This is a genomic window from Bradyrhizobium sp. 35, assembly GCF_023073215.1.
In the GTDB taxonomy this organism is placed as follows: Bacteria; Pseudomonadota; Alphaproteobacteria; order Rhizobiales; family Xanthobacteraceae; genus Bradyrhizobium; species Bradyrhizobium canariense_D.
Window position 1 is genome coordinate 1 of sequence record NZ_JADPJC010000094.1, and the last position, 57,671, is coordinate 57,671.

A 57,671-nucleotide genomic window follows, 5' to 3' on the forward strand; every position below is an offset into this window, starting at 1 on the left:
CAAAGGCAAGGCCTCAGCCCCTTACGAGTTCGGCGTGAAGGCCTCCATCGTCACCAACAATCGCCGAGCTCCCGGTGGCCTGTTCGTACTGCATGCCAGGTCGCTGCCCGATAATCCCTACGACGGTCATACCCTGCGGGACGTCATCGACCGCACCGAGGCGCTCACCGGCTGTCCGATCGAGCGGGCCTATGTCGACAAGGGATATCGCGGCCACGACACGCAAAATCCACGTCGCGTCTTCATTTCGGGCCAGAAGCGCGGCGTGTTCGGCGCCATCAAGCGCGAGCTCCGGCGCCGCTCCGCCATCGAGCCCATCATCGGACATCTGAAGGCCGAAGGTCACCTTGGCCGCTGCTATCTCAAAGGCCGCGCCGGCGACGCCGCCAACGTCGTGCTCTCAGCAGTCGGCCACAACTTCCGCCGTATCCTCGCCTGGCTCAGAGAACTCTTGTGCCTCTTCCTGATCCAGCTATCGCATACGCTTGCCTGTCCGCTCCCGCTCAATTCGGCTTCTTAACGGACGACTCTTTAGCCGCTCGATGGCGGGTCGCAGCAACTGCCACCCGCGCAATCCCAACCGCCGTTTGCAGGCGAGCAGCCACCAACGACGCGATCTCGTGACCGCCGGGTCCAGCTTTGACGCAACCGCCAAAAGGCGCTCCGATAGTCCGACGTCTCCGTCATTGAAGGCACGGCTCGCACAATTGATCGTGTCGAGCGCCAGATGGTTCGTCAGCCAGGACCGAAGATCATCGACGTCCGGAAGCACCCCGGCGCAGCTATCAAGGAAGTGCTCCAACGCCAGTTTGCGTTGAAGGAAGTCCTGCTCGGCAGAATACCCGCCCGACATGTTGGTTGAATGTCGTCGATACACAGCCTGGATCGCATCGATGAAGCCGACAGGGCCATGCGCGGCGAACCGCAACCACATCTCCATATCGCCGCTGTGCGTCAAATCCGGTAAGTATCCCCCCACCTTCTTCTGCAGGCTCGTCCGCACCATCACGCTCGGCGCCAGAACTATGTTTCGAGAGCCCCCCATTTTGATGAAATCGCGGCCGGCCAGTGTCTTCGTACCAGCCCCAAGTTCAGGCGGCAGCGGCACAACCTCCTCGTGACCTTGGTGAAGCGCGACTGCGCCTCCAAACGTGAGGCCGACGGAGGGATTGTCATCCATCAGCCTCACCGACCTCTCGATCGCACCCGGCATCAAGTAATCGTCTGCGGAGAGCAGAATCATGTAGTCCGCAGCGGCCCAGGCGAGCCCCTCGTTGAAAGTGGAGATGTGACCGTGGTTGACGGCATGCCTGCGAAACTCGACCCGAGAATCTGCACGAACCAGTTCCTCCGCGACCTGGGGTGTATTATCCGTCGACGCATCGTCAATAATCAGCAGCCGCAACTCGGGTCCGCACTGCCTCAATATGCTGTCGGCGCATTCCCAAAGGAAATGCCCATACTGATAGCAGGGAATGATCGCATCTACGGAACTCACGGCGCATCCATTCCCGCCGAAGGCCTCTGGAAGGCGCTTTCCATGCTTCTCGAGCCCCGCATCCCAATGTTGATTGTCCCCGATCCGCGCCGGCTGTTCATCAAGTCATGAAGCGACATATCTGATCGGATATCCAAAACAATGATCGAGATAATAATGCCAACGATTTAATTGGATTTCTAGTTCGGTGCAATATATATCTAATCCTTAATTTTCAGTTTACGTATCCGCATCAGGAAATCGGGACGGACGAGCATTCGAACTCATGAAGGGTATCAGCCAGAACGACCTTTCCTTACGAGGGCGCGCGACGCTTTGGGCACAACGAAATTCCTGGCGACTGCCGCCAAGCCTGAGACGCGTCGGGAAGAAACTGCTCATCGGCAGCCGGTTGGCTTCCGGAAGCGACGGTCTCGTTGACGACTGGTCGAAGCCGCTCATGCCGTACGATGCGACAGTCGCGCCGCATGCACCGGCGGCGCCCGCCTCTATTCCGACCAGCAGCGTGTCGAATCCCGACGACTTTCTCGTGTCGCCGGGAAGTGTCCATTGCCTCATCGTCACTCCGGTGCTCGACGCCGGCGGGCTGGATGAATTTGTCGCCTTTCTTGCGCGTCGCCTCCCCCATTTCGGGCTTCGCGTAACGGTCATGTGCGCACATTCATCGTCGGCGCCCGTCGGACAACTGTTCACGACCTTGCAGAGGGAAGGCACGGCGGTCGTTGCCGCCTCACCAAGCGACGCTTGTCTCTGGATCAAAGCGAACCGTCCTGACGTTATCAGCGCGCACGATCCGCCGGGTTGGCTCTTGCAGGCGGCCAAAGACGCCCGCGTTCCGGTCGTGGAGACGCTCCACGGCATTCCAACTCCCATAAGCACCAATTGGACGGAAGAACGTCAGAGATCGGAACACGTCACCTGCTTTGTCGCGGTAAGCGAGCTCGTGCGGCGTCAGTACCTGTCGGGCAATCCGGCCTATTCCGATCGTGCGGTCATCACCATCCCCAATGCATTCAACCAGACACATCGCCCGCCGGTGAACCGGTCGAAGGCCCGGGCTTGGCTGGGCCTCAATGACGAGTTTCTCTTTCTCTCGCTCGGTCGTCACACCGTCCAGAAGAATGCATACGGCCTGGTGCGGGCATTCTCCGAAGTCGCAGAAGATCATCACAACGTACATCTGCTGATCGCCGGCCGCCTGGACGATACTGTGTACACGCGTCAAGTCTGTACGCTTCGCGACAAGATGCCTTGCAAGGATCGAATTCACCTCCGGCATTCGTTTCCGGATCCGTCCATCCTGCTGGCCGCCGCCGATTGCTTTGTTCTGAACTCCTTCTTTGAGGGATGGTCATTGGCCTCCATGGAAGCGCTAAGCGCGGGTTTGCCCACAATCGTGAGTGACGTCGGCGGCGCGCGTGAGCAGATCGGTCTGGACGGTAGCCGAGGCTTCGTGGTGCCGAACCCTGTTGGCGATCCTGAAAGCGCAAATTGGCATAGTTCGAGCCTTATGCGATTTCAGCCGCAGAAGAATATGGATGAACTCGTCTCCGCCATGAAGTCAGTCGTTGCCCATCGCGACTATTGGTCCGGGGTGCGCGAACAACTGTCGGCAGATTCAAAAGGCCGTTTTGATCCCGTCATATGCTCCAAACGGCATGCCGAGGTCCTGCTTGGGGCGATTTCACGATCTATGCTCGAAGGTGAATTCGCGGATTGTCCCGCCCGTAGTTGACGCGCCCGACGGCCAGTGCGCATCTTAGGGAATCGGAGCGGTCCGCCTGACGGCTATCGCTCCGCTAGCTGATCAGCCGGTTCTTCTTCCAATTGATTTTCGGCTGCGCGATCAATGCAGTGGTGAGCTCACCCGCCATAATATATTGCTTTGCCAGGTGATGGGTCAGGCCGCCGAAGGTAAGTCTATCCAACATCTTCGATTTTGGACCTTCAATGCCCGTGATCAGACCGTCCTTAACGACCAGACTTGAATCGTTGAGAAGCTTGACGGCGGTGCCTTCGACAAAGAACTTAAAATGGGTTCGGTCAAGAATTCCCGAATCTGTGTATTCAAATCGACGCCGGAAGAGCAGCGGAATCGTCACGCTCAGATGTGCGATGTTCGGAACAGAAACGATTACGCGCCCACCATCCATGAGAAGGTTTCTGGTGATGACCTGAAGTGTGCGCGTTGGATCCGGAACGTGTTCAAGGACATCAAGCAACAAGATGAGGTCAAACTTGCTACCGACTCCTGATACCAAATCGTCGACGTCTCCGATCATCGCGACATCGGCGTTCTGTTTCAGGTCGGCTTCAAGTTCTTGATTGAGCTCGACTCCGAATGTCGTAGCGGCAGGGTAGATCGACTTGAGCCAGGCAAGAGTGAAACCTGCGCCAGGTCCCACTTCGAGGATCCGGGAGGCGTGGTTGGGCAGCAACGACCGTATCTCGCGGCGAGAGCGGGTGTAGTAGCTTTGCGCAGCAGTGTCCTGCGCAGCACCAGCGCGTCCCTGCATGTCGTCGATCTGGATTCTTCTGGCAGCCTCCAAGCTCATTGAACGACGTTCCTTCTGGAAACCTCCATTTGCTCCATGCCGTGATCCTTGCGAAGGAACGGCCTTAGCGATTCACGCCTCGTGGCGGTCGCAACAAGGTCGGGCGCCAGCACAGAAGACAGGAATTTCAACTTCGGACTGGCGCGATGCGGAGCGCGCCTCTCAATCTTCTCGATCGCCAGACCGGCTTGCGCACACCACTTCTGAATTTTCCCGGCTGTCGTGTCGTGGATTCCCACGGCATCGAAGCTCCCCCAGCGTCGAAAGACGCTGCTGGATTTCGCGCATTCCCAGGCGTACCGAAGAGAGGGGTGGTTTGGCGCGCAAATGATCACTCGTCCATCCGGAGCCAGGAGATCGGCAAACAGATTGAGGAGATGCGCCGGATCACGAATGAATTGCAAGACATCAACGAACAGCAGTCGGTCAAACCGCTCCGCTGCAATTTTTGACCTCGCCGTTATGACGTCCCCTAACACCACCTCAGCCCCAAGCTGGGCCAGGCCGCTACCCACAACGGGGTCGAGGGGAATAGTCACCACTCGGTTACCTCTCTCCAGCAGTCGGCGTTCGTTTGCAGCCGAGCAGGACCCGATCGACAATACGGCCGCGCTTTGCGGTACAGCGGACAACACCTCGTCCCTGGCCGGCTCGTAGTAGTCTTTCGAATACATGCCGTGCCAGAGCCTGGTCTCGGCGCTGAACAGCGGAACGGCATTGTTCCCCTCACGCGCGATCTGCATCAGGACGGATAGTTGTGCGTCCAATTGTGGGCGATCGACGCCGAGCCGGTTGATATATTTGTTCGGTAAATGGTGCGCCGAGAAATCATCGATATGGGAAATTGGTATCAGCTTCTTGAAGCCACACTGGGTGAATGGATCGGTTGCAGCGGTGCAAGGCAGGTCGTACTTGCCTTCGTGAGGCCCGACGAAAAAACCGCCGGACCCAATTGCTCTTGCAAGCTGCTGCCGGGTGAGCATATAGCTGGCAGCATGCTCGTTGGTAAAATGGGCAAGATGGTAAATTCCCCTGGACTTGACCGACGTACAATCCCAGTGGAAGGAACCGTGGGCCTGCGGATAATTCAATTCGCCGTTCGACGCTCTCTCGACGAGCATCCATCCGGCAACCTCGTCCTCATTCAACACGGAGGTCACGTCGAGAAACGCTCGAATATTTTTTTCAGTGACCAGGATATCGTCTTCGGAATAAATGAACAGATCATACCGATCAGCCCGCGCTGCAAACAACTCCTTGTGCGCGAAGGGAAGCGACCAGGGATTCTTGTTGGGAAGGCCAACGACACACTCGATATCTGCAGCCGGCTTCTTGTCAATGTTGGAGATAATGATGATGTCCACGTCGAACGACATGGACCGGTATTCCTTGATCACTCGATCCAGGTAGGCATTATTGGCAGTCCCATAGCTCGCGATCACGACCAAAAGTTGCAATGCCTTTTGGTCGGCGATCCCCGGGATCATCGTTCCAACTCTGCCCGCACCGCAGCACTCACCCTCGAGGTCTCCTCGGCGCTCATCTGTGCATAGATGGGCAGCAAGATCGACCGATCCTGGGCGAGTTCGGATTGACGCAGATCCTGTCTCTGGACAAGGCCCGAATAAGGCTGCTCACGATGGGCGCACATGATGCCGCGGCGGGTTGCGATGCCCTTATCGAGGAGATGTTGCATCACGATGCGCTGGTCGAGGCGGTCTGGAAGACGTACGCAATAGCTCTGCCAGTTGGATCTGGCCCACGCCGGTTCAGTCGGTAACCGCAACCCTTCCAGATTGCCGAGCTGTTCGGCATAATTGGCGGCGACGGCTCGCCGGCGCGCTATCAGTTCCGGGAGCCGCTCGAGCTGTTTGCGCCCAATCGCGGCCTGCATGTCCGTCATTCGGTAGTTGTAGCCCACAACGACGTATTCCTCGAAGATCACGGACGACGAATTGTGCCGCACCGTGTCGGGAACGCTCATGCCGTGCTGACGCAGGAGCTTGAATTTGCGATCAAGCTCGGCATTCGCGGTGGTGAGCATTCCCCCCTCACCCGTCGTGATCACCTTTCGCGGATGGAAGGAGAAGCAGGCAATGTCGCCATGCGGCTTGCCGATCGACTCCCATTCCCCGTTCATCCGGATCTGCGATCCGGCAGCACAGGCCGCGTCCTCGATCACGGCGATCCCGTGGCGGCGCGCTATGGCCAGAAGCGCGGCTATATCGCACGGCATGCCCATCTGATGGACAACGATGATCGCACGCGTACGCTCGGTGATGGCTTCGGCCAACCGGGCGCAATCAAGATTATATGTCTCCGGCTCGATATCGACGAAAACCGGAGTGGCTCCCTGATGTCGGATGACGTTTGCGGTCGCGATGAAGGAATGGCTGACCGTGATCACCTCGTCTCCGATGCCGATGTCCAGCGCCGCCAAGGCGAGCTGCAGGGCGGTCGTGCAATTCGAGACGGCGCAGGCGTGCGGTGCGCCGACAAGTGCGGCGAACTCGCGCTCGAATGCGGCCACTTCCGGACCTTGCGAGATCCAGCCCGACAGCACGGCTGCGCGCGCAGCGTCGGCCTCTTCCTCCGCAAGCAGCGGCGCAGCGATCGGAATCACGATGCCGCCGCCTGCCGCTGATCAGAAGCGAGCTCCCGTTCGGATCGCCACCATTTCACGAGGTCGGCGAGCCCCTGCTCCAGCGAAACCGTGGTGCGGAAACCCAGCAAACGCTCCGCCTTCCCCGTCGATGCCAGCCGTCGCGGCACCGGATTGACCGACCGCTCCGGCGCGAACTCGGGCGTCAGGCCGCGGTGTCCCATTACGGACGCAAGCGCCGTAGCCAGCTCCGTCAGGCTGGTTTCAGTGCCGCTTCCAACGTTGAAGACCTCGTCGGTGATCTTTGACCTGGCCGCAAGGATGTTGGCACGCGCGATGTCGCGGACGTGGACGAAATCCATGGTCTGACGACCGTCACCAAAGATAACGGGAGGCAATCCGGCCTCAAGGCGCCCCATCCAGCGGATCAAGACCTCGGTGTACCGCCCGTGGATGTCCATCCGGCTGCCGTAGACGTTGAAATACCGGAACGCCACATAGTCGAGGCCGGATACATCGTTGAAGGCCCGCAGTAGCCCTTCGTTAAAGGCCTTGGCGGCTCCATAGAGAGTCCGGTTGTTGTACGGATTCTGCCGCTCGGTCGTCGGAAACTCCTCGGCCATGCCATATACGGATGCCGAAGACGCTGCGATGATCTTCTCAATGTCGTGCTTGATGCACAGCTCCAGCAGGTCGTAGGTGGCGTCCACCATGACCTCCTTGGCGAGGCGCGGTTCGGCCGCACAATGCGTGATGCGGAGCGCTGCTTGGTGGAAGACGATATCGGCCGCCTTGACCAACGCTTCCATCAGCTTGCGATCGCGAATGTCGCCATGAACCAGTCTCACCGGCCCGCGCCCGAGCGCGCGCCGGAGATTTTCCGGCCGGCCTCTGACCATGTTGTCGAGGGCAACGATTTCGATGCAGCCCTCGTCGCAGAGCAGATCAACGATGTGAGATCCGATGAATCCCGCCCCGCCGGTGACCAGAACGCGTTTACCCTTGAGATCAATCAAGACGCTCTCCTGTTGTGGGACCATGCCATGGCGCTTTGTGGATGCTCCGCTCGGTCGCTGACGGCCACGCCGGCCCGCAGCGCCACTGCGTTCGTCAATGCGGCGACAACTTCGGCCGCCTGTTCCGGCTGCAGCTCCGGGTAGATGGGAAGGGAAAGGAAGTCGTTCGCAAGCAACTCGGTGACGGGGAGATCACCGGCGCGATAACCGAGCTCCGCATAGGCTCTCTGCAGATGCACCGGAACCGGATAGTGAATCCCGGCGCCGATTCCGGCATCACGCAATCGCGCCAGTGTGTCGTCGCGGCCCTGCAATCTAACTGCATAGACGTGATAGACGTGACGGGCGTGCCGGGGCGGCCGCGGACGCACGAATGGCAGATCAGACAGCAGTGCATCGTATCGCTCGGCCAGCGACCGGCGCGCTTCCGTCCAGCGTTCGATGTAGTCCAGCTTGACGTTCAGTATCGCGCTCTGAATTTCGTCCATGCGATAGTTGTATCCGGCGATGACGTGGTCGTATTTCGCCTCCTGGCCCCAATCGCGCAGCAGGGACACGCGGCGCGCGAATTCAGGCCGGTCGGTGACGACGGCCCCGCCCTCGCCGCACGCACCCAGATTCTTGCCAGGATAGAAGCTGAAGCATCCCAGATCGCCGATCGAACCTGCGCGACGTCCCCGGTATTCCGCCCCGTGCGCCTGCGCGGCGTCCTCGATGACGACCAGGCCGTGACGACGCGCGATCTCCATGATGGGATCCATGTCGGCCATCAAGCCATGGAGATGAACCGGCAGAATGGCTTTGGTTCGCGGCGTGATCGCGGCTTCGATCAAGCCGGGATCCATCGTCCACGTTACAGGGTCGACGTCGACAAACACCGGCCTGGCGCCGCTGTAGAGAATGGCCGCGGTTGTCGCGACGAAGGTCATGGATACCGTGATGACTTCGTCACCCGGCCCGATCCCCGTCGCCAGCAAGGCAAGGTGAAGCGCCGAAGTTCCGGTGTTCACAGCGCGGCAATGGGCCGTCCGGCAATAGTCCGCAAAGCGTCCCTCGAAGGCATTCACCTCCGGCCCGAGCACAAAGTGCCCGCTACCGATGACTCTTGCCACGGCGGCGTCGATTTCGGGCTTGATCTGGCTATATTGAGCCTTCAGATCCAGGAAGGATATCAAGATTCACGACCTTGGATTGGATTGAAATTATATCCAGCATATAAATATCGTTATTATATTAAATCAAGCATTAAATTCGGATTGGATAGAGATTAACGGTAATGCTCTTTCCGCTGCGTCTCAGACGAGCCGCCGCCGCCCAAGACCATGTCTTCAGTTGCGGACAGAACCCGAGCGGGCACGCCCGCGACGGTGGCCCCGGCCGGAACGTCCTTCGTCACCACCGCACCCGCGCCTACGCAGGCCCCCTCTCCGATCGTCACACCGCACAGAATGGTGGCGTTCGATCCGATGGACGCTCCCCTGCCGACGTGCGTGCGCTGCAGCGTCCAGTCCGACGCCTGTTGAGGACGACCGTCCGCGGTCGTTGCCTTCGGGAATTTATCGTTCGTGAACATCACGCCATGACCGATGAACACTTCGTCCTCGATCGTAACGCCTTCGCAGATGAAGCTGTGCGACGATATCTTGCAGCGCGCACCTATCTCCGCCCCCGCCTGGATCTCGACGAAGGTTCCGATCCTGCTCTCGTCACCAACGGTGCAACCATACAGGTTGACCAGGTCCGGATGCAGGATGCCGACATCGCGACCAAGCTGGGTCTCCTTTATTGGCATGTCAGTTTCCCTGTCTCCACAATCGAGCAAAATCTCTACAGTACCGAGCGTGACGGGCGCAGCCTGGGCGCCACCTCGACGAGACCCGCCGCAGCTTGACGAAGGTGCTGCAGCAGAGGATGCCCTGTTACGATCAATCCCCACCACCAGCAGAAGGCGGCGACCACAAACGCTGATATAAGGCCTACAACGAAATTGAGAATTCCTGCCTCGATCAACAGCGCGCATGCGCCTACGCCCACCGCGGTCACCATCGTGACGACACCGCTCTTGAGAACGGCACGGCCAAACTCGCTTGGCCGCAGCGCAAGATGCCGACTGAGATAGTATATCGCCACCACCGCCTGGAACGGCAACGTCAGCAGTGCGCACGCTGCGACCGCCTCCACGCCAAAAAAGGACGCGCCCAGAAGGGCAAGGAGCGACGGCGGCAGCGAGATGAAGGATGAGACAAGCGCGTCGCGCACGCGTCCAACCGCCAGGAATACAGGATAGGTCAGGCACGCAGCGAACAGCGCCAGATTTGCAAGGCAGAGAATCCGCACCAGCGGCACGACCTCCAGCCAGGCTCCACCAAGCCAGATCAAGACGATCGGCTCTGCCATGATCGCTACGAAGGTGAGAAATGGCCACTGTACGGCGGAAAGCAGTTGGACCGCGTCCAGATACACGCCCTTTAGATCTGCCCCGGCTGCACGCCTCGACACGATAGCCGGCATGATGATCGGGTTCAGCACCTGCGTGACGAGCCTGTCGAATACCTGAGTCAGGTTGATCGCCCGGCTATAGAGGCCCACAGCCGCAAAATCGAGAATCTTCGCGAGAAAGAGCTGGGGTGCGAGGTTGTAGAAGATATTGATGACGCTGACACCGCTGGAATAGAGACCGAACCCGAGGACGTCGCGGTATTCGGACAGCGAAGGGCGCAACACGCCGAAATCCCGATACGAGCTCAGCAGCAAGGCCGTGAGAACCATGCTTCCTGCCACACCACCCCAGATCGGAGCCATGTAGCTGAAGTTCAGGAGCGCCAGCCCGATCGAAACCAGCGCGACCGTCATGTTGCTTGCAAGATTGCAGATCGCGAGCGTCCCAAACTGCATGTCACGACGAAACAGGGCGGCCAACGTTCCGGAGAACGGTAGAAGGACAAGGTTCAGCGCAGAAACCTGGATACCTTGCCTTAGGCTGTCCTGCCCAAAGAGTTGCGATACGATGTCGGCCCCAGCTGACAGGATCAGCGCAACTGCCAGCGAGATGATACAGGTGATAGTAAACGCCGTGCGAATGGTCCCGCGCGACAGCTCATGCTTCTGAATCAGATAGTTTGCCCCTCCAAACTCCTGAAAGGCGGCGGCGATCACGGCGGTAAGTGCATTGACGACCGCAAAGACCCCGAACTCGCCCGGTGTCAGCAGACGCGACAGCACTGCGGTCGAGACAAGGAACAGCACAAGGGCGGCATAGCGGTCCACCCCGGAAAACAGAACTGAACGATGCACTGAATTCATCGAGACTCCGTCCCGGGGCTCGGCTGGCCAACAGCCACGGCCAAGCCGCCCATCAAGCCGTGGCCCGGGCTCGCTCCGGTAGCATCCGCGGCAATTGCCTGATCGGGATTGGTTTGCCCTGCTTGGCGATTGATCGAGAAGCTGCCTCGAGCACCTCGATCACCCGCAGCCCGGACATGCCGCTGGAGATCGGCTGCGTCCCGGTGCGCACGCAGTCGATAAAGTGCTCGACCTCCGTTTGCAGCGCCTCCTTGGGCGAGATATGCGGAGCCCACATGTCACCAGCGCGATACCCAATCCGGAATTGATGGGCACTCTCGGGAGGCCTGTCGAGCGTAATTCCCTTGTCATAGACCTTGATCTTTTCGGTCGGTTCGAGATCATCATAGACGATCATCTTCTTGCTGCCGCCAATGAACGTCTGGCGGACCTTGACAGGCGAGAGCCAGTTGACGCTGACATGGGCCACACATGCGTTGGCAAAGAACAATGTGATATGCGCCATGTTTTCCGGCGAACCGACGACATGGCACGACCCTGTTGCCGATACCGCAACCGGCTCCTCATCGAAGATGTGATGAATGATCGAGATATCATGCACTGCCAAATCCCAGATCACATTTACGTCTTTCTGGAACAATCCGAGGCTCGAGCGTGTGCTATCGTAGTAGTAGACGTCTCCGAGCTCGCTCTTCAGCAACAGCTCACGAATCTTCTGAACCGCCGGGGTATAGAGAAAGGTGTGATCGACCATCAAAATCAGTCCGCGCCGATCCGCCTCGTCGATCAGGCGCATCACCTGCTCTGAACTCGGCGCAAGGGGTTTTTCGACCAACACGTGCTTGCCAGCTCTCAACGCCGCCATTGCCAGCTCGTAATGCGTGTGCACCGGCGTTGCGATGGCGATTGCATCGATCGAGGCGTCCTTCAGCAGATCGTCATATCGCGCGGTGGTCGCTACCCCCGGGTACTGCTGCCTGATGGCGGCGAGCCTGCCTGGATCAAGGTCGCTCACGCTGACGACGCGGGCGGCGGGATTGATCGAGAAATTGCGAACGAGATTGGGCCCCCAATAGCCGTATCCCACGAACCCGATTCCCAGGTGACTATCTCGCATACTGACCTCGATCCATTCGGGGAAACTACGATTCTGCACGTTAGGTTCGCGCGGGCATATCCTGCCATATGCCTCGCGTATCGATGACGTCGAGGTGCCGGCGCTCCGCCAACGGCACCATTTTGAATTCGTCATGATCGACGAGAAGAACCGCAATTTCGCAGCTCCGGAGGGCCTCATCGATGGTCACGAACGCGACGCGATAATCGGCCAACTGAGACGGCAGACGGCGCAGATTCGGTTCGACGACCTTGATCCGTTCGCCGTATTTGGCCGCGAGATGCGTGGCAATCTCCAAGGCCGGGCTTTCACGCACGTCGTCGACGTTCGCCTTGAACGTCAATCCGCAACAGGCAACGTTCGCATAGGGATGATCGTCGATCAGCGCCTCTGCGTTCTCGATGATCTTCCGGGTCTTGGCGTTGTTCACCTCGCGGCTCGTTCGCATCACTCGCGCGAGGTCGGGCGCGGAGTCGATGATGAACCAGGGGTCGACCGCAATACAGTGCCCGCCCACGCCAGGGCCCGGCCGCAGTACGTTGACGCGAGGGTGACGGTTGGCGATATCGATCACCTCCCAGACGTTGACGTCGAATCTGTCGCAAATCAACGAGAGCTCGTTGGCAAATGCTATGTTGGTGTCGCGGAACGCGTTTTCCGTCAGCTTGACCAACTCGGCCGCGCGCGCCGTCGTGCCGACGCAAGCGCCGCGAACGAACATCTTGTAGAAGCGTTGGGCGCGCCGCGTGCAGGTCGGCGTGATCCCGCCGATGCACCTGTCATTGTTGATGAGCTCGGTCAGTATCCGTCCCGGCAACACGCGTTCGGGACAGTAGGCGACGTAGATCGCTCCGTCCTCCTTGCCGTTCACCCCGATGTGCAAATCCGGCCTGCGTTCGACGATCCGCTTCGCGATGGCTTCAGTCGTTCCGATCGGCGATGTCGATTCAAGAATGACAAGATTGCCTGGCGCGAGAAGGTCCACGATATTGTCGACCGCGGCATAGACGCTTGCCAGGTCTGGACGGTTCTCGTGGTCGATCGGGGTCGGCACCGCGATGATGAACACGTCCGCCGGCTGCGGCTTTCTGGACGTCGTGAGCGCGCCACTCGAGACGACTTTGGAGACGAGACCGTCCAGATCTGGCTCGGCGATGTGAATCTTGCCAGATCCAACGGTGTCGACGATGCGTTCGTTTGTATCGATGCCGACCACCTGCAGTCCACGGCTCGCGATCAATGCCGCGGTCGGCAGCCCGATATAACCAAGCCCAATGACGTTTATCTTTTGGAATTCAGGCATGGAGAAGCACCTTCACGATCCGCTCGCTCGCGTGTCCGTCACCAAACGGATTGTGCGAACGCGCCATGGCAGCATAAGTCTCGTCATCGTCGAGCAGGCGAAACGTCTCGCCAACGATCCTGTCGTAGTTGGCGCCGACCAGGCGTGCCGTTCCGGCTTCCACCCCTTCGGGACGCTCGGTCGTATCGCGCATCACAAGGACTGGCTTGCCGAAAGTGGGGGCCTCCTCCTGGACGCCGCCTGAATCCGTCAGGACCAGATATGACATCGAGAGCAGGCTCACGAAATCCGTGTATTCCTGAGGAGAGATGAGGACGACCCGCGGGTGATCCGACAACCGAGACGCAAACAGGTCTCGGACATTCGGATTCGGATGCACCGGGAGCACCACGGCGACATCCTCCCGCTGCAGGATGGTCTCCAACGCGTTCACGATGTTGGTGACACCGCCACCGAAATTTTCCCTGCGATGGCAGGTCACCAGGATGATGCGCCGATTGCCGTGACGCTTCTTGATGCCGTCCCAGCGGCACGCCAGTCCGGGATCGGATTCGACCATGGCTTTCGCAAGGATGAGAGCGTCCACCACCGTGTTTCCGGTCACGTGAATGCGGTCGTCGGACACGTTTTCGGACCGCAACGCACGGGCCGCGCGCTCTGTCGGGGCAAAATGTTGATCGGCGATCGAGCCGACGATCTTGCGGTTCACCTCCTCGGGCCACGGAGCGAAGATGTCGCCGCTGCGCAGTCCGGCCTCGATGTGTGAGACCGGGATCCGGTGATAATAGGAAGCCAACGCACCCGTCATGGCAGTTGCCGTGTCGCCCTGGACAATAACCCTGGTGGGCTTCACCTTTTCCAGGAGGTCGCCGATTTGTCCGACCAGCCGGGCGGTCAAATGATCCAGTGTCTGATTTGTCGTCATGACATTCAGATCAAAATCCGGGACCACGTTGGCCAGCTTGAGGACTTGATCCAGCAGCTGTCGATGCTGTGCAGTCGCACAGATCGTGACGGAGATGTCCTTGTGCTTCTCGGCCTTGAGCTGGTTGATGACCGGAAAGAGCTTGATTGCCTCAGGCCGCGTGCCCAGAAGGATGAAAAAATGCTTGCGCACGCCTCAGCCTCCGATCCGGCTCGGACCCGGCGGAACCGCGCCGGGCGCACCAAGGGGGTGTCGAAGCGCCTGTCTGATGAGGGCTTGCGCCAAGACGCCCGCAAACAGGGTGTTCGTCTTGGCGTATCGCCACCACATCCGCCCGGGCTCCTGATAGATGCGATACAGCCATTCAAGGCCGAGCCTCTGAATCTGTACCGGCGCGCGCCGGACGGCGCCTGCCAGAACATCGAACGCACCACCCACGCCCATGATGAAAGGCACGCCGAGCTTATCGCGATGGGCGGCGAGGAAACGCTCCTTCCCAGGCGTCGGCATGCCGATGAAGAGACAGTCGGCCGCGCTGGATTGGACGTCCCGGACGATGTCATTCTCTTGCTCGCGCTTGAAGTAGCCGTCGTGCCAGCCCGCAAAGACGAGTGAAGGATGCCTCTCGCGCGCGTTCTGCAGCGCCTGCTGCAGCACGCCCGGAGTCGCGCCCAGGAAATAAGGTTTAAAGCCTTCGTGCGCGCATACCGCGAGCAAGTCGGTGAGGAGATCCACGCCCGCGACGCGCGACGTGGCCGGAAGCCCCAGCGCTCGAGCGCCCCAAACGATCCCCATGCCGTCGAGGCCGACGATATCGCTGTTAGCGACATCGGCCGCGAGCACGGGGTCAGACTTCATATTGACGAATTTGGCGACGTTCAGCGCCACATGTTGCAGCCTTCGCCGGCTGTGCATGGCCCCGCGCGCCAGATCGACGGTTTCTGCCATTGTCAGCAGGTCAACGGGACATCCCAGAAATGAGGCGCGCATTGAAACCTACCTCCCAGAAGAACATACGACCTGTTTAAGTTTGCATTTAAGATTATTATCAAGATAATACGCACCGGATATTTAATTGCAAGGTTTAAATGGCTCGGCTCGTATCATTAGAAGGGATATTAGCACCTCTGCGCAAGAAGGCAGGCAAACAATCCAACGCCAAATAAATAGAGGAATTAACTGGTGATTTCAGTCATTATTCCACATCTCAACCAGCCTGATGCGCTGGAAGCCTGCTTACGCAGCCTGGACGCGCAGACCCTGCCTCGGCATGCGTTCGAGGTCATCGTGGTGGACAACGGCTCGGCAACGCCGCCAACGGATATCGTTGCCCGCCATCCTGGCGTGCGGCTGCAGCGCGAACCGCAACCAGGTCCCGGCCCGGCGCGAAACGCAGGCGTCGCTGCGGCCAACGGCGAGATCCTCGCTTTCATCGATGCCGATTGCAGGGCCCATCAGGACTGGCTGAGCAGCGTGATGAAGTGGTTCAGCTTGTCGCCGCCCGGCACAGTTCTCGGGGGCGACGTTCGCATTTGGTGCCCAGAAAATGGGGAGCTCGACGCCATTGCGGCTTACGAGAGCGTCTTCGCCTATCGCTTCAAGCTCTATATTGAGCGCCACGGTTATTCCGGCACTGGCAATATGGCGGCGTTTCGCCGCGATTTCGATCGCGTCGGCCCGTTTGCCGGCATTGAGGTTGCCGAAGATATGGAGTGGGGAGAGCGTGCGCTACGCGCGGGACTTCGATTTCGATACACCCCTGAGATGATCGTCTTCCATCCGGCCCGGAGCTCTCTCCAGGAGCTCTACGCCAAATGGGACCGACACATCGCGCACTATCGCAACATGGCGGAAGGCAAACCCGTTTGGCGATTGCGCTGGCTCGCGCAAGCGTTGCTCGTCCTCGCATCTTTCGCGCCAAACGCTGTGACTGTGCTGACCAGCGACCGCCTGCATGGTAGCGGCGTCCGCCTCAAGGCCATTGCCGTATTGTGTGCCGTGCGAGCGCACCGCGCCATGACGATGCTCTCGCACCTGCGGGGCCGACGAGCAGTAGCTTGGAATCGTTAGTGCACCGGCAATTCTGTCAGGCGCCGAAGGCACAGTTGTTGGTCAGCTCCGGCAAGTCAGTACGCCGGCCGAATGACCACAGGATCCAGCCCAGTTCGTAGCTACGGCACTCAAGCCGGACGTCCACGTCAGTGCCGTCGATCAGCCGGCCGCCTTTTCCGAGCCAGGCGTTCTTGAGTGCGCGCAAGACCCGCGGCGCCTTCGTTGTCAACTCACCTTTGCGAACTTGCGAGCGAAGGGACAGGCTCAGTTCAGGCACCAGCATGGCCCGGCCCAGCTGGTTCTGGCCAAGGACCCAGTTGAATCCCTTGACCAAGGCGTCCCGCGATCCCCTCTGCCCAAAGCGCTCCGCCCATTCCAGCAGAGCCGGAGCCATTCCATACTGATGGACCGAATAGACTTCGTAGAAATCAACGATGCGGCCGCTCATCGTGTCGAAGAACCAGGGCCATTCGCCTTGTGGGCCTTGAGACGCAATCAGACCGCGCACACAAGTATCGGCCATGACAAGCGCGGACGCATCGCCGGCGAATTCGCCATATTGATAGCAGGCGATCGAGAGATAGGTCTGCGTCGCAAATGTCGAGAAACGGCGCCGAAAGCCGAACGGCGCATCGAAGAACAACCCCGATTCACTATGAAAGCGGTCCTTCAAGAACCGATAGAGCGGCCGTGCATAGCGCGCCCACTCATTCTCGCCTGCCCTCGCCTGGGCCACGACTCCCGTGAGCAGCATGCCAAGATCCTGCGCACGGAAGCTCTTCCACCGGGACTCATCGGCGAGAATGGGTCTCAGCTCGCATTTGACCGGTTCCGGTATTTCGAGGCCGAGCTCGGCGGCGCTCCATAGCGCCATACCGAACGCGTACTTGCGCACCGGAAGTTTCGTGAGCAGCAGAACGTTGCGGCGGAATACTTCGGACAGGTCAATGCCGTCTGGAATGCCGGCAACGCGCGACATCCCGAGTAGAACGTTGAGGGTATAAAATACGTCGCTGCGTGGGATCGATTCATTCGGTGAAGACCGTCCATCGAGATGGTAGATATGCGACCACCGGCGGTGTTCAGGCAACCAGCAACGCTCCAGCCCGTTGAGCGCATAGTTCACCAGCGGTGAATTGTGCGCGAGCTTGCTCACCGCGGTAGGGACCACGAGCTTCACGCCACAATTCGGACTAATGATCATGTCAATCGCCATCCCAAGCCGGGTCAATATTCCCGGATGCTTTCATCCAATCCGCGCAGCAATGGATAGAGGAAATAGGAAATCACGGTACGCTTGCCGACCTTCAGTTCGGCCGTGACCGCCATCCCCGGAATCAGTTGAACACGCTCAGGAGGAAGCCGAAGGTGCGTGTCCGACAAGTCGACCAGTACGCGGTAATAGGGAGCCGGCGCACGGCGCGCTCCTTCGGCCTTCGTATCCGGCGAGAACGTGTCTTGACTTATGACTCGGACTTCTCCCGTCGCAGTTCCATACTTCTGGAAAGGAAACGCTTCTAACTTGATCCGAACCGCTTGTCCAAGCGCCACCTGACCAATATCCCGACCCTCGACGTTGACCTCCGCCTGAAGAGGCACGTCACGCGGAACCAGGACAAACAGCGTTTCCGCTTCGCGAACCACCGAGCCGACTGTCCGGTTCGCGATGTCCAGCACCACAGCATCTGCCGGCGCCTGCAGGACGATCAGCTGTCGACGAAGCTCGGCTTTCTTCAATTCCTCTGCCGCGCTGTTACGCTTCGGCACCGTCTCCACCAATTCCTGATAAGTGGTGCGACGAAACTCCTCAGCGAAGACCTTCTGGTCAGCACGGGCCTTGTCCAGCCGATGCGTCGTGTCGGCGATACTGCCACGAACACGCGCTAAATTGCTCTCGACCTCGAGCCGTGCATCTCGCGACAATAGGAAGTTCAGCCTCGAACCGACTTCCTTGTCCATGAGCGTGGTTCGCATGGCTTCAATCGAACGCATCGTGTCGAGTCGCTGAAGGAGAACCGCCTCTTCGTTCTGCGCTGTCTTGAGATTGGCTTGAGCGGACGCGATCTGTGCGTCGTAGTTCTGGATCTGCGCCTCATAAGCGGCCCTCCGCTGCAAGAACAACTTGCCCTGCAGGACCTGGTCCGCGCTCGCGAGTTCCGTGACGGCGTACTCTGTTCCATTCAATTCGGCGCCCAGTCGATCGATCGACGCGTCGAATGCAGCCACTTTGCCGCGCAATTGATCGAAATCCGCCTGCGAGAACGTCGGATCTAAGGTCGCCAATACGTCGCCGCGGTTGACGCGATCACCGGCCTTGACGTGAACCTGCCGTATGACCGAGGTTTCCAACGGCTGCACGACGAGGTTAGGACGTGTCGTAGTCAATTTTCCCTGCGCCGTGACGATCATCTCAACTTGCGAAACGGACGCCCAGGCGATCGCGAAGACGATGAGTGCAATTATACCGTAGAGGGTGCCACGCGCGAGCCGCGGCGGCGCTTGCTGCTCCACCTCGGTGGCATCGGACTGGAATTCGGCGATCACCGGCGCTCGCCTCGGCGCCGGCCTGAACAGCCTTCGCCGTCGCTCGACCGTTCTGGCCACGACCAGACCGTCCGGCTTCGCATCCGTGCGTGATTGCCTTGGCTCCTTCATGCGATCTGCTTCATCTGTTGGTTCCACAAATGCCTGTAGATCGTGCATTTCGACAGGAGGTGGTCGTGGCGATCCACGTCGACGATGCGGCCGCGATCCATCACCAGGATCTGGTTTGCCTCGGCCAGCATTGACAGCCGATGCGAGACGATGATGACGGTACGCCCTGCCGCCAAACGGCGGAGATTGCGCTTGATGATCATTTCGCTTTCGGAGTCGAGGGCGCTCGTCGCTTCATCGAAGATCACGATCCGCGGATTGACGATCAGAGCCCTCGCAATCGCGAGCCGCTGCTTCTGCCCGCCGGACAGGTTCGAGGCGTCTTCCTCGAGCATGGTGTCGAAGCCACGGGGCAACCGCTCGATGAACTCGTCGGCGCCTGCGAGCTGTGCCGCGGCGACGACCTCGGCAAAGGTCGCATCACGTTTCACGCGGGCGATATTGTCGCGAACCGTTCCGCGAAACAGAAAATTGTCCTGCAAGACGATACCGAGGTTTCGGCGCAGGTGTGCCAGGTCGAGCTCCCTCGAATCATATCCGTCGACACGCAGCAGCCCCTGCTGCACCGGATACATGCCCGAGATCAGCCTTGTGAGCGTCGTCTTGCCGGAGCCGCTCCGGCCCACAATCCCGAAGATCGAGCCTGGCTCGATGGTGAAGGAGACATCATCAAGCGCCGGCGCTCCCTCGGCTCCGTAGCGGAAAGAAACACTGTCGAACTCGATCTTGCCGGCGAGATCGGGCCGCAGCCCATCTTTCCGACCGTCACGCTCAGGCTTCTGATTCATGACCTCGCCCAGCATTTTCACGGCAAGAGCAACTTCCTGATATTCGTGCACCATGGTCACGAGCTGGACCAGTGGTCCGGAGACCCTGCCGGCCAACATGTTGAAAGCGACCAGCGCGCCGATTGTCATTTCTCCAGCGAATACGTCGAGTGCTCCGACAGAAATGATTCCAAGCGTCATGATCTTCTCGAGAAAACCGGTGAGCGCCTGTGCGCCTGCGGAGATCTTCTCGACACCGAATCGCATGGTCACCGACTGCGCACAGCGGCTGTCCCAAACCCTGCTCTGCGCCGGCTCCATTCCCAGCGTCTTCACGGTGCGCATGCCGTGGACTGTTTCGACGAGAAGAGCCTGCCGCGCACCCTCCGCCTGATAAAGGTCGTAAAGACGTCGCCGGAAAGGGCCCATCAGCAGGCCGACAACCGCGCCGCTCGCGGCAGTGAAGGCCAGGACCATCAAGGTCAATTTGACGCTGTAGAGCGCGAGTACCGGCAGAAAAACAAACAGCGAGAGCGCGTCGAGGGTAGTCAAAAATAGCCGCCCGGTCAGAAACTCACGGATCCGCGCCGCTTGCTGCATGTGCTTGACCAGCACCCCCGCGGCCATGTGCTCGAAGAAGGTGACCGGCAGCCCCAGGAGATGACCGAACGTCTTCGTAGCCACGCGAATGTCGACCCTATTGGTCGCATAGAGCAGCAGGTAGCGCCGCAGAAAGCCGAATATCGCGTCAAAGACGAGTGCTACGGCCGCTCCTGCCGCGAGTACGTACAGAGTGGTGAAGCTCTCGTGAACCAGAACCTTATCGATGACGAGCTGGAAAAAGATCGGGACGACGAGGCCCAACGCATAGAGCAGGATGGCGGCAATGGCGACGTCCCTGAACAATCGCCATTGAAGAAGCAGTTCCGGTACGAACCACCGGAGGCCGAAACTCCTCCGACCATCCTGCGTCAACTGCTCGCGCTTGATCAGGATCGTGTCACCCGCCCACTGGGCACAGAAGCGGTCCCGATCGACAACCAAGACCTCGTGCTTGCGGTCGGCGAGCGGGTCGAAGACGCTAACGACCTCGGTGCCGTCAGCTCGCCGTCCTGCACCAAGGACAACGATCCAGTTGCCATTGGAAAGCCTCGCCAGCGCCGGATAGGCCTCTCCGAGACGAAGCAGCGCGCCCCAATCCAATTTCGTGCTTCTTGCGCGCAGGCCTGCATCCTTCGCCATGCGCAACAGGAGATTCAACGAGAGCGGGCCGGCTATCGCGTAGGCGTGCTTCAAACGCTCGACCGGCAGATCTATGCCATGGTGACCGGAAACCTTGGAGAGGCATTCCAATGCGGTCTGCATTGCCAATCCGGGCGCAGGCGCGTCCGTAACCTGGTCCTTCGCGCCGCCAGCGGCATCGATTTCAGCGGAAATTCGAAGAGACATTCAGAGACCGTGTGTTGGGCGCCAACGCATCACGTACTCCCGACGCACCGTCGTGCGATTCAGCTGGCTGATTCCGCCGGACCACGCCCGCATCAACCAGGCCCTGAAGCGCCTTCTGCATCACGTCGACCGAATTGGCGAAGGACTCGACCGAAAAGATCAGTCGCTGAGAAAACACGCGTTTGGGGGCGTTGTGGGCGTCACGTTCTGTCGGTGAAAGACTGACCAGATCAATGCGGACGATGGTTCCGCTGACGGTAATTTCTTCGATTCCATCGGTGTAAAGTTCAGCGTGCATTTACGTCTCCTATGCTGCTAGCTGCGGCCTGAAAACAACGTCAACGCCGTAGCTCGTTGAGTTGTAGGTGTTGGTCGGGAAAAGGCTATCTGTCCCGTACGCAAATACACCGTTGCCGCCGATAGCGCCCGAGGATGGGGCCGTCAGAGGACCGTTGGTAATCGCGTTGGCGAGCAGGCCCGGATCGGCCGCGTAATTCCCGGCGGTGTGGTAGGAGGCCACGTAGGTCGTTCCCGGCATGATCGTCACGGGCGTGGCGAAATTGACCTGCTGCCAGCCGTTGGCCGTTTCGCTGGTAAAGGTCCCAGTTGCCAGCAAAGTCCCGGTGCTGTTCCAGAGATCCGCAACGTGGGTGCCCGTATTGGTTGGCCCCTTGTAGAAGCGAATGCCGATGACATCGCCTGGGGTCGACGTCTGGAATTTGACGCCCAGTTCCACAGACTTTGGATCGTTGGCCGCCACAATGCTGGGCTCCTGACTTGCGCTGAACAGGCGCACGGTCGTCGAAGACGCAGCGTTCACATCGAGGGAGACGAGTCCACTGGCAGAGCCACCCTGGCCGTCGGAGATGGTGTAGTTGAACGACGCCGGTCCCGTGTAACCGGCCGTCGGAGTGAAGATCACGCTGTTGCTTTGGGTGTTGTAGCTTGCGACGCCGTTCACACCGCCGCTCGCGCCCGTGATCGTGAGCGTATTGCCGTCCGGATCGGTGTCGTTGGCAAGCAGTGCCGAGGCCGGGATCCCGAAGGGAACGTTCTGCGTGGCATCGAAGCCGCTATCGTTCGCAGCGACGGGTAAATGGTTGGTGCCGCCGCTCGAGCTGTTGAACACGACATCCACCCAGTAGTTGCTTGCGTTGTAACTACTGGTCGGAAACAGATTGCTTGTTCCGTAGGTGTAGACGCCATTGATGCTCGCAGCAGCCGTGAGCGGACCGTTGGTGCGAGCGGTGGTGAAGTAGCTGGTGCTGGAGGCATATTGCCCGTTGCTGTGATAGCTCGCGAGGTAAGTGGTGCCGGCCGTGATGGACACGGGAGTGCTGAACGTGACGGTCTGCCAGCCGCTGCTGCTCTCGTTCGTGAAGGTCGCGGTCGCCAGTAGCGCGCCGGTGCTGCTCCACAACGAGCCCGTATGGGTGCCGGTATCATTTGCGCTCTTGTAGTATTTGATGCCGGTGATCGTGCCGGCCACGGACGAGGTGAATTGCACTCCGAGATTGACTTGGGAGCTATCCGACCCCGATCGTATCGCCGGGGTATCCGAGCTCGAGAACAGGCTCACCGTTGAGGGAGCTGCCGACACTGCGATATTGAATGTGTCGCGGCTCGCGAGATTACCGAGATCGGCAGCGGAGACCGTGACGGTGACCGTGCCAACATCCGCGGACGCCGGCGTACCGGTAAAGGTGCGGGTCGACGGAGTGAACGTGAGCCAGCCGGGAAGCCCTGAACCGCCAGCGGCTGCGCCGTAGGTGAGCGAGTCCCCGGCATCGACATCGGTGAAGGTGCCGGCGGGTAACGTCAGCGAGAACGCCGAGCCGACCGTCACGGCCTGGTTGCTGGTCTGGATCGCCAGGACCGGCGCGTCGTTGGCGCCGTGAATGGTGACGGTAAGGGTGGTCGACGATGCGGCGCCGGCGGCGTCCCGCATCGTATAGTTGAAGACATCGCTCAGCGTATTGCTCGACTGCCGCAAGGCCTGCACGGCCTGATCGTTCTCGTTCACCGTGTAGGTGAAAGCACCCGAAGCACTGAGCAAGAGCGTGCCGTGTGCGCCGGCGAGAGGCGTATCGAACGTCCCATTGGTCGAGCCGAAGCTGAATGCAGTGACGGTCTTGGTGTCGCCGGGATCGGGATCGGTATCGTTGGCCAGCGCGTTGCCGGTGGCGGGCGAGCCGCCAGTACTGTTGTTCACCCCGCCCTTCTCGGTGGCATCCGCCCCGTCAGCAATCGCTGTTGGCGGCGTATTATTGGCGGCGGAGGATCCGTTGAACACGACATCGACCCAGTAGTTGGAGGATTTGAAGCTGTTCGTCGGGAACGCGCTTCCGGATCCGTTGGCATAGACTCCGTTGCTGCCGGCCGCAGCCGTCAACTGGCCGTTGGTAAGCGACGTCGCGAAATAGTTCTGGGTACCGGAATAATTACCGTTGGTGTGGTAGGACGCGACGTAGGTGGTGCCTGCCGTGATCGCGATTGGGGTGGAGAAGTTGACCTGCTGCCAGCCGCTGGCGGTCTCGTTCGTGAACGTGGCGGTCGCAAGCAGGGTTCCGGTCGAGCTCCAGAGATCCGCAATATGAGGACCGGTATTCAACGATCCCTTGTAGAAGCGCAGACCGCTGATTGTCCCGTTCACGGATGCCGTGAACTGGACGCCGACTTCGATCGGACTGGTATCGCCGGAATTGGGCACGCTTGGCGCATCAGTGGTGCCGAACAGGCTCTGCGCCGAGGCCGGATAATTGACCTTGAGCGACACCTGCCCGGACCCGGTTTGGCCACTGGTGTCCGTGATCGTGTAGGTGAAACTCGCCGCCCCGGCATAGCCAGCGGTGGGCGTGAAGGCCACGGTCTGGTTCTGCGAATTGTAGCTTACGCTTCCATTGGAAGCGTTGCTAACGCTGGTGAGCGAGAAGGCCAATCCGGACGCGTTGGTGTCGTTCGCGAGCAGCGTTGACGCCGCAATATTCAGCACCTCATTCTGGCTAACCGTGAAGCCGCTGTCGGCGTTCGCCTGCGGCGCGCTGGTGGCGGCGGAGCCGTTGAAGACGACATCGACCCAGTAGTTGGAGGATTTGAAGCTGTTCGTCGGGAACGCGCTTCCGGATCCGTAGGCATAGACTCCGTTGGCGCCAGCCGTAGCCGTTAACTGGCCGTTGGCAAGCGACGTCAAGAAGTAGTTCTGGGTGCCGGAATAATTGCCGTTGGTGTGGTAGGAGGCGACGTAGGTGGTGCCTGCCGTAATTGCGACGGGGGTGGAGAAGTTGAGCTGCTGCCAGCCGCTTGCGGTCTCGTTCGTGAACGTGGCGGTCGCAAGGAGGGTTCCGGTCGAGCTCCAGAGATCCGCAATATGGGGACCGGTATTCAACGGTCCCTTGTAGAAGCGCAGGCCCGTGATCGTCCCGTTCACGGATGCCGTAAATTTGACGCCGACTTCGACCGGGCTGCTATCGCCGGAATTGGGCACACTTGGCGCATCATTGGTGCCGAACAGGCTCTGCGCCGAGGCCGGATAATTGACCTTGAGCGACACCTGGCCGGACCCGCTTTGGCCGCTTGTGTCTGTGATCGTGTAGGTGAAACTCGCCGCCCCGGCATAACCGGCGGCGGGCGTGAAGGTCACGGTCTGGTTCTGCGAATTGTAGCTTACGCTTCCATTGGCCGGATTACCGACGCTGGTGAGCAAGAAGGCCAACCCGGACGGGTTGGTGTCGTTCGCGAGCAGCGTCGATGCCGCAATGTTCAGCACACCATTTTGGCTGACCGTGAAGCCGCCGTCGTCGTGAGCTTGCGGCGACGTCTGGCCTGAATCGCTGAAGACGACGTCCACCCAGTAATTCGGGCCCTTGATAGAGGAAGCGTTGCCAGGAAAGACCGGGTTACTGCCATAGGCATAGAGGCCGTTGAGGCTGCTACCGGGCGCGGTGAGCGCACCTTTCGTAAGGCCGTCATAGTCGATGAAGTAGTAGTCGGTCGAGGAATAGTGGCCGGTGTTCGTGTGATAGGAGGCGACATACGTGACGCCCGCCTGTACATTGACAGGCGTCGCGAAATCAACCTGCTGCCAGCCGCTTGCTGTTTCGTTGCTGAAGGTGGCGCTCGCAAGCAGCGTGCCACTGCTAGTCCAGAGATCACCAATGTGGGTGCCGGTATTGTCAGACGCCTTGTAGAAACGAATGCCGGTGATCTTGCCCGACGCGGCGGGGACGAATTTGACGCCGAGCTCAACGGCGCCGGAATCGCTGTTTGAGATCACCGCAGGCGTATCGGTCGGACTGAAGAGTGTCAGGTTGGAAGACGGCGTGACCGTGTAGGTGGTGCCCGTACCAGGTGTTTCCAGGTTCAGGCTGTCGTCGACCGCCCTGGTCTTGAGACTATATGTCCCCTGAGCGCCTGTGACGAAAGTATATGACCACGTCACGCTCGCGGCGCCGACACTGCTGTTGGTTGGATGCCATGTAGTTCCACCATCCGTGGAGATTTCGACGGCGGCAATCTTTCCACCCGTGTCAGCGGCCGTCCCCGTCACCGTAATCGATTGCCCCTCGACAACGCTGGCAGCGGAGAGATTGGTGATACCAGAAGTTGGCTTCGTATTGTCGGTCGACCGGATCGCGGCCGTCAGGTTCGCTTGCAGCGTCGCTGGCTGAACCCCCATGTCGGCGAAAAGGTTAACCATCGCCTGCTGGACATTAGGGTCGACCGGAATCGCAGGTCCGTCGTGGTCGCTAGCAAGCGCCCACGGCCAGTTGATCGAACCGGCCGAGAATATCAGGGCGCCGCTGACGGGATCCCGATGCAATACGAGGTTGTGGGTCGCCGTGCCTGCTCCGAACGTGTTGCCGTAATCAAGCAGATACTTTCCGTCCACATTGACGGTCGAAGACGAGACGCTGACCAACCCGGCTGGACGGAATCCGTTGTCCGGCGCAACGTCCCATTCAACGCCCAATAGGCCAGGTACGAGCGAGGCGGTCTGTCCGGGTGCCGTTTGCGCGACGGCCGTATTGCGCCAGAAGCGCAATTGGGTCATCGAGTACGGTATCGTGATCGTATCGTACCGAAATGCGTTGACCGCGAACAATGTACCGGTCAACTCATTCGAAGGAAGAGGCGCACCAAACCGCGGGTCGGAGAAATTGCCGGTCGCCTGTCCCGTTGGATCAATCAGCGCATTTGCGTGCGTATCCTTGTAGCTGATGAGGGTGCGGTTGGCCGTTCCGCTGCCATCGATGCTGGGCGCCAACCTTGTTTTCCAGAAGATCTCATTGGCTGTGAGAAACGCAAGGTTCACGCCGGCATGCGCTGCGGCCTCTACGTTAGCGCGCTGAGCTTCGGTCCAATACTCGTCATGCCCCGCGTCCATGAAGACTTTGTGATTGAGCAACAACGAGCCGTTTGTCGCAGCATCGATTCCGGAAATGTAAGAGACATCGTAACCGTTCTGCTCGAGCCAATAGATGGCCGCAAACTCAGCCTGGAACGGAGAGTCTCCTCCCTCGGAAAAGGTTCCGGTGCCATCACGCGTCACGAGGGGACGATTGTAACTGACCGCGTAGGCTGATCCGTTGATGCCTGGGCCGTTCCCGAAATAAAGGTTGGCGCCTCCCCAACCGTTGTAGGCTTGCCAGTCCTCGTCACTTGTCTGCAGGACGATGTCGCTGTGCGAAGCGTCGTTCCTTACGACGAACGGGATCTGGAAAATCTCGGTGCCGTTGATGACGTTGGCGATATATATCCCCGAGGCCGCATCGGTCGGCACGCTCCAGGAATCGGTTACGCTCCAATTGCCGGCATCGACGAGACCGGTCGACGGGTCACTTAGTGGAGCGGGTTGGACGACCGCGGCTGCAGCCTGATGCTGCAGGCTTGTAACCAGTCTGGCACCATCACCACCGTAATAGCCCAGCCGGTAAACATCGACGCGATAGTTCGGGTTGCCGGTCAGGTTGTTGATCTTGAATTGGATCGTCCCCCCGACATTGGTGCTGACTGCGGTGGCAAATCCCTGGGTCAAAGTTGAATTGTCGCCCGGCTGGATCTCCCAGACACTTCTCGGCGTGCCTGGCTTCTGGTTTTCCAATACCGTGGGATTCGTGGGTGGATCGGAGACAATGGTGCCTCCCTGCCCGTCGCTTTTGAAATTCCAGTTCAGGTCCATCCCCGAGAACAGCAAGGTGACATTGGCCGCACCATTGCTGAAATCGACCGCGCTGATCTTCGAGCTATTGTCGTAATGGACAGTCGCCGATATCGACGACGTGAAGGGCAGATCCTTCAGGTCGATCAGATTCCCTGGCGAAAGCGGGGCCCCCGGCGAAGAACCTGCGATCAACCCATGGAAATTGGCCGACTGATCGAGGACGAGCGTACCGGCTCCCGTGTCGAACGACACGGTAATACCGGAGAACGATCCATTCGAGAACTGCCCGGAAACCGAACCTCCGATCTCCAGGACCGCATTGTCTGAAATTGTGAACGATCCTGTGCCGCCGACGTCCCCCTTGAAGTGCGCAGTAGCAATGCGATCGCCAAGAAACGCCCCGACCTCGACAGTCCCATTGTTCAGTGCATCGCCTTCGACGATAAAAGGCGCCCCCGCGCCGAACGAAAGCGTCGCGCCTGCATCAAGGACCAGACTCCCGATATCAACGCTGGCCGTGCTCGTGACGATATACGTTCCGGCTGCATCGAGGAACGCAGAGTCAGCGATCCCCGGGACACCGGCGCTCCAGTTCGCAGCGACATTCCAAACGCCGTCGCTCGGATGGGCCCAGTGAGTCGTCCCTTGGGTCGAAATCGATGACGATGTCAGCGACGACCCTTCGTGAGCCCGAGATGAGAACGTCGGGCCCCAGCCCTTATGTCCGCTCGTCAGAGACGTCGAAGACAGCAGTGCAGACACTCTCGACTGGAAAGATGCGGAGTAGAGACCCGGCAGAACGCCGCGCAGGTCGGACGGATCCCCCGAGCCGCCGCGGGACGGTTGAAGGAACGAGGCGTCACCAATGATAGGCGGCAGAGTCGATGACCCGCTTGCTGGCGGATCAGCAAACGGCGGAGCCCAGAGGCTGGGCGGCCCAAGGCCCGTGAATGCATTCCAGCACGTCGATTCGTGTGAAAGGGCGGGAATTTCTTCACCCGAAAAAACGGCCTGAGCTCCTCGGCCGAAGACGCTCGCCTTTTGAACCAGCATGGTCATACCGATTAAATAAACTTACTTTATATATTTTAATTCGATTTCATACCAACAGTCAATTAAATACGCGTACATTTAACATGAACTCCAAATATTCACTGATGGGCCCTATCGCGAAGCGAATTGCGGCAGCCGCGTGATTTCATTCAGATATTTGCCGTAGCCGCTCTTCTCCAACGGCTGCGCCAGCGCGAGAAGTTGATCACGATTGATGAAGCCGAGCCTGAAGGCGACCTCCTCGAGACAAGCAATCTTCATTCCCTGCCGCTTTTCCAGGGTCTGAACGAACGTCCCTGCATCGATGAGAGACTCGACCGTGCCGGTGTCCAGCCAGGCAAACCCCCGCCCCATGCGCTCAACGTGGAGCGCCTTGGCCGAAAGGTAACGCATTTGGAGATCGGTAATCTCTAGTTCGCCGCGCGCCGACGGCTCAACGCGACGAGCGTATCGGACAACGCGATTGTCGAAAAAATACAGGCCCGTAATTGCCCAGTTTGAAGCGGGCCGTTTGGGCTTCTCCTCGATCGATACCGGGCGGTCCGCCTCATCAAACGCGACCACTCCATATCGCTCCGGGTCCCGCACGTGGTAAGCAAAGACCGTTGCACCTTCCTCACGTCCGGCTGCCCTGGCAAGCAGTTCGCTCAAGCCGTCGCCGAAGAAAATATTGTCGCCGAGCACCATCGCCACACGGTCGTTTCCGATGAAATCGGCGCCCACAATGAAGGCGTCCGCGAGACCGGCGGGACGGGTTTGTTCTGCATAGCTGAGCCGGATGCCCCATTGGCTGCCGTCCCCCAGCAATTGTTCGAACTGGCACCGGTCTGAAGGCGTGGTAATGATCAGAATTTCGCGGATCCCTGCCAACATCAGCGTCGACAACGGATAATAGATCATCGGCTTGTCATAGATCGGAAGCAACTGCTTGCTGACCACGCGCGTGATCGGATAGAGGCGCGTTCCGCTGCCGCCAGCCAGCACGATTCCCTTCAGCATCGACTTCTCCTTCTCCGACGAGCTGGTCGAGACACGCTTCGAGTGAATGGCGCCAGTGCGCCAATCGAATCCCGAATACGCGTTCAGCCTTGGATGAGTCCAGGCGCGAGTTCCGGGGCCGACGCGCGGCGGTCGGAAACTCTTCAGTCGTAATCGCTTCGAGCGCTGGAATCCGCGCTCCACGACGGGAACGCTCGAGGAGGATTCCCTGCGCAAAGTCGTGCCAGCTTGTCTCGCCTTGACCGGCGAGATGAAAGATGCCCGCCGTGGCCCTGCGATCGTCCGTTACTGACCGTTCTGCGATCCGAAGGACGGCCTCCGCGAGGTCGAATGCGTAGGTCGGGTTTCCAAGCTGGTCCCGAACAACCCTTACAATGGGCTGCGTCTCACACAGCCGCAGCATCGTTCGAACGAAATTGCTGCCATAAGGGCTGTAAACCCACGAGCATCTGACCACGGTCGCGAGCGGGTGCGCGGCCAGTACGGCAGCTTCACCGGCAAGCTTCGACGCACCGTAGACATTCAACGGGGCGGGAATGTCATTTTCGTCGTACGCATCCGGTTTCGCACCATCGAACACGTAGTCCGTCGAGAAATGGATGAGTGGAACGTTCATCTGCCAGGCGACATCTGCCAACGCCGCCGCGCCATCACGGTTGATGCTGAACGCCTTCGCTGCTTCGGATTCGGCCAGATCTACCGCCGTATATGCTGCCGCATTGATGATTGCAGACGGCGCAATCGACGCGATGATCTTGTCGATCCCTTCGCGGTTCTCGAGATCCAGCTCTCGCCGCCCGAGAGCCACCGCGGGCAGATCGCGCACTGCAGCGAGCTCACGAAGACACCTTGCCAGCTGACCATTCCGTCCGGCAATGAGGATCGGGCGCCCTGTCATCTTCACCTCAGTGTTGGGTAGCCAGGAGGCCCAGACGCGAGCCATCATAGACAGCGAGGCGATCGCGCTCCCACCACGCACGGTTCTTGATATACCACTCGACGGTTTCGGCCAAACCCTGTTCGAAGGTTCTCGTCGGCTTCCAGCGAAGTTCGCGATGCGCCTTCGACGCGTCGATCGCGTAGCGCGCATCGTGCCCCGGACGATCCGTCACGAACGTAATGAGAGATCGTCTCGCTTCCGCGCCCGGAGATAATCGATCCAGCACGTCACACACCTGGGTGACGACCTCCAGGTTGGATCGCTGGCCATCTCCGCCGAAATTGTACTTCTCGCCCGGTCTTCCTTCGTGGAGCAGCCTTATCAAGCCGGCGGCGTGATCATCGACGTAAAGCCAGTCACGAATGTTTTTGCCGTCGCCGTAGACCGGCAGCGGCTTGCGGTCGATCGCATTGAGGATCGTCAGCGGGATGAGTTTTTCCGGGAACTGGTACGGCCCGTAATTGTTCGAGCAATTCGATACGATGACCGGCAGACCGTAGGTTCGAAACCACGCGAGTGCGAGGTGGTCCGAGGCGGCCTTGCTCGCCGAGTACGGCGAACTCGGCCTGTAGGGCGTGTCCTCGCGAAACAAGTCCTCTGGCCCCAATGACCCGTAGACTTCGTCTGTCGATACGTGGATGAAGCGGAACTGCTTCCGCCGCGGAAGCGGCAGACGTTCGTAGTAGGTCCTGGCCGCCTCCAACAGCGTGTAGGTACCAACTATATTGGTGCTGACGAAGGCCTCGGGTCCGGTGATCGAACGGTCGACGTGGCTTTCGGCGGCCAGGTGTATGATCGCATCCGGCTCGTAGTCGATGAACGCGAGATCCATAGCGTCTCGATCGCAGATGTCGGACTGCAGGAATACATAAGACCCCAGCCCCTCGATGCTCGCAAGCGAAGTCAGGTCGGCTGCGTATGTCAACTTGTCGATGTTGACCACCGCGGCACCGGTCTGCAGCACCAAACGGCGACACACAGCAGAACCGATAAAGCCCGCTCCGCCGGTCACCAGGATACGCATTCTACTCATCTCCACTATTCGAAAATGCAAGGAAGCTGGTTGAGCGCAGGAAGAATCTGGTCCTTTGGCGATATCTGAGCCTCTGACGGTGTGACGGGCCACTCGATCGCTAGTGCGGGATCAGCCCAATTGACGCCGCCGTCATGGCTCGGGGCGTAGACCTGATCGACCTTGTACAAGACCACGGTCTTGGGCTGCAGCGTACAGAAACCATGCGCGAATCCCTTCGGAATGAACACCTGCTCGCCGCTTTCGCTATCCAACTGGATGGCGATGTGCTTGCCAAAGTTGGGCGATGAACGTCGGAGATCAACGGCAATATCGAGAATGGCCCCATTCAACACCCGTATGAGCTTCGCCTGGGCGAAAGGCGGTCGCTGGAAATGCAAGCCGCGCACCGTGCCGATCCGATCTGAGCTGGACTGATTATCCTGAACAAAGTCATGCAGGATTCCCTTCTCGGCAAAAGCCGATCGCTGAAAGGTCTCACAGAAGTAGCCGCGAGCATCGGAAAACCGATCTGTTCGAATTATTTTGACATCAGGGATCGCCAGGGATCGCAGTTCCAGCATTGGGCACCTCCTGCCGGCCCTCAATTTACCCATCTGGGTTAGTTGCGATTGACCAAAAATATCCGACGGAATTTAATTATCCGGCCGCCGATCCGCCCCCGAAACGCTCGCATTATTCTCGATGCAAATACCGGCAGACCGCAAGTCCCAGAACATCCTCTATTTTACCAACGTCAGACTGAAAAGGCAGACTCACCGTTATTTTCAATTTCATGCCCATTAATATATTTATTTATTTAATTTGGCAAGTAGATTTTTATATGCATATAATCCCCCACCGCCTGCGCGCCCCTTAACATAGGTCTGCGGGCGAGCGGCCCCAACGTGACCCACCGTCGGACAGGTACGTGATGCTCCAGAACAACCTTCAACACACGGACAGATCGCGGATGCCGGTGAACTGGCTGGCTCAACCCGCCCAGGCAGACGGCGGAGGAATAAGCGACCTCATCAATTTCGCGGTCGGGCTTCTACGGCGCCAATATCTCGTTATCCTTGTCACTGCCGGACTCGTGACTGCGGCCAGCCTGCTCTATCTCCGGTTGGTGTCTCCAACTTATACCGCGCAGGTTCAGATCCTGTTGGCTAATCCAAGGCCCCTATTTGTCCAGCAGCAATCACTTCTCGCCGAGCCGGCTTTCGATCTCAGTCAAATCGAGACCCAGCTTCAACTCCTGAGATCAAAGGCCACTGCGGTCGCGGTCATCGACCAATTGAAGCTGGCGGACGATCCGGATTTTAATGGGTCAGGGCTTTCTCTACAGTCGCTCTGGCAGCGAATTCGGTCATGGGCACCGACTGGATCGAGGAAAGATAGCCTGCCCGACGCGAAGAGCGAACCGTCGGACACTCTCGTAGACGCATTTCTGAGTCAGCTTTCAGCAGGGCGAGTCGGGTACAGCAACGTCATTGAGATCAATTTCAGTTCGAGCAACGCAGCCCGAGCTGCGGAGATCGTCAACGCGGTAGCCAATACCTATGTTGCAGACCAGCTCAATGCAAAATTCGATGCCAATCGCAGGGCAACAAGCTGGCTTCAGGAGAGGCTGCGCGATCTCGGCGACCAAGCCCTCGCTGCACAACGTGCCGTCGATGTCTACAAGGTCCAGAACAATATCGTCTCTTTGGATGGAAAGCCCATCGACGAGCAGCAGATCACGGAAATCAACAATCGATTGGCTGCCGCACGCGCCCAGTCTTCTGAGGCGACGGCCAAGTTGGCTCGGTATGAATCTCTCCTTGCCTCCGACCCGAAGAAGCCGTCCTCGATGATCAATCTCGACGCTATCGGGGCCGATGCGACAAGCAGTCAGATCATTACGGGGCTACGCCAACAATATCTGGAACTTACGCGGCGTGAGGCCGAGTTGACGGCCAGGGTCGGTCGCGACCACATGGCCGTTGTCAATGTCCGTAATCGGATCCGGGAGTTTCGCGTCTCCATTGTCGACGAGGTCAAGAGACTTGCCGAAGTCAGCCGAAGCGAATTCGAGTTCGCCAAACAGCGGCAGGAAGAAATCGAAAAGCAGCTGTCCAAGGCAGTCTCTCAATCCCGTTCAGTCAATTCTGCTGAGCTGACCATCAAGGATCTGGAGAGCCGAGCAAAGGGCTTGCGGAGCTTGTACGAGACTTTCCTGCAGCGTTACATGGGCTCCACACAGCAGGAGACATTCCCCATCTCGGAAACGCGGGTAGTTTTTCCCGCTTCGCCGCCGCCGAGCAAGAGCAAGCCTAAGACAAGGTTGGTGCTGGCGCTCGGCATCCTCGGCGGTCTCGCGCTGGGCATCGGCCTGGCGCTGCTCAGAGACCTCATGGACCGCGTCTTTCGTACCTCTTCACAAGTGGAAACCGTGCTGGAATTGCCTTGCATATCTTTGGTCCCATTGTTACCGGCCCGCAAATCTCCGAAGCCATCAGTTCGTCCCCAGCAAACCGATGATGATGTTCAGCAACGGATAGTTTCGTCGCCGACCGCAGTTCATCGGACCGTGGTCGGGATGCCGCTATCTCGATATACCGAGGCGATTCGCTCCATCAAGCTAGCCATCGACCACAATCCGGCGAAAATTTCCTCCCAGGTCATCGGGATTACCTCGGCCCTACCGAATGAAGGGAAGACCACGATTGCAGCCTCGCTCGCGCAATTGATCGGGCACACCGGCAAGAAGGCCATCATCGTTGATTGCGACCTGAGGAATCCCTCGCTATCTGCTATCTTTGCGCCCAAAGCTGTCACCGGAATCATCGAAGTTGCGAACGGCAGCCGCTCACTCGCGGACGCTATCTGGCGGGATCCGACGACCAATCTTGCATTTCTGCCCGCCGTGCGGCGGGGACCTCTGCTTCACACCAGCGAAATTCTTTGTGCCGACGCGGTAAGCAAACTGTTCGACCGTTTGCGAGCTGACTATGACTATGTCATCGTCGACCTTCCCCCGCTGACCCCGTTGGTCGATGTCCGAGCCACCTCGTCCCTGATTGACTGCTACATCCTGGTTGTTGAATGGGGCCGGACCAAAATAGATGTCGTGCAGCACGCATTGCACACGGCACCCAACATTCACGAATCGCTGATTGGGGCGGTTCTCAGCAAAACGGATACCAAGGCCATGGCTCGATATGACGGACACCGGAGCTACTACTATCATGATAGCCACTACATCCGTTATGGTCTTTCTGGGTCTTGAGGCTGTCTCGTAGCGGCTCCACGTTCTCCGGCTAGCGGATCGGCGGAGTGGCCGCACCACAAGTTGGTGTTTACATGATCATCCGACTTGTCATGTTAGCCGAGTTAGTGGCAATCACCGCGGCGCTCGCAATGCCGGAAAGCCTGCAAATCAGGATATTGGCGTCGTTCGTACTTGCAACGGCTGCGCTGGTTGTTGCGATCGTTCCATCATCCGCCTCCCTCGGGCTCGCCAAGCTACTCCGGCCTGGTCTCGGCGTTGTGCTTGCGGCTCCGGCGCTCTGGATGGCGTCACAGGCAGTGCCGATGCCTATGGGCACACTCGGCAATGCCATCTGGGCAACCGCATCGGCGGCCTTGAACGAACCCCTCGCCGAATTAATCACAGTCGATACCGGGGCGACGATGTTCTCGTTCGCCCAGTATTGCTCTGTGCTCGCCGCTGCCCTTGTCACTGCGGTCGTCACACTTGACCGGCATCGTGCAGCGCAAGTCCTGCATATCCTGCTGTTGATAGCCACGATCGCCACAGCTATGTGGTTCGGCAAGGGAACTGCTGGTGTCGCCGGGCCCGATGGCTCAACAGTCGCAGTGCTCGGCCTCTTGCTCTCCTGCGCGACGGCAATACGCGCAGTCGATCAATATCGGCGCCGCAGTCGGCCAGGAACAATTGGGCCAGCGCCGCTCCCAGCTCTGTCCGCCGCGATCATCGCAATGACTGTCTGCATGGCCGCGCTGCTCATTCGGACCAACTCAACCGCCGTCGTCGCCTCGCTCCTCGGATCAGGAATCCTGCTCTCGGTGTTCGCAATTCGCAGGTGGTTCTTCGGTTTGTGGGGTACCGCTGGCGTTCTCGCAACCGCCGTAATATTTCTTATTGCCAGCGTGACGGTCATTCCGTTCAGGACGAACACCGATCTGACGATCGCTTTGTCAACGAGCAGCCAGATCGCGACAGAACGGATGCTACAGGACGTCCGACCGGCGGGATCCGGTGCAGGCGCTTCGACCGTTCTTTTGCCGATTTATCGGGACATCGGAAGCGGTGCGCTGCGAGAAAGGCCAACGGCCGCCGCCGCAATTGTTGTGGATATGGGGTGGGCGTTCCTTTGCGGTCTCGTGGTTGTAGCAATGCTCGGCGCTTGTACTCTGATCAGGCGGTCTCTGTCGCGAACTTACGATTACGTGTACCCAGCCTTGGGCGCCGGCGCTTCGATTACACTGACGGTACTGGCCTTTGCCGACCATGAAATTTTGGATTTGGGCGCATCGCTTTTGATCGCCGCGGTTTTTGGACTGGCATTCGGTCAAAGCGTCCCCGGCGCAGGCCGTGACGCCATATCCCCGGGATCGAAAGAGACTTCAGATTGGATGGGCGGTCCAGCTCCGGCATCTCGTCCAAGATTCGCGTCGGCGCTTGTCACCGCCTGGCCCCGCGTTGCTCTGATGGTTCTTGGTATCACACTGCTCGTGCAGGCAATTTGGATGGTCTTGCCCGCCTGGTATCTCGGTGGTCATTCTTTTTCGCCGACAGGCGTATTGACCGCAGCATGGCCGAATGCGATCTCGAAACCGGCTTCAGTTGCGGCAGCACGTGAAGACCTATGGATCCGGGGGGAACCGAGATCCAGCTGGGATCCGGCAATATCCGCGGACGAGCAAAGGACGGCTCTTCCCGTGGCTTCGAATGCTTTTGCCCGTGCATTACGCTCTTCGCCGTTTCGCGGCGACATTTGGCTCATGCTCGCGGCGGCATCGAGGCACGATTTGACCCAGTCTGCGACGGCAGCGATGCTCAAGATGTCGTACTATACCGCGCCGAATGATTTGGATCTGCTTCCGTTACGGCTATCCGTCGCGTTCGCCACAGACGCTGTGGTATGGGAGCTTGAATTCCGTGACTTGATCAAGCGCGACGTCGGTTTCATCGTTAGGCATCGGCCTGCCCTCAGGCCGGCGCTTGTGGCTGCATACCGGTTAGCCTCAGCCGACGGGAAGGTCTTTCTCGAGAACCTGATTTCGGAGCTGGATCCGTCGTACCTCGACAGCATGCGCGCGCGGAATTCCCGACAGGGATCTCGATAGGTCTCCGCGCAGTGCGACATATTAAATAGCCAAACGGGTATTTTTCACTTGAAAGTTCGGATTAATTGATAATATATTAAATATTAACTGCAGGTGTCCTGACAATGAATTTCGTGAACCGACATTTCCCCGATCGGGAGGTTACGGATCGTGTCAGTCCCGGGCCGTCACTATCCCGCCAGCACAAATGGCCCCTCCGGTACGACTCGATCGAATACGTGGCGCTCTGTGCGGATATTGCGACCATTCTTTTTGCGAGCGTCGTTTCGACGTGGCTGAGCCAAGCTCAGAGTGGATGGGCTGCAGGCGACTTAAGCAACGCACTTGGCCTGGCCCTAGTCAGCGCAACATGTCTCGTTTGCCTGTTGAAGACGCACGGCCTTTATCGGCCAGCCGAGCTCCTCGTCCTGCGAAGTCAGATGCGCGCCGTCTGGATTGCATGGGCGTCATTGTTGTTCTTGATATGGGCCGGGTACGGTTTTGCAATTGGTTCGGGCTCTTCTCACCAAGCGGGCACACTTTTCGCTGTCCTGGGCCTGGGCTTTCTTATGGCCGAGCGGTGGGGAGTGAGAGCGCTTCTCGGGAAGGGCCTGAGCGGCAGAAAATTCGCCAGCACAAACATTGTTCTGGTCAGCGACCAGCCGCCATCGAAAAACGCCGGACTGCCTGAAACGCTGGCGATGCATGGTTATTGTGTCCGAGGCCGGTTCAGCTTGCCCCCAATCGGCTTCGGTCCTGCCTGTCGAAGGCGGCTCACGGCTCGCGTGATTGACTACATTCGCAGCTCCGAGCTCGACCAGGTGGTTGTGGAAGCGAACCCGGAACGATGGCCCGAACTTCGGGCCTTCGTTGCCGACTTGCGGGTCTTGCCGCTACCGGTTGTGTTCGTGCCGGTCGGTACAACATCCGAATTGCTTCGACACCCCACGCGAAGCCTTGGAAGTACGGTTTGTGTTGAACTCCAGCGTGGGCCGCTTACGCAGCTGGACTGTGCGACCAAACGAATCATTGATCTTTTCGGCGCCGCGCTTGCCTTGACGATACTTGCCCCGTTGCTTGTGCTGGCCGCACTTGCAATCAAGCTGGACTCGCCCGGCCCCATATTCTTTCGACAGCAACGCTGTGGTTTTAATGGCCGGATCTTCCTGATCCGCAAATTCCGGACGATGCATGTGCTCGAGGACGGGCCGGCGATCCTTCAGGCCCATCGCCTCGACCGACGGGTGACGCGCGTCGGCAAATGGCTGCGACGGACAAGCTTCGATGAACTGCCACAGCTGTTGAACGTTCTCGACGGCACCATGTCGCTAGTCGGTCCCCGTCCTCATGCCTTGGCTCATGACGGAGAATTTGACAAGCTCGTGCGGAACTACGCCCTACGCCGCAGGGTCAGGCCAGGACTGACCGGATGGGCCCAAGTCCATGGCTGCCGCGGTCCAACCCCCACAGCCATCACGGTCGAAACCCGCGTACAATACGATCTCTGGTACATCGACAACTGGAGCCTTCGGCTCGATCTCGTAATCCTGCTGCGAACTCCCCTCGAAGTGCTGCGGGGACGCAACGCCTATTAGGCCCACAGGATCACGGGCACTGCGGCGGCCATTCAACCCCAACCACCCCGTCGAACAATGCAGATCAGGTTACGCGCGCTGACGAAGCTTCGGACTTGCATCCCCTATGCGAAAGTCCTCAATTCTTCGGCCAGACTTCATCGCAGCAACCAACCACCGCGGCCGCTTGCCGCGCCCCGACCAGGTCTCGGAGGTCTGGGGGTTCCGGTATTTCGGCAGCACACGCGGATATTTGCGTCTCGCCTTGGCAGGCGGAGACACGCCCGGTCCGCTTGAGTCCGTCAAAACAGCCGCCCCGCCCCCGAGGACCGCCAAGCGCTTCTCCAGTTCGTGCTTTTCTGCCTTAATTCGGTCCGATAAGATCCCGCTAATTTCCTCATGAAGCGACCAGAGATCGTCAAGGGACATTGATTCTAACTCGAGTTTCTTAGCTGGCATGCTCGCACCCTGTAGTTGCGCCAAACTTAATATGCCCCGGATCGACATTAATCAAGATGGTGAACTAGATTTACCCAACAAAATGTGTGGAACCGTACTTAAATCGCATTCCCAGATAACTGCGTCGCAGCAATCAAGCAAGCCGAAACAATGGGCTATCCGCATAATTCAATTGCGCAGCGGGTAAATTCACACGTCAAGCGGGCAGCCGTGGAACCATTCAAGCGAACTGATATGATGGGATCACATCGAGCGCCGGTACAAGTCATCCGCGACGCAATATTCTCGATGAATATGGTTGGCGTAGGCTGTCCTTTGTTCTGGGCGATCTCGATATTGCAGCCTTCGGATATGCACGAGCGCCAACGAACTCAATGTCCGTCAGCCCAAACCGCCTGAACTCGATTTGAGCTTCAGGTCCCGAATGTCCGAGGGGCCAGCCGGGGAAGGATGCTCCGACTGTGCCGCCGAGAGAACTCGATTGAGAGACTCCCCTTTCTTGCATTGCAGCAAGTCGTTGATCCGCCTACCCTCATTTAATAAAATAACCCTAGTAATAATTATTAAATAATATACTATTTATTTATTGTAGCGTCGATTTGAAGCACTGGCTTTGGTCCATCGTTGATTTGGGCGTTCGGGCAATGATGTGCTCGTAAGCTGAGAATGACAGATGGATCAGGCGTCAGTCAAACGGTGACGAGAATGCTATGCGTCGGCAAGATCTCGAAGCCATGGACTTTGAGGAACTCTGGCTCCTTCACGAAGAGCTGACAAAGATACTTGCCGAAAAGATCACAGTCGAGAAGCGAGAACTCGAAAAGCGTCTTGCGCAACTCAACCAGCCGGATCAATTCGGTGAAGCTGAACGCCGGGCCGCCAACGCCGGTACGAGCGAGCCGCCGCGCCGCAAATACCCGAAAGTCGTGCCAAAATACTTCAATCCACTCCGCCCGACGGAGACTTGGTCGGGGCGTGGTAAACAGCCGCGCTGGCTAGTTGCCGCGCTCCAATCGGGGCACACGCTCGAAGAGTTCAGGATTCGCGAGAACGACGAGTCGTCCGATCGGAATGCCGGTGGACAAGGGCATTAACTCCGCGCAATTGCAGACATGTCGTTTGCTAAAACTGTTTGGCCTTGAAGGCGTGCGAGCGTGCTGGCTTTACACCTTTCCGACACGAACGGCGGTCGCGGCCCTCAACAGGAACTGTAAGGTGTCCGTTCTTGGCACGGACCACAATCCAGGCCGCCGCATGCCGGTTTGCGTGCAACCAGAGGTCGCCTCCCGCCGGTAGTTTCTGAGGTCCAGGACCGTCATTGCGAGGAACGGCACACGTGTGGCCGGAAAGCGCGCTTGCATTAATTGTCGCATGAACTGCAGACGAGGAATCAGCCGGGTGCGCATTGAGCGCGGGATATCGACCCCAAGCAGCGCAGCAAGGGCGAGCAGTTGGGTTTCGACCGCGTTTTTCATCAGTTCGCCCGAGACATGAGAGGCAAGTTCCTGCCAGTCCAGCCCTTCGGAATCATTCAAGTCGCGCAACTCAACCAGATGCCGCAGATCGAGTTCGCCAAGCCAGTAGCCGTAGTCTTGAAACTGATCGTGGATGATCAACATCAGCGCTCGATAAGTGGGCGTCGGGACGTACACGCGTCCCCGCCCCAGCAGCGCGGGGACGCAATGGTTCAGGGCATGTCCGGAGCCAGCATAGAGGTACGCGGGGCCTGGAGCGGCCCGTTGCAGATCGATGGTTCCGACATCCCGCGTTCGACTTAGCTCGACATACCATCTCCGGCTTTCGGGGCGCGCTTGATCATGAATTTCATAGCCAATTGCGCCCAGAGCGGCGACCGCCCTTTCAGCTTCGTCCGGCACGACCATGATGTCCAGATCGGACATCAGCCGAACTCCTCGCCGCTCGACAGGTGCTGTGGCTAGCGTTGCCGCACCCTTGAGCAACACCGGCGTAACTCCCTGGCCGTTCATCGCAATGACAGCCTCTTCCAATTGACTGGCCAACCGGTCGTTGCGCAGCACGTTTCGGCGATGGATCTGGCGGATATAGGTGCACACGTCCTCCGGCAACACCGATGCAAATTGATCGACGAAGTCAATGAGCGCAGGCGTCGTCAACGTCTGGTTTGCGAGCCCGATGACGGAGGTCCACTCCACTTCGACGGGCGGCAAGCCTCGCAAGCAGTTGCATAGGCTTGTCAGTGCCGCACTATGCCTTGTCATCGCACAAGTCCATCAGCAACTGTCGAGCCTGCGCCGATTCCGAATAGATAAGTTGGAACGATCGTGCGCCCGCAACAATCCGCTTCAAAGCGAAAAAGCCAGACTGCGACAGCTTCCCGTCTGCGGCAAAAGCGCCCTCAATGAGCCGCTTGATGGAATCAAGCTGATCCAGGGGGGTCAGCTCGACGGGGCCGCTTGCGACCCGGTTCAGAAAGATGATCCACTTGGCAGAGAGGCTCCCATTGTGCGCATCCGGAATCGGCAAATACCGCACTTCGGCGCCATCGGACCGGCGGTGCGTCACGTCGTTCCAATCGCCATACAGTCGGGATAGCAACCGCCACGATCCCTGCTTGAGGGTGAGGGCAAATGGGATGCCGCAGATCGTTCCGTCAGCCCCAATCAGCGCAACGTCATCGCCGGCATACTGAAATCCAGCGTCTACCAGTTCTAGTGCAAGAGTCGACTTGCCGGCTCCCGGTTGGCCGCACAGCAGCAAGCCCATGCCGCACTTTGCAAGAGAAGCGGCGTGGAGCGCGAAAGCCCACTGATTGCTTCGGATAAGTCGCTCTGTGATGTGAGCTTTGATTGTAGGGGCCAGAGCTGCGGCTTCACATCTATGGATGCTCCCGTCATTCCCGCGGAAGAATACTCGATCGCCGAGCATCATTGTCTCGATCGCAATATCCTCCTCCTCGCCGCTGTCGTCCGTAACACAAAATAGCGAAATCAACTGTTGCGAGAGCTCCCGATTTGCAGCCCGGACGCCGATCCTGCGCTGACCAAGAACCGTTGAGAAGGCACAATCGGCCGACATTCGCCAGTCGAGATCGAGCACCCCTCGATCGATCCAGACGTTCATCGCCTGCCACGTGAACTCGCGCGCTGCGCGCTCGCCAATGCCTAGCTGCCCGAGCTCCTGATGGACGTCTTCCAAAGAAGCGCCTTCTGCCAACTTGCACCAAATGAATGCCCCTAGCTGGTCCAACTCATAGAGTTTCTGCCTTGTCTCGCTGAAAAGCACTGATCGACCGTCCACCAGCGCGAAGACTGCACCCGCGGCGGGTCTCAACACCATCTCTGCCGATGTTTTTTCCAGCATGGCTATTCCCGATAGCAACGATATCTGTTTCGCCGCCGTGTCGACGCGGTGGCGACAACATCCTGCAATGTACTGTCCGCGGTGCGTTCAAACGAGCTGCAGTTGCCGAGGAAATTCGGCTTGATTGCCGTGCTGCAGCGGTGCAAATCCACCTTCAGTGCGGATGCACATCGCCTGACTGAGATTCGTTTCGAATGACCATACGGCCCCGGGTCACGCCGCCAGCTGACCACCCTCGTTCACCCCAGATGGAGAAATATTCAACACTTGTCCTCCGAGAAAGGTCGCCGGCGCGGTCAACCGGTGAGAGTCCAGCAGATAGCGGTAAAGTTCGCGAGCAGCACTCCGCTCTCCTAGAACGCGCTCCCTCTCGCTGATGCTCGCTAGGTTCTCGCGCATTTGAGCCAACTGCTTCGCAGCCGAGGTGGAGTTGCGCTTCTTCTGGACTGATTCCCGCATCGTCTCCTCCGACCAAAAAAATGACGAAAACAGCTTACGTCATTGACAACAATTAACAACGAGATTTATATGATCTCAATATAATCAATATTTATTTCATGTTTGAACCGGATGCAACCATTCAAATACCAAGAAGCGGGTCCTGCGTAGAAATAACAGCCTACCGAGAACAACGTCGCAGAAATCGCCGCGATGATCTTGGCCTCCTGCGTGCAGGACAGCAAAAAATAAAACTTGACGAGAGTCGCAAACCAGACCGACAGCGCAAGGCTTAATTTGCAGGATTAAATCCTAACGACGAATATTTCGCTGACGAGAGTGGAGTGAAACCGGTGATCGAATTAGCCAATTTGCCCATCACGGGCGACATGATCGTCTTCGTCGCGAGCGGCATAGCACGCCCAAAACTCACACCCGCTCAGATTGGCCCATTTTCAGTGGCGCCCCAGGAGCTTTCGAGAGACGAATAATCAACGCCCGCGCTGTCGAGCCAAAGAGCGGCGGCGTCCAAGGAATCGCTCAAGCAGCGATCCGGCCGGTTGGAAAAACGTGGTCACGAGCAACCCGCCCTGCTCGAACAAGCACTCCCAGTGTGCGATGCCCCCCAAGTAACCCACACTGAGATGACGACGCACTCCAGCCGGCCGGTTCTCTTTCGTTCGACAACGAATAATAATTTCCTAGGGAGGCTCGCATGGGAATGATCATGGTCAAATGTCCGCAAACCGGTCGCGCGATTCCTACTGGTATTAGGTCGGACCGTGAGGCTTTCCTGCGGAGCGTTGTGTTTTATGGCAATACTCGTTGCCCGGTCTGTCGCGCCAATCACAACTGGTTCGCTCGCGAGGCCTGGGTCGATGAGCCGGTCGTGCGGCCCGGGGAGATATTCGAGGAAGCGCCGCTGTGCTGATGCGTAGCGGGCTTCGGTACAGACGCGGAGCCGAACTGACTAGCATTACACGAGTTTGGGCCGACCGCCTCATTTGACGCCCCGTGTGCGGAGTTGACCTGTTGCGGCATGGTTGCCGCACCGACTAGTCTTGGTACGGGCTGGATGCGCTCAATCATGGCGCAGCGTTCATCCAGATTCCTGTCTTGGCGGCTATTTCTGCCAGGGCTTACTGGAGGGATGCGAAATATTTTGGCCTATCGCCGTAAAGCGAACTGACGCCCTCATGAACCGTAAGTTAAGCGTCACACCGGCAGGTCGGCGCAAACTAACGCTTCCGATCGCTGATCCTGCAAGGGCCTGTTTGGGGGTATTGTAGTGAGTAGTGGGGTTTGCAGCCGCTTGGCTGTTCTGCGTCAAACGGCGATGGAGCTCGTTAGCCTGCTTGCCCAATTGCACAGGCTACGAGAGCAAGTGCGAAGGGCGGAAGGGCGAAGCCTCGGAGAAAGAGCGAGACTAGGGCCGGCGTCACGGATGCGTAGGCCCCGGTTTGGGACGAGTTGCCGCACGCGGATTCAATGATGGCGAGCGGCGCGCGTAATTTCAGCGAACTCGAAGACGATCGTTTCACGGATCGACCTTGAAGCCTCCGATAACCCTTGCACAGCTCCAAGCCGCCCGATCGCTCCCCAATGAGGCGTGCGCACAGCGGGGTTTCAAGGCAGGCCGATGCGAGTGAAGGCTCTGTGTCGGGAAAAGTGCTGCACTTGGATCCGGCGTCCCTTTCCGGCTCTGACCGAGATCATCCACGAGCGGCATGCTGCGGATCATGTCCCGCACCTGAGTTGGTTTAAGCCTGACTTTTTATCTGTTTTAGTCTTTTGAAGCAGCGCTTCATCTGAAAGACAATTTGAAAGCAAAGCCGAAAGTCGTTCGCGTCAAATCGTTTCGGTAGTCGCGCCACGGAAGGCAAATTTGATTATCCGGTATAATCATAATCAATATGACGCAAAACAGAAAATAAGGTGGGAAAAATAATGGGAGGAGTGGATGGAGACCGTACGCCGCTTGCGCGCGATGGCGTCGCTGTGCCGACAGACTTCTGCGCATCATCCAGATCGAAGCTGGAAGCTTCTCGCCGAAGCTGAGTTCTGGGAGCACTTGGCTAATGACATGCTTCGCGAGCATTTCGAACAATGCACGGCTGGCTCCTCGCTCCGACCGATCGGACGTGATCCGAATGCCGCGGAATCGAGCGCTCGCATAACCGCGTGAATGCTCTCGCCTAGCCCAAATCCCACTCGGCCGTGTGCCGGGCGTCAGTCCTCTTCAAGGCGCCCCATGGAGAACCAAGCCCTGCCGGCGCCTTCGTCGGGCGGCGCGCAGACCTGAGCAGGGACGCCAAAGCGCGCTCGGCTGCCCGGCTCGGTCCGCTCAGACTACCGAGTTCTGTTTTCTGAGGCGGGAATGCGCTTATGCGAAACTGTCGTTCGCCGTTGGACTTGCACTTTGGCGTCCAGCGGCGTCCAGCACTTTTTCCCCAGTTCGTGCGGCGCGCGGCCGGCTCACTTGGTCCGAAAGGCTGGAGCCCCTACCAACTATTCCAGCGATATTTCCGTCGACCTTCGCTGCCGGTATTTTTCGGTTAGGTGACGGTCCAACGATCATCTGCTCCTCGTTGCTCGTGCCGGTGCCAAAAGCTCCGATCGGCAGACCATTTTGAGCGTGGCCAGCGCAGGCAGTTCTCTTGGCCTCGCCGCCGCCCGCGACTTCGACGTGGTGGGTTGAACGTCCGGGCTGTTGGTTTGACTGGTGCGGTTCAGGTTTGCACCGGTACCAACGTCTCGTGTCCCTATTCCTGGAGGCGCCGATGGACCAGGGTTGGCGCTGCTCGCATTTGTACCCATGCCGGACGGAGCTGACCCACCAGTGTTGGCGCTGCCCGTGCCCGTCCCAGTGCCGGCACCCGCGGAGCCCGCCACTGCGCCGCCTGCTTGGGCCAGGGCCAGTACAGCTACGCTCGTGATAATCGCAATGATCAGCGAGGGGAGTCGGTGCAGCATTGGACGATCTCCTTCTCAAGCGACCGGCAGCATCGGCCGAACATTTAATTGGCGATAAATGATTGAATAAAATAAAATATGGTTTATTTTTGCCTGAGGGTAAATTGAAATTGAGAAACGGATTGACGCATTAATGTCGCGGATGTGGGCACAAGCGTCGATGCAGGCAGGGTCGGGCCTTGGATCGCCCGTTCGCCGCGCAGACGTGTGGATTGCCTCGGATTGTGTTCGTAGCTGTGCGCGCACCTGCGCAACAAGGTCGGCGTGGGTTGCACCGACTGTCCTGACGATAATATCGGTTTTGACCATACCCGTTCTCGCGCAGCAGCCAAATCGGCCGGCGAGCGACGCCCATGTCATGGCGACGCACTTGCGCGGCACGACCGGCTCGGGAGGGTGGCGCGCGGCGCGGCTGAAACCATCTGCCGACACGACACCCCTGAAGCTCGCACAAGCCACAATCAGCAATACCGAGCGATCGCGGCAAGTGCTCGCCACAGAACAGGAGAGGATACGGGCCCTTGCTGCTGACCTTCGAACATGCCGACGGGAGCAGGATACCGTGCTGGGGCTGTTGCAGCATGCACGCGAGCAATGGACCAGCATTGCGGAGGCCACCGAGAATGAAACCGATGAGCTCCAGAAATCGCTCCGGGAGGAGCGCTTGCACACGCAGCGTCTGGAACGGGAACTTGTCAAGGCGCGCAACGATTTCGAAGTGCAGGCACGGCTAAGCCGCGAAATCGGCGCAGAGGGTCGCGAACCCGAACGCCGGGCACAGAGCGATCCGAGAGAGCTGCAACAGGCTGTCGAGCGGGAGAAAGATCGGGCAAACCGGCTGGAGCAGAATCTGACAGCCGCTCATCACGACCTGGAGACCCAGTCCGCAGAGGTAACCAGACAAGCCGCAGAGATCAGTGCAAAAGAGGCAGCGGAGGCTCAGGTACAGGCAAGCCTCCGACAGGAGCACGATCGTACCAAACAGCTGGAGGAGACGCTCGCGACGACGCGAATCGAGCTCGACAACCGATCCCAGCAGATCGCGAAGGCAACCGAAGAAACGGTGCAGACCAAACGAACGGCGGAGAATACCTCGGCTAAACTGAAGCTCTCATTAAAGGAGGAGCACGAAAGAGCAGATGCGCTGGCGCAAGAGCTCTCGTTGGCTCGTTCCACGCTGTTCGCCTATGAAGCGCAAGCCGCGGCAAACGATGATCGAGCCGAACAGTTGAAAAAGCGGCTCCGGCGAGAATGCAACCAATCCGGCCGAGATGAGCAAGAACTTGCCGCAGCGCGCCCGAGTATCGGACCGTGGCTACCCGCCGGGGTGTCGGGCGAAGGCGGAGCCGGCAATTCGCCAACAAGGGAACTGCTCCGAACACTGCTGCTGGGATCGCCGCAGGCGCCGCCCGCGCAATTCGCGCGAGAGCTCGTGGTCACAGCAGCTGAGCCGAAGGCGCCATCCCCGGTTCCCCGGAACGAAAACGCCGCCGAACTCGTGCGATTGATCGCTCGCGCAACCGGATTGCTTCGACAAGGCGATATTGGCGCGGCACGAGTTGTCCTGGAGCGTGCTGCTGAATTAGGGAGCGCACCGGCAAGTTTCGCCCTCGCGGAAACGTATGATCCGAGCCTGCTTGCAAAATGGGGCGCGAGCGGAACGCGCGGCGACACGTCCAAGGCGCGAGAGCTTTACGCCAGAGCAGCAGCCGGAGGGGTCAAGGAGGCAAGGGAGCGATTCGACGCACTTGGTCATTAGCAGCATCGGTGCAGACAAATGGTCGTGCGCTGTATCGACAGATCGAACTTAAACTTACGTGTCGAAGTGAAGAGCGCAGCGGACAAAACAGAGTAGACGTTCCTGGGGAGCCGGATCGATGAAGCAGCTGGTTGGAATACGCTCTTGGTTTCTCCTCATCGTGATAGCCACTCCGCTTTTGATCATGGGCTGTTGCCCAGCAATGGCCCAGCAGACTCCGCGGGCACGTGCGGATCATGCAAGGGCGGAAATTGCGGCCATGAACGATTGGACTGTCGGAATAGCCGGAGGTCTGCTGGAAGGAGCTCCCATTCGGCTTGCCGCGGAAATGGCGCGAGTGGCCGATGATGGAACGGACCTCCACGTGCTGCCCATCGTGACCCGTGGCGCAACCGAAAACGTCAATTCGCTGCTGTATTTGCGGGGCATTGATGCAGCAATCATCAATTCCGACGCACTTGACGAGTACAAGAGCCAAGTGCCGGACATCCAGCGACGGATCACCTATGTGCTCAACCTGTTTCCATCTGAACTGCACGTATTCGTCAGGCCCGAAATTCAGAGCTTGAGTGATCTGGTCGGAAAGAAGGTCAATTTCAACACCCAAGGTACCGCCGCAGCTTATTCGGGCCCGCTGATCTTCAGCCGGCTGGGGATCGAGGTCGATAAGGCATTCATCCCCCATCAGGTTGCGATGGAACAAATGCGCAGGGGTGAGCTGGCCGCCGTCGTTTTCATAACATCGAAGCCGGTGGATGCATTCATACGTGGTCGCTGGGATGCCGGCTTCAAGTTCTTGCCGGTCCCCTACGAGAGCAAGTTCGAAGATTATTATCTGCCATCTTGGCTGGACGCAGCTGATTATCCAAACTTGATCAGGCAGGGGGAACGCGTGACAACTATTGCCGTTCCAACCGTGCTGGTCGCTTTCAATTGGCCGATCAAATCCAATCGCTTTCATCGTGTGGCGCGCTTTGTTGACCGCCTGTTCTCGCGGATCAACAAACTGCAGGAGCCCGGTTTCGATCCGAAATGGAAGTCGATCAACTTGGCGGCGACGGTCCCTGGCCTGACGCGTTCTCCCGCGGCGCAGGCCTGGCTCGATCGTCTGCCGCGTTCGAGCCAGGCGGCGCAATGACGTTCACCCTGATCGCTCTCGTCGTGACGCTCGCGATCGCAAATGACCTCGCTCGGGCCCGAGGCGCCGAAGACCCTATGGCGCCGGTTCGCGTCTCTGATCGGCCCGCAAATGGAGCCGGGGCGTGGATCGTCAGCGAGACCACCTCGCCAGTTGATTATTCATCGATCATCAAGGCGACACTACCATCTCAAGGGGCCGCAGCAATGAGCCTGTCGATACGCTGTCGCGGCGGCCTGACCGAAGTGTTGCTTGATGGAGCCGGCCTGTCGGGCCGTCGCGAGGATTACACCCTATCCCTGCGCATTAATGATGATCCACCTTTTCAGGTCTCAACAATTACGTCGGTGCGCGGTGTCGCGCTTGACGGCGATGTCGTTCGCCTGTTGCAATCGATCCCCGGCCACAGCGAACTTTCCGTGCATGTGTCACGCCGAACGGGGACCAGCGCCGGTGCAGTGTTCGCTCTCGATGGTATCGAGAGCGTACGTGCAAAATTGGTGGCAACATGCAAATGGCCACGCGCGATCGCGAAGCCCAACAATTGATCATGAACCTCAGCTTGCTTGGAGAAACAACATAATGCCAAAATTTCCGAAGATTATCACAGCGATGATCGCGACAATCATCTCGCTCCTGGTCGGGCTGTCTAGTTCCGCGGCACAGGAGACTCGCCTGCTCTCGGCACAGCCCAGTTTGCCTGCAGCCTCAGCACATGGCGCGGCAAGAACGCACGCGAATTCATCGGCGCGGGCCGCGACGCCAAAACAATTTGAGCTGGCGCGCATCGCGCCATCGTCTGCTGCCAAGAAAGAGCACCGCTTAATCCTTCAGGTCAACACAAGCGACTCCGCGTCAATGAATCTTGCATTGAACAATGCACTCAACGTCGCGCAATACTACAAGGAGGTTGGTGAAGGAGTGAAAGTGGAGGTGATTACCTTCGGCCCCGGCCTCCATATGCTCCGCGATGACACGTCGCCGGTGAAAGCGCGAATTGAGGAAATGGCTCTGAGCACGCCGGAAGTATCATTCAAAGCCTGTGGAAACACGCAAGAGAAAATGCAAAAGGCCGAAAATAAAGACATTCCGATCGTTGCCCAAGCCCAAGTGGTGAGGTCGGGCGTCGTTAGGGTGATGCAGTTGCAGGAGCAGGGATGGACCTACGTCAAGCCATGAAATGGCGACCAGACAATGCCTATCGAGCGGCTAGGTGCCGGCCTGCGGTCGCGACACCCCGATCGAGTGGGTCGCCGCAGCCGATGCAAATTGACTGGCCTCGATCGGGACAGATCTATCGCGCGCTATTGACCGGGCAGCGCTAGACCGACTGTCTGATCATGCGCACGAGAGCGACTTCGGGAGCGGGTTGAGCGAACATCGGTTCGTCTCAGTCACTTGCGAGGTCTGGTAGCAATTTTGCGGGGCAGCCCCTGCCCCGCCCATCCTACTCGGCCGCCTGCTAAGGTCGATTGTCCCGTAGCAGCATAGGGTATCGGAGATGCAGGGCGGCGCGAGCTGTGACGCACAGTGCTTCGATTTACGTCAGTTCTGATGACCTCTTTTTCGAGGGCAAGCGATTAAATTCCACTGGATTTTATTTTGTTAACGCGTCAGATTTCTAAACTTAAAGCGAGTCGATTTTACGTTGGGGATGTTAAATGGCAAAACCTGCCGTTTCCCGTAATGCCTTTCGAGCGTTATTCGCTCTTTATGCGAAAGCTGATCACAAGCACAATGGCGATTATTGTGTGTTGAAGCTGCCTGGATCCGCTCAAGGCATTCCTGATCGGCTGCTACAGCAGTGGTCGCACCAGGCTGATCTACCCGGCGCTGAAGCCATCGCCAGCACACTGGAGCCGCGCACCCGCGAGATCGTGAATGGTCGTAAACGCTATGACCACGCCAGCGACTTTCTCCACGTGCTGCTGAGAGACCTAGAGCTAAGGGAACACTGAAGAGACGTCGCTGCGTCAGGCTCCGCGAGGTCTTGCAGACCTGAAGGATAATGCCTTTTGCCTCCGCGCTCTATATGCACCAGTCTGCTATTCCAATGCCGGGCAGCCGGCCCATTTTGTCGATATGGTGCTCGCATGCCGAGGTCGATTTACCAGCCATTGCATGAAAGGCTGCGAACGGAGAACGGTCAAAGTCTCCGCCTCACCTTTTCAGAAATTGAAGCGATCTTGGGGAAGCCTCTGCCGAGATCGGCCTACACCTTCACTGCGTGGTGGAGCACACTGAAGAGAGCAGGTCCTCAAGCGAGAGCGTGGATATCCGCTGGTTATCGTGTCCGGGTCTCAATGAAGCACCGCATCGTCGAATTCTATCGTTCTGATGTGAACACCAATGATCGTCATGGAACGCCCTGGCTGCATTGAAGCTTCCCATGATGGCGGACCTATCAACCTCGGTGTTCGGGACAAACTGCGAGAACAAGCCGGCGCAGAATCAAGTTGCAACTTCAGGGCCGCAGCGAAAACTGCTGCGGCCCTGTTTTTGAGCGGAAGCCGCGAACCGGATGCTCCGGAACGTGGCGAGACAACTCCAACGGGAACGCTGCGCGATGGCTTTAAGCCGCATGAGGGTTGACGATGGTGTACCCTCGCAGGGAGCGCGGGTGAATTCGCGTTGCGTGCCCACCTGAGTTGGCATCGTACGCCTTCCAGATGTCACCAGCGATGTGCTGTTCAAGGACGAAGACGTGTCCACGTCGCGCGGCAACCATTCCCGGTGCTGGCGAGGTGCGGGGAAAGCGCAGCCAATTGGCTGCGAGGTTCAGTTCCGGTACTACCCGACCAAACACTCGGATCGCCGCACCACATCCGCAGAACGATCGAGGGCAACCGGCCGGACGACCGCTAACGATCTCACTACTTAAGGCCCCTGAGCTGGCCACAGACATCCGTAGGCTAGCAACGGCACCTCGCTGCAGGCGCGGTGCCGGTCTCGTGTATCTCTGCGCCTGCACCAGCGAAGATGAAAAGTCGCATGGCATAATCACGTTGCATTCAGGTGGCAAAGCGGCGCGCAAGGGGCGCGCTTCAGATGAAATGGATGTCGCAAAAGCGAGCAATAAAGCTACGACTACTCGAGTGAACATGCAGGACTCCGGGTTAATAGCCCTGCCCCGACGCGCAGAAAGCGCCTTTTAATTTGGCGAAATTAAGTTGCAAAACTAGCATTAAATAGGATTTTATGGCCGAGTTAAATCAAGAAAGGAACGTTTCGATTTGCCTCGAGTCCTTGTGCGACCGATCCCTTGTTGTCGTGGATCGATAGATGGAAAAGGCAGTCGCCTACGCAATCTCAGCGGCCCTCGTAGGTATCGGTGTTTTGATACTGGTCGTTGGCCTGTCCTCCAGCTCGCCCGCTTTGTGGGTGATGGTCGCGCTCGTGCCGATCACGATCGGGATCGTGAGCGCTTTTGGCCCCGTGTAAGGATGGGGAAAACGGCCGATGCGTCAGATCGTCTGCATTTTCCGAATCGCGCCTCTGTGCACGCTCTCAACTGGTTTCAGATTTGCGGGTACACGCGCGTGAGCCATTTCGTCTCTATGCTTCTGCTTGCCCTCGCCCTGACGCTGACCTTGTGCTTCGGGGTGGCAGCCTGGCGCGTGTCGGCCGGCAATGACGTCGAGATCACCGCAACGATTCCGCATGGGGAATACGGATGGAGATCGAGGTCGAGGAACTGAATTCCTTGCGCTCACCCTTCGGCTACATCCTGGCGACTATGAACGTGGACCTTGACGACTCGCCATCGAGCGGAGGCTGCCCCGCGTCTCCTACCGTTCCTGCCTCGGGCTCGCCGACGGGCCTTTAGGACCGCAGGTCGTCCGTTCGCAACATAGCGATCAGGTTCGCGACCGCCAGCTCCAGGTGCGGCAGGGCATCACAGGGCTCTGCGGCATCGAGATCGTCTACGTGCCAATTCTGGACCCGGTCCGCGATGGCCAGGAAAGCGGCGTTCGACCATCGATTGATGCTCCGCCTCTTTTAATCCTATGACGATATCTGCTTGCCGGAAGTCAGGTAAGGTGCACGGCAGCGGAAGTTCATCAGCATCGTTGCCGAAAAATCCCCGACACGCGGCGAGGTCATAGCTTACCGTCAACTATTCTGACGAAGGAGGAATGGCATCAGCTTCTCAAAGATTTCTATCCGAAAGCGATCAATCTCCCAACTGAGCGCATCGCTGAATCCCGCGGCATACGCATGGATGATCGCTCGGTCCGCAGTCACTTTGGTCGTCACGCCATTTACGACCACCGAGCCTGTCAGGATCTTTCCGTCCCATTCAACAGCGCGACCATAACCCACCGACATGGCAACTCCAAACACAAGAAGGGTTGGTCTTATGCCGCACCAGGCGGTTATCTCACACCCACGTCGTCGCTTGTTTGTTCGTGCTGCCGCTCATCGTCCTCATCTCGGATAAGTTTGTGAGATTAGCGCAAACCAAAGCAAGGCACGACTGCGCACCACAGTCAGTTCCTTCCGATTCTCTCGATGAATTCCAACGCGGCTGGCGCAATGTCATCGAACTCGACAAAGCAGCGGCGCAGTTCATCTGCGATCTCTACGGTTACATCACGCGACCATCCCTCAACCGTGTTGAAGACCACGATCCGAGCAGGGTGCTTGTATTGACCTTCCATTATTTGGCGCATCAGCGTCGCTCGACCAGTGTCGTCTTCGGAGGTTTCGCTCCAGGCACGGCCGAGCCCACCTCCATAATCCTCGAGCACAAGATAGACGTCACGTGGATATGGATGAGGCACGATGGACGGAGAATGAGGCATGATCCCAAAACTCTGAAAATCGTCATTTAATTTCTATATTAAACTATATTAAATATGGAATTTCAATCTAATTTACAGCCGTCCGGCTGCGCTTTCGATCGGTCGACACTGCCTATCGAGCGACCCACTCGCCGGCACACGCGCTTTTGGAGGCGAGCAAAAAGCGAGCCGTGGGGTAACGGCGGCGGCGATGGCTGTCCCGACGGCAAGGACGACAGGGGCCGCTAACGTTTTTCGGAGGCACGGCGGTTGGTACGGGCTCGCCAATTACCGCGTTTGCCCGATTCCTCTCCCCAACTGGGCGATGCAGTCGGGCCCCAGCTTTCCCCACTGCCCCAAGGCAAGGCTCATTTTGTTCGGCTTGGAACGACTTACTGATTGCCAAGTTTTCCCGTGCCTCCCCAAGGGGCAGCTGCCTTCACCAAGGCGGCTCGATAGCCCCAGCTTCACCGCCCTGAGGCTGGGGTCCTTTTGCTGTCTGGATAGCTGCAGACTCAGGAGGGCGTTGATGCAGGGTTATAGCTCGATCCTTCTTGTCCAACGGTTGAACGACCTCGTTTGTCAACTGTCAGAGCTGGAAGATCTGCGGCTTAAAGTCCAAGAGGCGGAGCGACGCGCCTCGGCTGTACCTGCATTGCAGTCGCCTCCGAGCACTCAATCGCAGCGACGGCGAGCCGCGGGGGAGCGGACCCCCGAGGAGTGACTGGAACCCGATTTATCCTGCGTTAGCGAACGAGCGTAGAGGCTGTGCAGCTCGACTGCCCTGAAGGGAGTGAACTTCACGATCCTCGCGTGGTAGGGCTTGAGCAAGGGGCTTCGCATTCCGCATTTATCTTCGGCTTTCTCGCGCGACAACACGCGCCAGTCAATTATCCGCGCAGAGCGACTGGCCGCCGAACTGATTGAAAATATCGATCGGCTGTTTGCCCCTCTTCCTCTCGATGAGGGAAATAGGGCGCAGCGCGCTCGAGCGGTCGACCAGCGCAAGCGTGTATTGGCGGATTGGCGCAGGCCGCACGCGACAGCAATGGCGATGAGACAGCATGGCGTTCTGAAGCCTTGCCCCACGCTGATGTTCGTCAATGGCGCCAGCGAACTCGACCAAAGCACGACCAGGACTTACGTGATACCTGCGTCATGCTGCTCGATCGGGCTGGCTGCGACTTGCTGATGACCTGCGACATCACTGGGCATTCATACCGAAGCGCGCAGACCATTGTGAAACACTACCGCGCCCGGAAGGCGGCTCAGGCCGAGTCCGGCATCGACTGGCTTGAATTGCAGGTGCGGAAGGAAGGGCTGAACCTGGATCGTCATTCTGTCGGTATTCAGCGGTGCATGGCTCCGGCCAAAGCCTTCGGCTATGCGCGCTCTCGGGCGTGAGAGAGGTGCGCGTGAGCTAGTTCATGTCCGCGCTGCTAGTGGTGACTGCGTTGACGCTGACCCTATGCTTCGGCCTGGCAGCCTCGCGCCAGTCCACCGGCAGGGCAGCCGATTTCACCATTGCCTCCCAAAATTCCAGACTGGGACGCCGATGGGATGCCCCTGAAGACTAATGGCCTCGCCTCGGAAGCAGTAGCATGGCTTCCATTGACGGGGGCTCCCCACCTATCGTGAGCACCGCATCATCAACCGGCAATAAAGGATCTGGAACTATCTTACACGTAGGTTCTTCCGTTCTGATTGGCCACTGGGGGCTAACAGATGACGGATGAACAGCTAGCTCTTCAGGCTGTGAGTGACGCCCAGCGCATTTTGGAAAAATACTTAGAACCGAGGCCCCGGAATAACGAGCGCATCATCTTGGACAAGCTGGTGGAGGTGCTCGAGCGGCCAGATCTTCTGGTCGCTGTTCATCGGATGCAGCGCGGCTCGTAAGCGCGCCGTTGCTGGTCGGCTCGTGCGAATTCGAGCCAGTCCTCAGCAAGCTTTAGCCACGGCTCCGCGTCGACGGGACTGACGGGCTTGCGCCGTCCGTTCCCTGCACACGTCAGCTAACTGGTAGAAGCGAAGTACATCTTCAGACATGCAAAATGACGCGACTAGGCCCATCACCCCGCCTCAAGAGTATCGCCTCTTCCGACACTGCCTGTCGAGTATCTTACATATCATCCTGATTGGGTGACTCCTCGCCCACTGTGCTAACTGGCAACCCCGCCGGCCCGCAGACGCTTTCAAGTGCCGGCTTTGCCGGTTGCCAGCACCATATAGGCAGACGCCGCGTCACAACTCAGCAGGTGGCGTACCAGCCATCAGGAAACGGGAGCGGAGGCCATTCGCCCGCGGTGTCATTCGCGGCCTCCGGCTCGGCGTCGATTGGTCCACCTGCCGAAGGACGCCACGCAGGAGGCGCACCCGGCTCGCGGTGCTGGTCGGAAGGCGCTGTGCTGCCGAAGTGCATAGACTCTATCGAGGGCATAAGTGCACCCCGCGCTCTTGATATCTCGCAATTAAATAGACAATGCATTTATTAAATATATTAAATGTTTGACTTGTTCAATCGCGAAATGATTGAATAGGTTTGTCCTACGGCGCCCGTGAGCGCGGTATTTTGAGGCCAGCGACCATGTCCTTGGCATTCCCGCACTGGCTGATGATCGCAGGGCGGGGTGACGGCTATATTGGTGTCCTCGTCAGCGGAAAGAAAGCGAACCGGGTTGATCGACCGCCAGGCGAGCCGATCGATGTGCCGGCTTTACCGCTCCTCAACTCGCATGACCCGCAGTAGCTCGCGCGCGTTCCGCTAAGAGCGAGGGTTAGCAATGGCTGTCAGAATTGAATGGGGTCCGCTTGAGGCGATAACGAACGTCCGCAACGAAGCGTGCAAGGCCCGAGACTTCATCATCCAATCCCATGATGGACACGTGCAGGGGCAGATTGTCGTGCCTGACGACGCCGATCAGTTCGTCATGGGGGCATGTGAAATCCGGCTTCTCGAGCTGCTAAAGGACGCCATCAAGGAACTGGAGCGGTGAAAGCGCCGAAGATTGCCGCCAAAGCGAGTACTAAATTCGATACGTGGTCAAAGCGCCCGGCCCGCCTGTGCGAACCGGCGGGCCCTGTCCCAGCCACGCCTACCGTCTCAGATTACCTGCGGACTGCTCGCCCCGATCGCTCACGATCTCGTAGCTCACCTTTGCACCTTCTGCCAAACCACTGAAGCCAGCCTTCTCCACCGCTGAAATGTGGACAAAGACGTCCTTCCCGCCGTCGTCGGGCTGAATGAAGCCATAGCCTTTGGTTGAGCCACTTCACAATACCTGTCGCCACGCACGTCTCTCCTAAATGACCGTCGCCACATGACAGAAGCTGATAAAAACGAAAAGCCCACCAACTTAGGATTTAGTTCAAAATGCGAGTTGGATGAATGACCGCCTGTACTGGGACAGGCGTCATGTTGCCCACATGAGGAAGGCAGCCAACGTGAACCGGCGCCCTCCCGTCAATTTCCCACGGTGGACCAGCAGGGAACGAACACCTCGATAGGGAGCTTGAGAATCTTGCCGGCTCCTCGCGAGCTAACTGAGCGGCCGCGGCCACCCAAAAGTCGGCCTGAAGCCGGAGCAATCTCACTGCTGGCGCCTACACAGCCGGGACGAACTCGTCGGCTTGGAAATGGCCCGCAGTGTGAACCGGCGAATTTTTGTCGCAATCAAATGCGACGCGCTAACGCACTGAGCGCAGATAATGGTCTGGTCGGTTGGCGCGATTCATCTCAGCGAAGGCCTTCCCCAACTCTTCCGCCGTATGCTTCGCCTTGAAATTCTCCCATGCGATCATGAACCGCCCCTTCGCTTCATCGAGTGAGCCAGCTTTCCCGAACGGCGGACCGGGAAGCGTCACGATGCACGTCCACAACCAGAACCCCGGGGAGCATTCGTTGGCGTAGCGGATGCGCCCGACTAGCTGCCGGTCCTCGTGAACCGTGTAATCATCCAGGCCTATCATCCGCAGTGTCAGAGGCATTGTGGCTTGCCGCAGGGTAGAAACGAAGATAAAGCGCGGCGGATTACATTGTGCCAATTAAACCTCGCCTGACCTGCGCGGCGAGGAACCCGTGTCCTCACTGCGCCGTTGCTGTCTCGCTAGCTTGCCCAAGCTGGCGGAGCGGCTCCGGCGTACCTCAAAAGCCAACCCTGAAGCCGGGGCCGTCTCTCCGCCATCGGTCTTTTCGGAGCATATGTTGTTGCGCGGCGCACAACGCAGGTCCTACCGCCATAACCCCAGCTTGAGTCACGACCGCGTGCAGGAAACCGTTTCGAGCCTCACACGCAATGACGCGAAACAACGCCCTCCAAGACTGAACGGCATTGACGTCCTCTCGAGTAGAGTAAGATGAGGAAACTATTTTTCGGTGCGGCCTTACTCGCGATCGCATTCGTGGGGTGTTCAACGATTATCTCGGCCGCTCTTTCTGCAGCCCGGGAGCCAAGGCCGCAACAT

46 protein-coding genes and 2 pseudogenes are annotated in these 57,671 nt (G+C 58.7%); 19 read left to right on the plus strand and 29 right to left on the minus strand.

Going from position 1 to position 57,671, the window contains the following annotated elements:
* Window positions 1-520: pseudogene (locus IVB36_RS20200) on the plus strand (IS5/IS1182 family transposase); the annotation flags it as partial.
* On the opposite strand, the gene IVB36_RS20205 reads toward IVB36_RS20200, so the two are convergent.
* The gene (locus tag IVB36_RS20205; protein WP_247392823.1) at window positions 473-1,498 is read right to left on the minus strand and encodes a glycosyltransferase; all 1,026 of its coding nucleotides are present in this window, start codon (window positions 1,496-1,498) and stop codon (window positions 473-475) included. The pseudogene IVB36_RS20200 and the gene IVB36_RS20205 sit on opposite strands and share 48 nt — an antisense overlap.
* 265 nt (window positions 1,499-1,763) lie before the next feature.
* Between IVB36_RS20205 and IVB36_RS20210 the strand changes: the two genes are divergently transcribed.
* Window positions 1,764-3,233: a glycosyltransferase family 4 protein gene (locus IVB36_RS20210; protein WP_247392824.1), complete on the plus strand. Its 1,470-nt coding sequence runs from the start codon at window positions 1,764-1,766 to the stop codon at window positions 3,231-3,233.
* 64 nt (window positions 3,234-3,297) lie between these two features.
* On the opposite strand, the gene IVB36_RS20215 is transcribed toward IVB36_RS20210, so the two are convergent.
* The 11 genes from IVB36_RS20215 to IVB36_RS20265 form a co-directional block, all read right to left on the minus strand.
* Window positions 3,298-4,053, minus strand: a complete 756-nt coding sequence (locus IVB36_RS20215; RefSeq protein ID WP_247371982.1) for a class I SAM-dependent methyltransferase — start codon at window positions 4,051-4,053, stop codon at window positions 3,298-3,300.
* On the minus strand, window positions 4,050-5,540 hold the full coding sequence (locus IVB36_RS20220) for a class I SAM-dependent methyltransferase (protein ID WP_247371984.1): 1,491 nt from the start codon (window positions 5,538-5,540) through the stop codon (window positions 4,050-4,052). Before IVB36_RS20220 ends, IVB36_RS20215 begins: the two co-directional genes overlap by 4 nt.
* Window positions 5,537-6,676 carry a DegT/DnrJ/EryC1/StrS family aminotransferase gene (locus tag IVB36_RS20225; RefSeq protein ID WP_247371986.1) on the minus strand — a complete coding sequence of 380 codons (1,140 nt, stop codon included), beginning with the start codon at window positions 6,674-6,676 and terminating at the stop codon, window positions 5,537-5,539. Before IVB36_RS20225 ends, IVB36_RS20220 begins: the two co-directional genes overlap by 4 nt.
* Window positions 6,673-7,671, minus strand: a complete 999-nt coding sequence (locus IVB36_RS20230) for an NAD-dependent epimerase/dehydratase family protein (protein WP_247371988.1) — start codon at window positions 7,669-7,671, stop codon at window positions 6,673-6,675. The genes IVB36_RS20225 and IVB36_RS20230 overlap by 4 nt, the downstream gene beginning before the upstream one ends.
* Window positions 7,668-8,846, minus strand: coding sequence for a DegT/DnrJ/EryC1/StrS family aminotransferase (locus IVB36_RS20235; RefSeq protein ID WP_247371990.1), 1,179 nt, complete (start codon window positions 8,844-8,846; stop codon window positions 7,668-7,670). The genes IVB36_RS20230 and IVB36_RS20235 overlap by 4 nt, the downstream gene beginning before the upstream one ends.
* 92 nt (window positions 8,847-8,938) lie before the next feature.
* Window positions 8,939-9,463 (minus strand): acyltransferase, encoded by a 525-nt coding sequence (locus IVB36_RS20240; protein WP_247371992.1) that lies wholly within the window; start codon window positions 9,461-9,463, stop codon window positions 8,939-8,941.
* A 35-nt stretch (window positions 9,464-9,498) separates the two neighbouring features.
* Window positions 9,499-10,974 (minus strand): oligosaccharide flippase family protein, encoded by a 1,476-nt coding sequence (locus IVB36_RS20245; protein ID WP_247371994.1) that lies wholly within the window; start codon window positions 10,972-10,974, stop codon window positions 9,499-9,501.
* A gap of 52 nt (window positions 10,975-11,026) precedes the next feature.
* Window positions 11,027-12,091 carry a Gfo/Idh/MocA family oxidoreductase gene (locus tag IVB36_RS20250; RefSeq protein WP_247392831.1) on the minus strand — a complete coding sequence of 355 codons (1,065 nt, stop codon included), beginning with the start codon at window positions 12,089-12,091 and terminating at the stop codon, window positions 11,027-11,029.
* Between the two features lie 40 nt (window positions 12,092-12,131).
* Window positions 12,132-13,394 (minus strand): UDP-N-acetyl-D-mannosamine dehydrogenase, encoded by a 1,263-nt coding sequence (gene wecC, locus IVB36_RS20255; protein ID WP_247371996.1) that lies wholly within the window; start codon window positions 13,392-13,394, stop codon window positions 12,132-12,134.
* Window positions 13,387-14,511, minus strand: a complete 1,125-nt coding sequence (gene wecB / locus IVB36_RS20260) for a UDP-N-acetylglucosamine 2-epimerase (non-hydrolyzing) (protein WP_247371998.1) — start codon at window positions 14,509-14,511, stop codon at window positions 13,387-13,389. The genes wecC and wecB overlap by 8 nt, the downstream gene beginning before the upstream one ends.
* A 3-nt stretch (window positions 14,512-14,514) precedes the next feature.
* Entirely contained in the window at window positions 14,515-15,309 is a 795-nt protein-coding gene (locus tag IVB36_RS20265) for a WecB/TagA/CpsF family glycosyltransferase (RefSeq protein ID WP_247392825.1), read from the minus strand.
* 192 nt (window positions 15,310-15,501) lie between these two features.
* Between IVB36_RS20265 and IVB36_RS20270 the strand changes: the two genes are divergently transcribed.
* A complete protein-coding gene (locus IVB36_RS20270; RefSeq protein WP_247372003.1) occupies window positions 15,502-16,389 on the plus strand; it encodes a glycosyltransferase in 888 nt (295 codons plus the stop codon).
* A gap of 16 nt (window positions 16,390-16,405) precedes the next feature.
* Here the strand turns inward: IVB36_RS20270 and IVB36_RS20275 are convergent, their stop codons facing one another.
* From IVB36_RS20275 to rfbC, 9 genes are all read right to left on the minus strand, one after another.
* The gene (locus IVB36_RS20275; RefSeq protein WP_247372006.1) at window positions 16,406-17,575 is read right to left on the minus strand and encodes a hypothetical protein; all 1,170 of its coding nucleotides are present in this window, start codon (window positions 17,573-17,575) and stop codon (window positions 16,406-16,408) included.
* A 23-nt stretch (window positions 17,576-17,598) separates the two neighbouring features.
* Window positions 17,599-18,915 carry an HlyD family type I secretion periplasmic adaptor subunit gene (locus IVB36_RS20280; protein WP_247372009.1) on the minus strand — a complete coding sequence of 439 codons (1,317 nt, stop codon included), beginning with the start codon at window positions 18,913-18,915 and terminating at the stop codon, window positions 17,599-17,601.
* A gap of 107 nt (window positions 18,916-19,022) precedes the next feature.
* Window positions 19,023-21,158 (minus strand): peptidase domain-containing ABC transporter, encoded by a 2,136-nt coding sequence (locus IVB36_RS20285; RefSeq protein WP_247372012.1) that lies wholly within the window; start codon window positions 21,156-21,158, stop codon window positions 19,023-19,025.
* A gap of 61 nt (window positions 21,159-21,219) precedes the next feature.
* Window positions 21,220-21,540, minus strand: coding sequence for a hypothetical protein (locus tag IVB36_RS20290; RefSeq protein WP_247372015.1), 321 nt, complete (start codon window positions 21,538-21,540; stop codon window positions 21,220-21,222).
* 9 nt (window positions 21,541-21,549) lie between these two features.
* Window positions 21,550-28,455: a DUF4082 domain-containing protein gene (locus IVB36_RS20295; RefSeq protein ID WP_247392826.1), complete on the minus strand. Its 6,906-nt coding sequence runs from the start codon at window positions 28,453-28,455 to the stop codon at window positions 21,550-21,552.
* Between the two features lie 111 nt (window positions 28,456-28,566).
* A complete protein-coding gene (gene rfbA / locus IVB36_RS20300) occupies window positions 28,567-29,454 on the minus strand; it encodes a glucose-1-phosphate thymidylyltransferase RfbA (protein WP_247372021.1) in 888 nt (295 codons plus the stop codon).
* Window positions 29,363-30,352 carry a dTDP-4-dehydrorhamnose reductase gene (rfbD, locus tag IVB36_RS20305; protein ID WP_247372025.1) on the minus strand — a complete coding sequence of 330 codons (990 nt, stop codon included), beginning with the start codon at window positions 30,350-30,352 and terminating at the stop codon, window positions 29,363-29,365. Before rfbD ends, rfbA begins: the two co-directional genes overlap by 92 nt.
* A 7-nt stretch (window positions 30,353-30,359) precedes the next feature.
* Window positions 30,360-31,418, minus strand: a complete 1,059-nt coding sequence (rfbB, locus tag IVB36_RS20310) for a dTDP-glucose 4,6-dehydratase (RefSeq protein WP_247372027.1) — start codon at window positions 31,416-31,418, stop codon at window positions 30,360-30,362.
* Window positions 31,419-31,432: 14 nt separating this feature from the next.
* Window positions 31,433-31,990 carry a dTDP-4-dehydrorhamnose 3,5-epimerase gene (rfbC, locus tag IVB36_RS20315; protein WP_247392827.1) on the minus strand — a complete coding sequence of 186 codons (558 nt, stop codon included), beginning with the start codon at window positions 31,988-31,990 and terminating at the stop codon, window positions 31,433-31,435.
* Between the two features lie 350 nt (window positions 31,991-32,340).
* Between rfbC and IVB36_RS20320 the strand changes: the two genes are divergently transcribed.
* The 3 genes from IVB36_RS20320 to IVB36_RS20330 all read left to right on the plus strand — a co-directional run bounded on the left by IVB36_RS20320 (window position 32,341) and on the right by IVB36_RS20330 (window position 38,335).
* Window positions 32,341-34,677 (plus strand): AAA family ATPase, encoded by a 2,337-nt coding sequence (locus IVB36_RS20320; protein ID WP_247372033.1) that lies wholly within the window; start codon window positions 32,341-32,343, stop codon window positions 34,675-34,677.
* A 74-nt stretch (window positions 34,678-34,751) separates the two neighbouring features.
* Complete coding sequence (locus IVB36_RS20325) at window positions 34,752-36,761, plus strand: hypothetical protein (RefSeq protein ID WP_247372036.1); 2,010 nt, start codon at window positions 34,752-34,754, stop codon at window positions 36,759-36,761.
* A gap of 104 nt (window positions 36,762-36,865) precedes the next feature.
* Entirely contained in the window at window positions 36,866-38,335 is a 1,470-nt protein-coding gene (locus tag IVB36_RS20330) for an exopolysaccharide biosynthesis polyprenyl glycosylphosphotransferase (protein WP_247392828.1), read from the plus strand.
* Between the two features lie 69 nt (window positions 38,336-38,404).
* On the opposite strand, the gene IVB36_RS20335 is transcribed toward IVB36_RS20330, so the two are convergent.
* The gene (locus tag IVB36_RS20335; RefSeq protein ID WP_247372042.1) at window positions 38,405-38,773 is read right to left on the minus strand and encodes an H-NS histone family protein; all 369 of its coding nucleotides are present in this window, start codon (window positions 38,771-38,773) and stop codon (window positions 38,405-38,407) included.
* A gap of 710 nt (window positions 38,774-39,483) precedes the next feature.
* Here IVB36_RS20335 and IVB36_RS20340 point away from each other — a divergent pair.
* Window positions 39,484-39,867, plus strand: coding sequence for an H-NS histone family protein (locus tag IVB36_RS20340; RefSeq protein ID WP_085395796.1), 384 nt, complete (start codon window positions 39,484-39,486; stop codon window positions 39,865-39,867).
* A gap of 69 nt (window positions 39,868-39,936) precedes the next feature.
* On the opposite strand, the gene IVB36_RS20345 is transcribed toward IVB36_RS20340, so the two are convergent.
* The 3 genes from IVB36_RS20345 to IVB36_RS20355 form a co-directional block, all read right to left on the minus strand.
* Entirely contained in the window at window positions 39,937-40,962 is a 1,026-nt protein-coding gene (locus IVB36_RS20345) for a nucleotidyltransferase family protein (protein WP_245329540.1), read from the minus strand.
* 37 nt (window positions 40,963-40,999) lie between these two features.
* Window positions 41,000-42,115 carry a serine/threonine protein kinase gene (locus tag IVB36_RS20350; protein ID WP_247372048.1) on the minus strand — a complete coding sequence of 372 codons (1,116 nt, stop codon included), beginning with the start codon at window positions 42,113-42,115 and terminating at the stop codon, window positions 41,000-41,002.
* A 213-nt stretch (window positions 42,116-42,328) separates the two neighbouring features.
* The gene (locus tag IVB36_RS20355) at window positions 42,329-42,574 is read right to left on the minus strand and encodes a hypothetical protein (RefSeq protein ID WP_085349051.1); all 246 of its coding nucleotides are present in this window, start codon (window positions 42,572-42,574) and stop codon (window positions 42,329-42,331) included.
* A gap of 694 nt (window positions 42,575-43,268) precedes the next feature.
* Between IVB36_RS20355 and IVB36_RS20360 the strand changes: the two genes are divergently transcribed.
* Window positions 43,269-43,484, plus strand: coding sequence for a hypothetical protein (locus IVB36_RS20360; protein WP_085349052.1), 216 nt, complete (start codon window positions 43,269-43,271; stop codon window positions 43,482-43,484).
* 2,057 nt (window positions 43,485-45,541) lie between these two features.
* Here IVB36_RS20360 and IVB36_RS20365 read toward each other — a convergent pair.
* The gene (locus tag IVB36_RS20365; RefSeq protein ID WP_143273084.1) at window positions 45,542-45,835 is read right to left on the minus strand and encodes a hypothetical protein; all 294 of its coding nucleotides are present in this window, start codon (window positions 45,833-45,835) and stop codon (window positions 45,542-45,544) included.
* Window positions 45,836-45,896: 61 nt separating this feature from the next.
* Between IVB36_RS20365 and IVB36_RS20370 the strand changes: the two genes are divergently transcribed.
* The 6 genes from IVB36_RS20370 to IVB36_RS20400 all read left to right on the plus strand — a co-directional run bounded on the left by IVB36_RS20370 (window position 45,897) and on the right by IVB36_RS20400 (window position 51,864).
* Entirely contained in the window at window positions 45,897-47,285 is a 1,389-nt protein-coding gene (locus tag IVB36_RS20370; RefSeq protein WP_247392829.1) for a hypothetical protein, read from the plus strand.
* A gap of 118 nt (window positions 47,286-47,403) precedes the next feature.
* Window positions 47,404-48,423 carry a TAXI family TRAP transporter solute-binding subunit gene (locus IVB36_RS20375; protein WP_247372053.1) on the plus strand — a complete coding sequence of 340 codons (1,020 nt, stop codon included), beginning with the start codon at window positions 47,404-47,406 and terminating at the stop codon, window positions 48,421-48,423.
* Complete coding sequence (locus IVB36_RS20380; protein WP_247392830.1) at window positions 48,420-48,971, plus strand: hypothetical protein; 552 nt, start codon at window positions 48,420-48,422, stop codon at window positions 48,969-48,971. Before IVB36_RS20375 ends, IVB36_RS20380 begins: the two co-directional genes overlap by 4 nt.
* Window positions 48,972-49,005: 34 nt before the next feature.
* A complete protein-coding gene (locus IVB36_RS20385) occupies window positions 49,006-49,602 on the plus strand; it encodes a DsrE family protein (RefSeq protein WP_247372058.1) in 597 nt (198 codons plus the stop codon).
* A gap of 482 nt (window positions 49,603-50,084) precedes the next feature.
* Entirely contained in the window at window positions 50,085-50,381 is a 297-nt protein-coding gene (locus IVB36_RS20390; RefSeq protein ID WP_085349058.1) for a hypothetical protein, read from the plus strand.
* Window positions 50,382-51,705: 1,324 nt separating this feature from the next.
* A complete protein-coding gene (locus IVB36_RS20400) occupies window positions 51,706-51,864 on the plus strand; it encodes a hypothetical protein (protein ID WP_018456767.1) in 159 nt (52 codons plus the stop codon).
* Window positions 51,865-52,536: 672 nt separating this feature from the next.
* Here IVB36_RS20400 and IVB36_RS20405 read toward each other — a convergent pair.
* Window positions 52,537-52,752 (minus strand): hypothetical protein, encoded by a 216-nt coding sequence (locus IVB36_RS20405; protein ID WP_018456770.1) that lies wholly within the window; start codon window positions 52,750-52,752, stop codon window positions 52,537-52,539.
* A gap of 80 nt (window positions 52,753-52,832) precedes the next feature.
* Here IVB36_RS20405 and IVB36_RS20410 point away from each other — a divergent pair, with 80 nt between their 5' ends.
* The 5 genes from IVB36_RS20410 (at window position 52,833) to IVB36_RS20430 (ending at window position 56,203) form a co-directional block, all read left to right on the plus strand.
* Window positions 52,833-53,258, plus strand: a complete 426-nt coding sequence (locus IVB36_RS20410) for a hypothetical protein (RefSeq protein WP_157642985.1) — start codon at window positions 52,833-52,835, stop codon at window positions 53,256-53,258.
* A gap of 772 nt (window positions 53,259-54,030) precedes the next feature.
* A complete protein-coding gene (locus IVB36_RS20415; RefSeq protein ID WP_143273771.1) occupies window positions 54,031-54,399 on the plus strand; it encodes a hypothetical protein in 369 nt (122 codons plus the stop codon).
* Window positions 54,399-54,611, plus strand: coding sequence for a hypothetical protein (locus IVB36_RS20420; protein WP_085409711.1), 213 nt, complete (start codon window positions 54,399-54,401; stop codon window positions 54,609-54,611). The genes IVB36_RS20415 and IVB36_RS20420 overlap by 1 nt, the downstream gene beginning before the upstream one ends.
* Window positions 54,612-54,932: 321 nt before the next feature.
* Window positions 54,933-55,106, plus strand: coding sequence for a hypothetical protein (locus IVB36_RS20425; protein ID WP_162847236.1), 174 nt, complete (start codon window positions 54,933-54,935; stop codon window positions 55,104-55,106).
* An 884-nt stretch (window positions 55,107-55,990) separates the two neighbouring features.
* On the plus strand, window positions 55,991-56,203 hold the full coding sequence (locus IVB36_RS20430) for a hypothetical protein (RefSeq protein ID WP_018456774.1): 213 nt from the start codon (window positions 55,991-55,993) through the stop codon (window positions 56,201-56,203).
* Window positions 56,204-56,302: 99 nt separating this feature from the next.
* Here the strand turns inward: IVB36_RS20430 and IVB36_RS20435 are convergent.
* Together IVB36_RS20435 and IVB36_RS20440 are read right to left on the minus strand one after the other, a co-directional pair.
* Window positions 56,303-56,498: pseudogene (locus IVB36_RS20435) on the minus strand (cold-shock protein).
* Window positions 56,499-56,894: 396 nt separating this feature from the next.
* On the minus strand, window positions 56,895-57,194 hold the full coding sequence (locus tag IVB36_RS20440) for a hypothetical protein (RefSeq protein WP_026233247.1): 300 nt from the start codon (window positions 57,192-57,194) through the stop codon (window positions 56,895-56,897).
* Between the last annotated feature and the right edge of the window lie 477 nt (window positions 57,195-57,671).

Excerpts from the sequence above, each read along its gene's own strand:
- IVB36_RS20210 (WP_247392824.1), top strand. The coding sequence starts at position 1,764 with ATGAAGGGTATCAGCCAGAACGACCTTTCCTTACGAGGGCGCGCGACG.
- IVB36_RS20215 (WP_247371982.1), bottom strand. The coding sequence starts at position 4,053 with ATGAGCTTGGAGGCTGCCAGAAGAATCCAGATCGACGACATGCAGGGA.
- IVB36_RS20220 (WP_247371984.1), bottom strand. The coding sequence starts at position 5,540 with ATGATCCCGGGGATCGCCGACCAAAAGGCATTGCAACTTTTGGTCGTG.
- IVB36_RS20240 (WP_247371992.1), bottom strand. The coding sequence starts at position 9,463 with ATGCCAATAAAGGAGACCCAGCTTGGTCGCGATGTCGGCATCCTGCAT.
- IVB36_RS20245 (WP_247371994.1), bottom strand. The coding sequence starts at position 10,974 with ATGAATTCAGTGCATCGTTCAGTTCTGTTTTCCGGGGTGGACCGCTAT.
- IVB36_RS20250 (WP_247392831.1), bottom strand. The coding sequence starts at position 12,091 with ATGCGAGATAGTCACCTGGGAATCGGGTTCGTGGGATACGGCTATTGG.
- wecC (WP_247371996.1), bottom strand. The coding sequence starts at position 13,394 with ATGCCTGAATTCCAAAAGATAAACGTCATTGGGCTTGGTTATATCGGG.
- IVB36_RS20265 (WP_247392825.1), bottom strand. The coding sequence starts at position 15,309 with ATGCGCGCCTCATTTCTGGGATGTCCCGTTGACCTGCTGACAATGGCA.
- IVB36_RS20275 (WP_247372006.1), bottom strand. The coding sequence starts at position 17,575 with ATGATCATTAGTCCGAATTGTGGCGTGAAGCTCGTGGTCCCTACCGCG.
- IVB36_RS20285 (WP_247372012.1), bottom strand. The coding sequence starts at position 21,158 with ATGCAGACCGCATTGGAATGCCTCTCCAAGGTTTCCGGTCACCATGGC.
- IVB36_RS20290 (WP_247372015.1), bottom strand. The coding sequence starts at position 21,540 with ATGCACGCTGAACTTTACACCGATGGAATCGAAGAAATTACCGTCAGC.
- IVB36_RS20295 (WP_247392826.1), bottom strand. The coding sequence starts at position 28,455 with ATGCTGGTTCAAAAGGCGAGCGTCTTCGGCCGAGGAGCTCAGGCCGTT.
- rfbA (WP_247372021.1), bottom strand. The coding sequence starts at position 29,454 with ATGCTGAAGGGAATCGTGCTGGCTGGCGGCAGCGGAACGCGCCTCTAT.
- rfbD (WP_247372025.1), bottom strand. The coding sequence starts at position 30,352 with ATGACAGGGCGCCCGATCCTCATTGCCGGACGGAATGGTCAGCTGGCA.
- rfbB (WP_247372027.1), bottom strand. The coding sequence starts at position 31,418 with ATGCGTATCCTGGTGACCGGCGGAGCGGGCTTTATCGGTTCTGCTGTG.
- rfbC (WP_247392827.1), bottom strand. The coding sequence starts at position 31,990 with ATGCTGGAACTGCGATCCCTGGCGATCCCTGATGTCAAAATAATTCGA.
- IVB36_RS20320 (WP_247372033.1), top strand. The coding sequence starts at position 32,341 with ATGCTCCAGAACAACCTTCAACACACGGACAGATCGCGGATGCCGGTG.
- IVB36_RS20325 (WP_247372036.1), top strand. The coding sequence starts at position 34,752 with ATGATCATCCGACTTGTCATGTTAGCCGAGTTAGTGGCAATCACCGCG.
- IVB36_RS20330 (WP_247392828.1), top strand. The coding sequence starts at position 36,866 with ATGAATTTCGTGAACCGACATTTCCCCGATCGGGAGGTTACGGATCGT.
- IVB36_RS20335 (WP_247372042.1), bottom strand. The coding sequence starts at position 38,773 with ATGCCAGCTAAGAAACTCGAGTTAGAATCAATGTCCCTTGACGATCTC.
- IVB36_RS20340 (WP_085395796.1), top strand. The coding sequence starts at position 39,484 with ATGCGTCGGCAAGATCTCGAAGCCATGGACTTTGAGGAACTCTGGCTC.
- IVB36_RS20350 (WP_247372048.1), bottom strand. The coding sequence starts at position 42,115 with ATGCTGGAAAAAACATCGGCAGAGATGGTGTTGAGACCCGCCGCGGGT.
- IVB36_RS20355 (WP_085349051.1), bottom strand. The coding sequence starts at position 42,574 with ATGCGGGAATCAGTCCAGAAGAAGCGCAACTCCACCTCGGCTGCGAAG.
- IVB36_RS20360 (WP_085349052.1), top strand. The coding sequence starts at position 43,269 with ATGGGAATGATCATGGTCAAATGTCCGCAAACCGGTCGCGCGATTCCT.
- IVB36_RS20365 (WP_143273084.1), bottom strand. The coding sequence starts at position 45,835 with ATGGTCAAAACCGATATTATCGTCAGGACAGTCGGTGCAACCCACGCC.
- IVB36_RS20375 (WP_247372053.1), top strand. The coding sequence starts at position 47,404 with ATGAAGCAGCTGGTTGGAATACGCTCTTGGTTTCTCCTCATCGTGATA.
- IVB36_RS20380 (WP_247392830.1), top strand. The coding sequence starts at position 48,420 with ATGACGTTCACCCTGATCGCTCTCGTCGTGACGCTCGCGATCGCAAAT.
- IVB36_RS20385 (WP_247372058.1), top strand. The coding sequence starts at position 49,006 with ATGCCAAAATTTCCGAAGATTATCACAGCGATGATCGCGACAATCATC.
- IVB36_RS20390 (WP_085349058.1), top strand. The coding sequence starts at position 50,085 with ATGGCAAAACCTGCCGTTTCCCGTAATGCCTTTCGAGCGTTATTCGCT.
- IVB36_RS20400 (WP_018456767.1), top strand. The coding sequence starts at position 51,706 with ATGGAAAAGGCAGTCGCCTACGCAATCTCAGCGGCCCTCGTAGGTATC.
- IVB36_RS20405 (WP_018456770.1), bottom strand. The coding sequence starts at position 52,752 with ATGTCGGTGGGTTATGGTCGCGCTGTTGAATGGGACGGAAAGATCCTG.
- IVB36_RS20420 (WP_085409711.1), top strand. The coding sequence starts at position 54,399 with ATGACCTGCGACATCACTGGGCATTCATACCGAAGCGCGCAGACCATT.
- IVB36_RS20425 (WP_162847236.1), top strand. The coding sequence starts at position 54,933 with ATGACGGATGAACAGCTAGCTCTTCAGGCTGTGAGTGACGCCCAGCGC.
- IVB36_RS20430 (WP_018456774.1), top strand. The coding sequence starts at position 55,991 with ATGGCTGTCAGAATTGAATGGGGTCCGCTTGAGGCGATAACGAACGTC.
- IVB36_RS20440 (WP_026233247.1), bottom strand. The coding sequence starts at position 57,194 with ATGCCTCTGACACTGCGGATGATAGGCCTGGATGATTACACGGTTCAC.